Origin of the sequence: Bifidobacterium goeldii (genome assembly GCF_003951095.1) — a bacterium.
GTDB lineage: Bacteria > Actinomycetota > Actinomycetes > Actinomycetales > Bifidobacteriaceae > Bifidobacterium > Bifidobacterium goeldii.
Window position 1 is genome coordinate 1 of the sequence record NZ_QXGL01000005.1, and the last position, 57671, is coordinate 57671.

Sequence of the window (57671 nt, forward strand, 5' to 3'; positions counted from 1 at the left end):
CCTGACCATCATTAACCACTCTCATGGACCCCAACACCAAACAAGCATCAAGGCGACAGTCAAACTGGCAATCATTAGACAAAAAGTAGTACAAACACACTCTTGAGTTCTCAAACCACCACCACACCAACAGGCAGCCAACCAACCAGGGGAAGGAAACCCGCCGTGCTGAGCGGCAACAGGTGAATAACTTACACGCAACTCAAGGAACATGCAAATCAGCATCACAAATAACGCCGCAAAACGTTGCAACGCCGGCGTTCTATCGGCGTGTCGCAAATCGGCCACATCGGGGCTTATCCACGCCGTTACTGCCCAAGATACGCCGCATATACGCCGCGCAATCCCCAATATCCAAAAATATGAGATGCGTTTACCGAAATATCTTCTTCACTCAGCACTCTCGCCGTGCCACCGTTCATGCAACGCGGGTATACCTGTATCTATGACGAAAAAGATTGCAGTATTAACCGGCGCGGGCATCTCAACGTCCGCAGGTATCCCTGACTTCCGTGGTCCAGATGGCGTATGGACCAAGCACCCCGAGCAAATGAGCGTCTACGACATCGACGCATTCCTTGCCAACAAAGAGGAGCGCGAATACTCGTGGCGCTGGCAAAAAGAATCCCCTGTGTGGAACGCGCAGCCGGGCACCGCGCACAAAGCACTCGTCAAACTAGAAAAAGCTGGCATGCTGACACTACTGGCCACACAGAATTTCGACGCGTTGCATGAGAAAGCCGGTAACTCGCCGGACGTCATCGTCAACTTGCATGGCACAATCGGCACGTCGCACTGCATGAAATGCCACGCGAAATACAACACCGCCGACATCATGGCGCGCTTGGATGAAGAACCGGACCCGCACTGCCATCGCACGCTGCCGTACAGCGGCAATATGCCGTGCAATGGTTTGATCAAAACAGATGTCGTCTATTTTGGCGAAGCGCTGCCGGACGGCGCGATCGAAAAATCGTATGAGCGTGCCACCAAAGCCGACGAACTGTGGGTAATCGGCTCGACGCTTGAAGTATTCCCTGCCGCGAGCATTGTACCCGTCGCCGCGCAGGCAGGCGTGCCGATCACGATCATGAATATGGGCCGCACGCAATACGATCGACTCGCTACGCGACTGATCCGCGAGGACATCGCCGTCGCCCTGCCGAAGCTGGTGGACGAAACGATCGCGGAAGGCAAGTAAGCGGCGGCGGTCAACAGCACAGACCACTCAGATACGCAAATGGCATCGCACTTTCATGCGATGCCATTTTGTTGTGATGCGTCTGCGTCAGTAAATACGCTTCGGCTGGAAGCCAGCTTCCTTCAACGCCGCGAGGATGCGGTCGATGTGATCCGGTCCGTTCGTCTCGACGGTCACGCCAAGCGACACCGCGTTCGTGTAGTGGCCAGACGCCTTGAACTGATCGTGATCCAGCGCGATAACGTTCGCACGCTCCTTCGCCAGCAGCGTTGCCACCTTCACCAGCTGACCCGGCGTATCCGGCAGCTCGACTTCGAAGTTCATGATGCGACCGCGCGCGATCATACCCTTCTGAATCACTGCGCCCATTGTCACCGTATCGATATTGCCGCCCGACATAATCGGCACCACCACGTGCGGGCCGTGAGCAGACGCAAACTTACGAGAGCGCAGATTCAAGTGCTCGAGCGCAGCCAGCGACACTGCGCCAGCGGCTTCAACGACCAGCTTGTGCTTTTCGAGCATGAGCAGAATCATCTCGTTGATATCGCGCTCGGTGACGGTCACCAGATCGTCAAGGAACTCGTTGAGCAGCGCGAACGGCAGATCGCCCGGGTGCTTCACCGCCACGCCTTCAGCGGAAGTGACCACACGATCTGCAGGCACCACGCGGCCAGCAGCGAACGAGTTCTTGAACGCGGGGCTACCCTCCGGGATCGCGCCGATCACGCGCACTTCCGGCTTGAACGTCTTGATGGCGAGCGCCACACCGGCACCGAGGCCACCGCCGCCCAGCGGCACGACCACATCGGTGACGTTCGGCACGTCTTCGAGGATTTCGAGGCCGATCGTGCCCTGGCCGCAGATGACCTCGTAATCGTCGAACGGCGGCACGAAGATCATGCCCTGCGTTTCAGCGAGCTCAGCAGCATGGGCCGCAGCCTCGTCGAATACGTCGCCGTACAGCACCACGTCAGCGCCGTACGCTTTGGTGGCATCGACCTTCAATGGTGGGGTGATGGTCGGCATGCAGATTGTTGCCTTAGCGCCGCGCTCACGAGCCGCGTACGCTACGCCCTGCGCATGGTTGCCGGCGGATGCGGTGACGATGCCGTGCGCGAGCTGTTCCTCGGATAGGGAGGCGATCTTGTTGTATGCGCCGCGAATCTTGAACGATCCGGTTACCTGAAGATTTTCCGGCTTGAGCAGAATCTCATGCCCAGTCATCTCTGACAGGACAGGCGACGGAATAATTTCGGTGTGGCGAGCGGTCCCCTTCAACCGTTCGGCGGCCTTTTTCAGTTCGGCCGCATGGTCACGCTGCAATGCTTTAAGGACGTCTTTCTGTTCCATAAGCGGTAATTGTAAGCGGCGGTCTAGGCGAAGGTGGCGCGGATTCCATCATCTGCGCCACCTTCCACCTCGCTATTCGGCGCCAATCTGTATTACAGCGCGGTCACAGGCGGATAACGATGCCTTCCCACGGGTCGAGCTCGTTGTTAGCGAGAGACACCACCGCGTGCGATGCGCTGTGTGTGGCGATCACCACATCCGGCTCGGTAACACCATCGGCAACCAACTCGGCAGTATCGTGCGGCAGAGTGACTGTGCCGCCGGACAGGTTGACAACAGTGAGCAGACGTTCGCCGTCGAGCGCGCGTACGAACGCGTAAATATGCTCGTCGTCGGCGTCGATCAGTTTCCAGGAGCCGGCTGCCACGATCGGATTGTTGTGACGCAGAGCGATCAATTGCTGGTAGAACGCGTAGACAGAGTGAGGATCAGCAGTTGCAGCTGCCGCGTTGATGGTCACATGATTGTCGTTGACTGCGATCCACGGTTCGACTGCTGCGTCCGGCGTGGTAAAGCCGGCATACGTGGAATCATCCCACTGCATTGGCGTGCGCGAATTGTCACGACCGCGCGCGGCGATGCCAGCCAGCATTGACTCGGCCGACTGCACGTGGGCTTCTTCGACGCGCTGACGATACGCATTGAGTGATTCGAGATCGCGATACTGGTCAAGGCGCGTGAAGTGCGCGTTGGTCATGCCGAGTTCTTCACCCTGATACACGTATGGGGTACCACGGTGCATGTGCAACATCAGCGCGAGCGCTTTGGCAGAGCGCACGCGGGCCTCGTCGGTCGTGTCGTCACCCCAGCGGGAAACGACGCGCGGCTGATCATGGTTGCCGTCGAACAGGCTAGCCCAGCCGACGCCCGCAACGGCGGTCTGGTAGCCGGCCATGATCTGCTTGAGACGCGGCAGGTCGAGCGGGCGCGGCTTCCACTTGGTGCCGTCGCAGTCGAAGTCGACGTGCTCAAACAAGAAGAGCATATCGAGTTCACCGTTTGCGGGGTCGGTGATGTGCTCGTTGCGCGCGGGTGTGATGCCGGGCGCTTCGCCCACGGTCATGAAGCCGCTGCGACCGTCGAAGACTTCGCGACGCATTTCGGCGAGGAATTCGTCTTGACGCGGGCCGTCTGCGCAGAACGGATTCGGACTGGAGTAACCTTCTTCGCCGACCGGACCATCGGGGATTTCGGAGCCAACTTCGCCGGGGAGTTTGCCGTTCTTGTCCGTGCGCTTGGAAATCAGCGTGATGACATCCATGCGGAAGCCGTCAACGCCGCGGTCGAGCCACCAGTTCATCATGTCGTACACTGCGCGGCGCACTGCCGGGTTCTCCCAGTTCAAATCCGGCTGCTTTTTGGAGAACTGGTGGAAGAAGTATTCGCCGCGTTCTGGGCAGTATTCCCATGCGGAACCCCCAAAGTAGGAGCCCCACTGGTTTGGCTCGGCGCCGGGCGTGCCAGGCGTGGTGCCGGGGCGCGCGGGGCGCCACCAATACCAATCGGCGTGCGGGTCGTTGGGATTTTTGGACGCTTGGAACCACGCGTGCTCGTCGGAAGTGTGGTTAACGACGAGATCCATGACAATTTTCAGCCCGCGCTGGTGCGCTTCGGCGATCAGCTCGTCCATGTCAGCGAGCGTGCCGAACAGCGGGTCGATGTCCTGATAGTCGGAGATGTCGTAGCCGTTGTCGTCTTGCGGGGACTTGTATACCGGGGATAGCCAGAGCACGTCGACACCAAGGTCAGCGAGATAGTCGAGGCGACTGGTGATGCCTTTGATATCGCCGAAGCCATCGCCGTTCGTGTCTTGGAAGGAACGTGGATAAATCTGGTAGACGACTGCGTTGGTCCACCACGGGTTTGGAGTTGCGCCGTTTGTGCGAACGGTGTCAGGAAGAGTTTGACGGTTGAACGAGGTCATCATCGGCTCCTTCAGCTTCAATGCGTACGACTCATAACTGTATATGTATCACATCTACTGTGGTGACGCTCCCCCAGTCGGCCTACGGCCGCCAGCCGTCCCGCAATTACGGACTCGCTGCGCGAGCGTTTTTCTGATTCGCTGTCGCTCATTCCTCACCTAAAAACGCCGCAGGCGTTTTCTCGACGGCTCGCCCTCAGCCGAGGGGGCCGAGGGCTACCGCATACTCACTAATGTACGGCCGCATATGCGATGCGGAGTATCACTGCCGAATGGCGGTGAACAACACCGATTGCGCTGGATGAATCGACGGCGGGCGCAGGCCGTAGGTCGCGAGCGCGCGACCGCTCATCAGCACGCCGTCCTTCGTCCACCAGCCGAGCGGCGACTGCCCGTTGCCGAGCTTCAGGCCATCCAGATCAAGATCGAGCCACAATGGCTGGATGCGGTACACGCCATCCGGGTCAAGCCCAGGCAAGCGCACGGGCGCGGCCGGGTAGGTTTGCCCGGTCGTCAGCTGCGTGAACCGGTAGAACGCGGCGGAACGGTCGGGCTTGACCATGCCGTCAACACGCACGGCCGAATCAGTGTCCGCGTGCACGCAGGTGTCGATTGCGAACCAGGCGCGGTGCTTCTTGAATTCGGCGATCCACTCGCCCAGCTTCGCGACGGCGTCTGCCGGCTCCTTGAGCAGATTCCATTCGACGCCCATATGCCCAAAGAACGCCATCGTCATGCGCAGCTCCTGGCTGGTGGCGCGCTGCGTGGAGTGCGCGGGGCTGGCTCCCACGTGCTCGCCCATCATGAACGGCGGCACGAGCAGCGACGTGTAGCGCTGGATGTCGGCGCGCTCGACCGGGTCTACGCAGTCAGATACCCAAATACGATCCGCAAACTCAAGAATACCGAGGTCGACGCGCCCGCCGCCGGACGAGCAGCTTTCGATCTCGAGCCCTGGGTGCGCGGCTTTGAGATCGCGGAAGATGCGGTAGACGGCGAGCGTCTGCGCGTGCACAGCCGGGCGGCCGGTGCGCGGCGAGACCGCTTCGGTGACGAGCTTGTTGTGATCCCACTTGATGTAGTCGATACCGAGCTCGCTCACCAAAGCATCCATCGCACCGAACACATAGTCGTACGCGTCTGGATTGGTGAGATCAACAACCTGCTGCGAGCGCCCTTGCATTGGCAGGCGGCCTGCGGTCGGGCGCAAAACCCAGTCGGGATGCGCGCGGTACATATCAGAATCAGGGTTCACCATCTCCGGCTCGAACCACAGACCGAATTCCATGCCTTTGCCGTGCACGTAATCCGCCAACGCGCGCAGGCTCTTCGGACCGTCAGGCCACACGTCTTGCGCAATCTGCCAGTCGCCAAGACCACTAGTGTCGTCGCGGCGCGAGCCAAACCAACCGTCGTCTACAACGAAGCGTTCGACGCCGGTCGCCGCAGCCTTGTCAGCGAGCGCGGTGAGCGTATCGTAATCGTGCTGGAAGTACACGGCCTCCCACGTGTTGAGAATGACTGGGCGTGGTTTGACAACGAGCTGCGGGTGGCGCGATCGCAGATAGTGATGGAATCGCGCGGCGATTTCGTTCAATCCGTCGCCATACGATCCGTACACCCACGGGGTCGTGTATTCGTTGCCGCGCGCGAGTGTGATTTCGCCGCCGAGCAGCACTTCGCCGCCACCGATTACACCTTGCGTGTATGGCTGGCGTTCGGCGGAGAGCACGCTGTTACCACTCCAGCCGACGTGCACGGCGTACGCTTCGCCATGCTCGAAACCGAATCCGGGTACGCCTGCGGTGAGTAGCAGCGAGGCATCGAAGTCGGGGCGACCGGCCATCGAGACCTTTTCGAAACGCCCGATGGTAAGCGGCTGGCGTTGCGGGCTGCGTTCGCGTAAGTGGTGGCCGGTGGTGGTGAGGATTTCGGTAGCGATCGCGGGCAGTGCGAAGCCGAGTTCGACCTGACCGATTTCGAGATCGGCAGCGTCACCGACAAGATTGGTAACCGTGAGCTGTTGACGAATCAGACCTGATTCGTCAAGCTCGCAGGTCCAGCGAATGCCCACACCTTGCTCAGCATCTTGCGCGCTCACCACAACAGTCGGCACGATGATCGAGCTGCCATCTGCGTGCACGCCGGCAGCCACATCTACGGGCCGTGTCGCTACGTCTGCTTCCTTACCTTCTGGCACAGTATCGGGCACAAACCAGCCGTCGGATACGGGTTTTGAAACGGCAATATCCGTGACGGTGAACTTGCAGAACAGTTCAGCACCAGCGCGGCGAACAGAAAAGCGCGGGGCACCGATCCACGATTCGGCCTGCGTGGGCAGGATGGATGGCCACGCGGTTTCGTCGAGCGCACCGGAGACGCGCTGCGGACGAAGAGCATCATACAAGCTCAGGATGGTGGATTCGCGCGGAGCGGCGATCGGGCGCCCCCAATGCACCAGTCGCGGCAAATCATCGCCGGGGAATATCAATGCGAAAGCAACATTCGCGCTCGGCTGCTCGGCGTAGATCGCGGTGAGTTTCGTTCCGTCTGTTGCGGAACCATGGAATTGTTCGATAAGCGACATTGCTGCTCCTTGGGCTGTTGCCGGACGGATGTTCTCGTACCAATTTCGTACCGATATCGATGGTACGTGATCACGCCGATTGCGGAGGTGCCGGCGCGCGCAGCGCGACTGAGGGAGCGTTACCACGGTCAACGCAATAACCATTCAACACAACGGCAAGTTTCGACATACACATCAAACGCGAAAAGCCTTCTTACCGCCGTGCAGCGAAGAAGTCAGCGAGCACCACCGCGCACTCGTTCTCGCGCACGCCGCCGTACACTTCAGGCGTGTGACCGATGTGCGGGTCGCGCGGGATATCCCAAACGGAACCGCACGCGCCGAGCTTCGCATCCCACGCGCCGAACACGATACGTCCGACGTGAGTTTGCAAGCACGCGCCCGCACACATCGGGCAGGGTTCCAGTGTGACCACGAGCGTGCAGTCGGCGAGATTCCAAGTACCGAGGTGTTCAGCAGCTGCGCGCATAGCCAGCACTTCGGCGTGCGCGAGCGGATCAGGTTCCCCTCCACCGCGCGCATTACGCCCTTCGCCGATCACTGTGCCGTCAGCATCCAATACGAGTGCACCAACCGGTACTTCGCCCTCGCTTGCCGCCGCCTGCGCCAACGTCAGTGCGCGCATCATCGCCTCGTCAATCGGCATGGAAGCAATCGTTGAAGCAGTTGGGAAAGCAGTCATGCAAGCCAGTGTACACGAGCGCTAACAGAGCGTGTTTTTGCAACCCGGTGCAATCGCGCACCGCCCAGCGAGAAACGTAACATGGCGTGAAGCGCGAGGCTGATAGGCTGGACGCGCAAGGCCGGCCGCGCAAAGAAGGAGGAGACCGTGGCGGTATTTCAGCTCATTTTGTGCATCATCGCGGCGGTCGTACTGTCTTCATTTATCAGCCGGTTTATTCCGAAAGTTTCCACGCCACTCGTGCAGATTGCACTCGGTGCCATTGCGTCACAGCTGCCATTTTTCCCGGAGATTGAACTCGACCCGGAACTGTTCATGGTGCTGTTTATCGCGCCGCTGCTGTACTTGGAAGCGCATGAAATCGACAAGTCAGAACTGCTGAAATCAATCAAGCTGTCACTGTCGCTTGCTATTGGACTCGCAATTGCCACCATGGCCGCAGTCGGGTTTATTTTGCACGCAATCTGGCCTGCGATTCCGCTTGCTGCAGCTCTCGCGCTCGGCGCAGCACTCGGCCCAACCGACGCGGTCGCCGTCTCCTCACTCGGCAAAGAAGCGGCGCTCACACGACGCCAAATGGGCGTGCTCAAAGGCGAATCACTGTTCAACGATGCATCCGGTATCGTCGGCTTCCAGTTTGCAATTGCAGCGGCAATCACCGGACGTTTTGAAGTCGGTGAAGCAGCAGGCGAATTTGTGCTCTCGTTTATTGGCGGCGCAATGTTTGGCCTGACGATCGGCATCATCGCCAACTGGCTGTTCGAAACCATTCGCTCGCTCGGTTGGGAAACAACTACCACGCGCATTCTCATGGAGTTGTTCCTACCGTTCCTGCTGTATTTGGCTGCCGAAGATGTGGCGCACGTGTCCGGCATTCTCTCGGTGGTGGCGTCTGCGTTGTTTATTCGCTTCGACCGCACGGGTATCGGCCCGAACGTGGCGCGCACGAATATTGTGTCGAGCAGCGTGTGGGGCGTGCTGTCGTTTACGTTGAACGGCGCAGTGTTTATTCTGCTGGGCATGCTGCTACCGGATGCAATGGGTACCAGTTGGGATGACCCGGGCGTGAGTAATACGCTGCTGATTGGCGTGATTCTGCTGGTTTCCTGCGTGGTGATTGTCATGCGTTTCCTGTGGGTGAGCGCGATGCTGCGTATTGCTCGCGATCAAACCACGCATTTGCGCCGTAAGATGACGCCGGAACGACTGCGTTCTGCTGCAGTGATGACGTTCGGCGGCGCCAAGGGCACCATTACGCTATCGCTGATGTTTACCATCCCGTACGCGTTGGCGAACGGCCACTGGTTCCCTATGCGTGACGAGCTGATTTTCGTCGCTTCCGGCGTGATTATCGTGACGCTGTTGCTCGCAAACTTCCTGCTGCCGCTGCTCGCGCCAAACCGTTCGAAAGACACGTCATTGGAGATGACGGAGATTACGATCGAAGTATTGCGCCGCACGGTCGAGGAGCTGACCGGCCGTGTTACGGACGATAATCGCCGCGCAATTTTGATGGTGATCGACTCGTATACGAAGCGTATTACCAGGCTTAAGCAGCGCGTCGGTGAGCTTGATCCGCAAGGCTATGCACAACTGCAGATTGATGCGCTCGGCTGGGAGAAGGATTACGTCAAGCAGCGTCTGGCTGATGTGAAACAGCGCCGTGACGCTACCCAGTCCGCGCACGATCGCGATCTGGAAATCGAAGCGTGCGAACGTCTGCTGGATCAGATTATGAATTCACTGCGTCACATTGACACCGATCGCAATTCCGGCCATGCGATGTGGCAGATTAGGGGCCGTTTGCGCGCGTTGCAACGCCGTACGCTCACGCTGGTTCGCCGCACAAGCAGTAAGATTCGCCGCACTACGCCACTGTTTAGTGACGATGAGATTTTCGCGCACACGCGCATGGTGCAACTGCACGCGTTCGATCACGTGATTGACCGACTGTATGAGGAGATGACGCACGACCAGTACAACACTGAGCATTGCTCAATGCTGCTGCTTGATTATCGACGTGCAGAGTCTGCATTGCGTGCGCGCCCGAACATGGGTGGTAGTGCGGAGGCGATTGCTAAAGCTGAGGACGTGAAGCGCGAAAGCTACGGTATTGAATTGGGTGTGATTCAAGACATGTATGAGGCTGGCGACATTACGCGTGCGCAAGCGAAGGCATTGCGACGCAACGTCTATGTGATGAGCGTGGACGCTGATTCAAGCTTCTAACATGCGACCTAACGCATCACAGTCACAACACACCGGAGGAGAGGTCGTGCAGGAGCATCCACTGGCGTAGGTCAGCGAATTCGTCCATGCTCACTTCATGGCCTAAACCGTGATAGCTTTTCGTCGTCAACCACGTATGTTCTTCTAGCCATGCGGCGGCCGCAAAAAGCTCGTATTTAGGAATCACCGTATCGTTTTTGCCATACGTGTAGAACACAGGAATCTCATAGTCTGCAAGCCGCTCATCAGCCGGCGCAGTACCAGGCACACTACCGGGCGCGAGGTAGCCGGATAACGATATAGCTGCACGGTAGCGTTCCGGGTGAATACGCAGCAGCTGCACGGCCAGCAAACCGCCTTGTGAGAATCCGAGCGGTACTACATCGCGTTCGAGCGGAATATGCTCATCCACCCAACGATCAATGGCACTGGCTGCCGCGAAGGCTGCACGGTCAAGATCGTCGCCGGACGGTGTTGCTTCCATGAACCACGAGTATGCGCCCGGCGTAGCAGGCAGATCAGGATGACCGGGGTGCGGGCGTTCGGGTTCAAGCGTAATCGGCGCGCGCAGGGCTGCGTAATCGTTGTACGGCGCGATATAGCGCATGATGTCAGCAATATCATCTTCGTTTGAACCCCAGCCGTGCAGGCACAAGAACATTGGGCGCCCGGGGGCTGTTTCGCCACCGCCGCGCGAATATCGCACGTGGGAGACTGTCAACGGATCATTGCCGACCGTGCTGTTATTCGCTGCATCTTCGCTCATACCGCCCCAATATACCTGTTGCGCAGCGCACAGCAGCGGCTTGTATCACGCTTGGATGATGGCGCTAGGGCCGGCGCGCAAAAAAGAACCCCGGCGGGGTTGGCGCCGGGGAGAGAAAGGAGAGAAGAAGAAAGGGTTCAGTTATTGGGAATCGCTGCTGCCGTGATTCCCGTCGGCCTTGTGCTGACATGTAATAGTAAAACACCCGTTCCTTGAAACAAGTCTGCGGTTGTCTGAAAGCTTCCTGAGAATTCAGGCGCATACGCTCGATACGCGCGCCCAAGCGCATGGCAGACAGGTACGCAGTAGACTTGGAGCAGCGTATCGATACCAACAATCAAGGAGATCCCATGCTGCTGTCCGATCGCGACATCATCGCCGCCCACGAGGACGGCCATATTTCACTGGATCCGTGGACGCCTGAAATGGTGCAGCCCGCGTCGATTGATGTGCGTCTCGACCGTTTCTTCCGCCTGTTTAACAATCACGCATACACGTATGTGGATCCGGCGGAAAATCAGGGCGCGTTGACTGAACAGTTCGAGGTTGCGCCTGATGAGCCGTGGATTTTGCACCCGGGCGAGTTTGCGCTCGGCTCGACGTGGGAGTATGTGTCGCTTGATGCGACGATCGCCGCGCGCCTTGAAGGCAAGAGCTCGCTGGGTCGCTTGGGGATTCTGACCCACTCGACTGCTGGCTTTATTGACCCTGGTTTTGAGGGTCATATCACACTGGAATTAAGCAATGTTTCCACGCTGCCGGTCAAGCTGTGGCCTGGTATGAAGATTGGTCAAATGTGCTTCTTCCAGCTGAGTTCCCCTGCTGAGCACCCGTACGGTTCGAAGGAGACTGGTTCGCACTATCAGGGTCAGCGCGGACCGACCCCGAGCCGTTCGTATATTAACTTCTACAAGGCTGAGATTAACGACTGACAGTCTCCAACACCCAGAAACCTTCTGACGCTCCGCTAGCATCAGAAGTCATATACCGAAAGAGGCTCCCCGTGGGGAGCCTCTTTGTTGATTATGGGCGTTTACACAATCACGCGTTTACACCGCGGCTCTTGTCGACCGCGCGCATGATGGCCTTGTAAATCTCAGAGGCCACCAGCACGATCGCCGCTAGGCCGATGCACTCGAACCATGCGACGAAGTCGAGCGGCGTGGTGCCGAACGCGTCGTTCAGGAACGGCACGTAGATCACCACGACCTGCAGCAGGATCGAGATGCCGATTGCGCCCCACAGCCACTTGTTGCTGAACAGGCCCACGAACGCGGACTGGCGGGCGGAACGCGAGGCGATTGCGTTGAACAGCTGCGCGAACACGAGGATGGTGAAGCCCATTGTACGGGCTTCGGTCATCTGCGCATCGTGGCCGAGCGCGTCCACGGAGCGGTCGGTGAACAGGCCACCGGCGAGGTGCATATCCATGCCGATCAGCGTCACGGCGGCCATGATGATGCCAATGAACGCGATGTCAATCCACATGTCCTTGTCGATCACGCGGTCGGTCAGGCGGCGCGGCTTGCGGGCCATCACGTCGTCAGTCTGCGGGTCAACGCCCATCGCCAGGGCCGGAGCGGCGTCGGTGAGCAGGTTGATCCACAGCAGCTGCGTGGCGAGCAGCGGCACGGTCACGCCCTGCGTACCAGGCTGAGTGATGCCGAGCACGCCGGCGAGCATAACGCCGCCGAACACGGTGAACACTTCGCCCACGTTGGAGCTCAAGAGATAGCGCAGGAACTTGCGGATGTTGTCGAAGATCACGCGGCCTTCGCGCACGGCGGCAACGATGGTCGAGAAGTTGTCGTCCGCGAGGATCATCTTCGCGGATTCCTTGGTGACTTCGGTGCCGGTGATGCCCATGGCCACGCCAATATCAGCAGACTTGACGGCCGGGGCATCGTTCACACCGTCGCCGGTCATGGCGGCGATGTTGCCCTGGCGCTGCAAAGACTCAACGATCTTGAGCTTGTGCTCCGGAGCCACGCGCGCGTAGACGGAGACTTCGCTGGTTGCCTTGTCGAATGCGGCTTCGCCCTGTGCAGCCAGCTCGTCCAGCTGATCGCCGGTGAGCGCCTTGCCGCCGCGCTCGATAATACCCAGATCAGAAGCAATACGAGCGGCGGTGAGCGGGTGGTCGCCGGTGATCATGACGGTGCGAATGCCAGCGCGATGCGCTTCAGCCACGGAATCGCGAACCTCAGTGCGCGGCGGGTCGATGATGCCGACCATGCCGGCCCAGATCAGATCAGATTCGATTACATCGGACTGTTCCGAGATGTCGGTGATCTGGCCGGCCGAGTTCGTCACAATGCCGGGGACTTCGGTCAGCGAGGAGACGCCGAGCGGACGGTACGCCTCGCCAAGGGTTCGATATGCCTCGCCGGACAGCTTTTCGACGGTCGCGAGAATCGTCTGACGATCACCTTCGGTGAGCGGGCGAACCGCGCCACCCACGGCAATACGCGTGCAGTAGCTGAGCAGCACGTCCGGCGCACCCTTCGCGAACACGGTCAGGTTGCCAGCATCGGCATTGTCCTTTGCGACGATTGCCATGCGCTTGCGCTCAGACGTGAACGGAATTTCAGCCACGCGCTCGAAGTTCGCATACTTCTTATCAGCGTGAATCTTACGTGCAGCAACGATCAACGAGACTTCAGTCGGATCGCCGATCGCTTCCCACGTGCCGGACTTGGTTTCGCTCTGACGCAGATCGCCATCGTTTGCGAGCGTGCCCGCGCCGAGCGTCGCCATCACTTCGGCAGCAACGTCAGCCGGCACAGCCAGATCGCCGTCAGCGGCGCCGACCATCACCATGCGGCCTTCTGGTGCGTAACCGGTGCCAGTAATCTGCACTTCGCCGCTCGGCGTCACCACGCGCTCAACGGTCATCTCGTTGCGGGTGAGCGTACCGGTCTTGTCAGAGCAAATCACAGACGCAGAACCGAGCGTTTCCACAGAGCTGAGCTTCTTGACGATCGCGTTGTGCTTGGCCATGCGCTGCACGCCGAGCGCGAGCACAACGGTCAGGATTGCAGCCAAGCCTTCTGGCACAGCAGCAACGGCCAGCGAAACGGCCAGCAGCAGCGAATCAATGATGTCGTGCACCGAGTGGAAGCCCTGCGTGAGGGCGAGCGCGGCGAGCACGACCACAGCGATGATGCACACCGCGAGACCGAGGATCTTGGAGACGTGCGCCATTTCCTTCTGCAGCGGGGTGGCTTCGTCGTCGGTGGCGGCGAGCATGTCGGCGATCTTGCCGACCTGCGTGTTCATGCCGGTGCCAGTGACGATCGCGCGGCCGGTGCCCTGCGTGACGGACGTGCCGTTGAAGATCATGTTCGAGCGGTCGCCGAGCGCCTTGGCTTCCGCGAGCGTTTCCGGCTTCTTGCCGACCGGCACAGACTCACCGGTCAGGCTCGCTTCTGCGATGCGCAGGCTTGCGGCGGCAAACAGTCGACCATCGGCGGAGACGGTGTCGCCTTCACCGAGTACGACGATATCGCCGGGGACGACGTCAGTGGTGTTGATGTGCACGACCTTGCCGTCGCGCAGAACGGCGGTTTGCGGCGCGGTCATCTGCGCGAGCGCGGCGACGGCCTGCTCGGCGCGGGCTTCCTGAATGTAGCCCAAAACAGCATTGATGATCAGGATCAGCACGATCACCAGTGCATCAAACGGCACTGGTTCGCCGGCTCCCGGCGTATTTGCGCGCTCAATGAACCATGCGACCACCGAAATCGCGGTGGCGACAAGCAGCAGGTAGACCAGCGGATCCTGGAACTGTGCGAGGAACTTCTTCCACTTCGGCACCGGCGGCGCGCTAGCCAGCTGGTTCGGGCCGAACTTTTCAAGACGGCGCTTGGCCTCATCCGAGCTCAGGCCGGTGGCCATATCGACGTTCAGCGCCTTGGCGACCTCGCTCGCATCGGTCAACGACGGGTCAGTATCATTAAGCAACGCCTGCTGGGCGCGCACTTCTTCTGAAAGTGTTGCATCCTCTGTCTTCGCGGATGCAGCTGCGGATTGATCTTTCTGATCAACCATAGTGATCTCCTTGGTATAGCCGCGGAGTAGTCAGTCCTCACAGACGCCGGTTCTCTCTCCGTTCCGCCGTGGCAAGACTGCGCGGTTATGGGCACCGACGCAATCGCTGCCGGTGCATACGTTGCCATTATTCCATACCCCACTCCCCTTAGCGCGTAACACGCGCAACAGCACAGTACGGGGGTATTGTCGAGCAATGTTTGCGACACCTACGCTCATTACAATAGATAGCGAGTGGGGCATGATCATGTACTGCGTGGCAATGTACGCAATACAACGCTTACCGATGACGTTAAGTGTTTGCGCGAAGTGGGATTTGCCTCACGCACTGGAAGAGTGAAGGAAAGGATGATGGGATGAAACAGGGTGGAGTGATAACTCACGCACGCGGATGGCGCGCGAAAGTACAGCTATTGGCGGCGAGTATTGCAGCGATTGCGATGCTGGGCGCTTTTACGCCGGGAGCGATGGCGGATACGGCGACCGACAGCACAACTGGCAGCACGGGAAGCAGCACGACTACCACCGACACTACTAAAGCCAATCTTGATGCTGCAAAGCAGACGGTTGCCGACAAGCAGGCTGCACTCGATGCTGCCAACAAGGAGCTTACGGATGCGAAGAATGCGCAGCAGGCTGAAGCTGCAAAGAAAAGCGCGCAAGGGTTCTTTGAATACGTGCGCGATAGTGTTACTTCAACCGCCGCGCAGAAAGCAGACGCGCAGGCTGCACTCGATGTGCTGTTAGGCAAGATCGATAAGCCAAGCTGGTACGACCAGTTGGTCACGCTCGGGAAGTCTGGTGGCCCGGACACGCTCGATAATCTCACGCAGACGCTGAACTACTACGACGCGGTCAACGGTGTGCGCACTGGCAGCTCTAATAATCTCAACGCGCTCACCGTGAACCTTGAATTCGTAGCACAGGCCATCGTGAACTCGTTCTATTCAGCACATAATCTCGATCACGCGCGTACGTATAACGGTTGGGAAAATCTCATATGGGGGCCGTTCGGCGAATACACTGGTGGCACTACTGAAAGCACGCTGAACGGTGCGATGCTCGGCTGGTATTCCGACGAGAAAACCGCGTTCAACCTTGCCGCTGCCACCGGTAGCTACAACGGTCAGTATGTTGACGGTGCTTTTCTCAATGCGAATCGGCACCATGGGGGCGAGATCAGTGCGAAATATCCCAACCTGTATCACAACACCGGTCATTATCTCAACTTCGTGGATGCGGACATTGTCAGTATGGGATTCGCAGTCAATCACAACACTGACTGGTCTAACGAAGTAGTGTGGCGCGGCAGTTCGCACGCCGGTTCGATGACGGTGATCGAATTCCGCGACGCGTTCGCAGCGTATGCGAATAATGCTGAAGCTGAAGCGAAGGTCAGGGCTGCGCAAGAAAAAGTGGATACAGCACAAAAGGAATTGGACGCAGCAAAGGCGGCGCTTGACAAAGCGCAGGCAGCATATAACGCCGCGCATAGCCTCGTACCGGTATACCGCTTGTTTAACCCGAATGCAGGATTGCATCATTACACAATAAGCGCTGGCGAGCGCGATTTTCTCGTGGGCAAAGGTTGGAACTATGAGAACATTTCGTTCTATGCGACGAATCGCGACGATACGAATCCGAATATCAAGCCGGTATACCGCGAATACAATCCGAACGATGGTAACCATAATTTCACGCTGAGCAAGGGCGAGCATGATCATCTGGTTTCGCTCGGCTGGAATAACGAGCAAATCGCATGGTATACGGATGCGACCGGCGAGGTGACGGTGTATCGCTTGTACAACCCGAATAATGGCGAGCATATGTACACCACGAGCAAGGGCGAGTATGAGGTGAATGGTCAGCGCGGCTGGCATAAGGAGGGCATTGCCTGGCAGGGGTTGAAGTCTGCGAAGTGATGATATCGCGCGCACTCGTGCTTGTGCTCACGTGAGCGCGTGAACCCTCGTAAACAAAAAGTACAGCGAAGGCCGCCTGCGGTGAGGATGATGGGATACCACCACATTCTTACCGTAGGCGGCCTTCGTATGTTGTCGCTCGCTTAATACGACAACGGCACCAATTTCGTTGGTTCACCGGCCGGGCGCGCCGGCGTACCATGTGGGTGACTACGTGTGCATACGCCATATGGGCCAGGAAGGGGCGGATGATGAAGAGTTTTACCAAAGTGCTGATCGCGAGTGCGACAGCGTTTGCAATGATGGGAACGTTGGCAACAGGCGCATCTGCTGCCGATCTGAGTGATACCAGCACGCTCACCAATGCGATGTCGAATATCAGTACTACTGCTGATCAGTCTGCTGGCACGACCGACGCTTTTGACACCATCAGCAAAGCATTATCGGATACGAAAACCGCAGTGAATACTGCTACTGAGCGACTCTCGCAAGCTAAAACGCGACTTGAAGCGCTCGAAAATACTCCTGGCATCACGCCCGAATTGAAAACGGTGATTCAGCGAGCTGAGCAGAACATCGACTCGCATATTGCTGCGCTGAACGATGCGAACAGTAAGCTCGATGACGTGCAGCAGAAGCTGGAGAAAACGGAGCAGGCTGTGCAGCGCGCGCAGCAGGCGATCGAGGATGCCAAGCAGGTTATCGGTAAGGTTGACTCCTACGTACAGGATCTAGAAAAAATCTTCGATCAGATCGCGCAGGGCGGCGATACTGGTCATCACAGCAACCAGCCCACTGGCACGCCGATCGACGTGTATCGCCTATACAATCCGAACGCCGGCGTACATCATTACACGACCAGCATTGCGGAACGCGATATGCTCATCCACGCCGGTTGGAACAACGAAAACACGGCGTTCAAAGCAGCGAAAACTGACGCGACGGACACAAATCTTCAGCCTGTGTACCGTGAATACAATCCGAATAACGGCCAGCATAATTGGACGCTCAGCAAGGGCGAGCATGATCATCTGGTTTCGCTCGGCTGGCGCAATGAGGGTATTGCCTGGTACGTTGACCCGGCCGGCCAGGTGACCGTGTACCGCATGTACAATCCGAACAGCGGCGAGCACCTGTATACCACCAACGTCAACGAGTATGTGACTAATGCTGGCCGCGGATGGAATCCTGAAAGTGTGGCGTGGAAGGGATTGAAGTAAGCGCTACGCTCACGCAAATCTCACGCAAGCGATCATCGTGCTTCTTCAGTAGCGCTAGCAGCAGAACCAGTAGAGCTAGCGGATTCGCGGCGGGCAGTAAGTTCGTCGCGAATCTGCTGAAGCAGTACGACCGTTTGCTGTTCGGGTGTGAGCGCATCGGAATTATCAGTTTTTGCAGTCTTGTCGGCAGAGCTGCTCTCCCCCGCTTCGGCGTGATCGCCACCTAACACTGCGCTGATTTTCGCTTTTGACAGCAATGCTTCTGACATATCACGTAGTTTGTTAATCGGCACGAGAATGCAGAAGTACACGGCCACTGCGATAACGAGGAAGTTCAGCAGCGAGCCTAATACTGCGCCGAACGAGATCGTCGCTCCGTTGAAGGTGATTGCCAGCAAACCGTCCATGTTTGGTTTGCCGAAAATCATTGCGATCAGCGGATTGATCACGCTGTTGACGATCGCGTTCACTACGGCAGTGACCGCGCCGCCCATAACCACGCCGACGGCCATATCGATCATGTTGCCGCGAGAAATAAACTTTTTAAATCCGTCGATCATGCTGCCTCCTTGGGCTCTGCGACTAGGCAATCAATCAGGCGATCGCCTGCTGTAAGCCTATCGCAGCAACAGATTGCGCCCCTCAAGCGTCTTGCGAATAGTCGCAATGTGACGGCGGCTCAATCCGTAGAGCTGCATAATCGTCTCATCAAGCTCGTCATACAGCGTCTCTACCGAGCCGGATGCGCGCATAATGCGATTCACTTGCCGCACAATATCAGCTTGCACCGCGTCGCTCGCCATCGGAATCGGAATGCTCTCAAGGTGCGAGCGCAACAGTTTTACCGAATGATATTGCTGCATGAGCATGTAGGCGACCGGGCTGGAATTAAGGATTGCCAGCACGTATTTCATATCGAGACCGGGAATGCGCGGAATCAAGATATTGCAGCTGTTCAATGACAGCGTTTGCGCGTCATCGTAGGCGAATACAGGCACTTCGCTAATGAATCGGTACAACAGTTTTTCCGGCGCACGATACACTTCTACTGGCGCAACCTGCTGGAACAAGTCCGGTTCGAACCGCAGATAATGACTGGCTGGTTTGATGCCATAGCGCAGAATATCGCTGCCTTTGAGTACGTCTTCACAACCGTCAAAACGTTCTTCAGCAACGTATCGTTTGTTGTCGCCAGTAACAATGCCGAGCGCAAACGTCGCATTGCCTTTGAGATACGCGGCGTCGTCAATGGTAACGATTGCTTGCAAGCAATCGTATTCAGCGTCAGTCATGTTCAGCGGCAATGCGCCATCATCGCTGCGGCGATCTTTGGCGATAATAAACGTGCGATCACTATTGCGCACGGTGCAGCCAGCAATACGCCCCGCATGGCGTTTAGCAGCGCCAAGCACCACGCATGGCGACTGCACACCGGAAAATACATTGCCTAAATACGTGACAAAAGCCAGTGAGCAAGAGGAGAGCAACACTTGGCGCGCCGGCTGATGAGTAGCCACGCTCAGTACTGCTTCAGGCAGTACGAACGCGAGCATGCCGTCATCGCGCAGCATGTCGATTGCGCGTTCGATAAACAGATCGTAAGACTCGAGGCTGGCGTCTCCTGCAGTGCGATACACCGATCGGTAGCGGATGATTTCGTCAGCGGTGAAGTCGCTGCCCCATGGAGGATTGCCGAATACGACATCGTAGCAACGATCAGGCTTGTCGAGCAGCGTATTACTGATAACGATGTGTTCGCGCAAATCGTCCAGCGACAAGCTCGGATCAATAAGCGCAAGATTGATGCGCGCAAGATACACGCTGATCGGGTCGATATCCTGCCCGTACATGTTGGCGCAGTGAATACCGCGCTGTGCGAGTCCGATCAAGAAATTACCGCTGCCGCAGCAGGGGTCGCAGACAGTTTTGTACGCCAGCGCATCATGCTCATACAAGCCGCGAATCAGCTCATTGACCACGTTTTCAGGCGTGTAGTACGCGCCCGCATGCTTGCGCTCACCGAGATCGCGCAACGAAATATATGCGAAGCCGAGCGAATCCTCACCTTTAACAAAGCGAATACCCTGGTTGAGGGTGTCATGCAGTCGAGCCAGCGTTTCCGGAGCAACCGCGTCACTATGCAGTAGGTCGGTGATAAGCCCATAAAACACCGTGTCATCGCGATGCCAGGCAAGAAAGTCAACGAGCACGTCATTGCTGCCATACTCGATACCACGGCTCTGATAGTAGGCTTGCACGGCGAGGTTGGCGAGCGTTACGCGCAGATCGTTATCGCCGTGGATTTCGCCCAGCTCAAGTAGCGCTTCTACGCAATCGCGATTCTCTTGCGTATGCACATAGTCTTTGTACAGTGCGCTGCCGCTGACACCGCTTTTGTTGCGGCGGCTTTTGAGGCGATCGTTTTTGCCGGAGCGGATGGCAGCAACGAGCGAGTCAACATACTTGGGACTGAAGTATTTACCGTTGACGTCCGGGGTGAGCTTGCCGAGTCGCACCCAATTTTTTGCGGTGGCTTTGGCGATGGATAGGGATTGGCAAACGTCGTCGAGGGTCAGTACCGTGGTTTCTGTTTCGAACAGGCTCGGCTGCTCGGCGAAATCGGGGCTGCGGCGGAGATCTTTCGGTTTGCTGGCAGTGTCTGGAATCAGCCAGACTCCACTGACCATGCCAGCGCCTTCGATGCGCCCCTGCTCGCACAGCAGTTGGACGCGGCGCTTGGACAGGTTGAAGCGTTCGGCGGCTTCACTTACCGATAGATACACAACGACCCTCTCACTTGACGCTTAATGCATTAATGACCATATTGTAGCCTTGCGGCGAACAATATGGTCATTAATAACACGCATAGTACACGCACAGCGTAGTGGAGTCTGCGGGCTTACGCGTACGTCTCTTACGCCTTCGTCACATGCCCGCCAAACTGGGCGCGCATCGTAGAAACCACACGCAGCGTATCATCGCCACCACCGCGCGAAGTCTGGCGCGCGTACAGTGCCGCAGCCGTTGCGGGAGTTGGCACGCCAAGTTCGAGCGCTGCCTCAATCATCCATTTCGCTTCGCCGGACTCGTTGGCAACCGGCGGCATGTCCTTCAGCGTCGGGTCACTCTTAAACGCGTCGGCGAGCAGATCAAGCAGCCAGGAGCCAACCACTGAGCCGGACTTCCACGAGGTCATCACGGCAGCCGGGTCGCTCACCAGCTCAGAGCGGACCATCGTCGCGAAGCCCTCGCCGAACGCCTGCATCATGCCGTATTCGATGCCGTTATGCACCATCTTGGCGAAGTGGCCACCACCCACCGGGCCGGCGTGCACCAGACCGTACTCGCCTTCCGGTTTGAGTGTCTCGTACAGCGGCCGCACGCGCTCGAAGTCCTCCGCCGAGCCGCCAACCATCAACGCATAGCCGCGCTTGATACCCCACACGCCACCGGAAACACCGCAATCCATGAAGTGGATGCCCTTGGCGGCGAGCTGCTCAGCATGGCGCGCATCGTCAACATAGCGGGTATTACCGCCGTCGATCACCATGTCACCCTCGTCGAGCAGATCGTACAAGGTGTCGATGGTACTGTCGGTGGGCTTGCCGGCCGGAACCATTACCCACACCGTGCGCGGGGCGTCCAGTGCAGCGACGAGCGCTTCGAGCGAGTCCACGTCACGGCCGGAGTCCGGCGACATGTCGTAGCCGACTACCGTGTGCCCGCCGGCGGCGAGACGCTTGGCCATGTTGCCGCCCATGCGGCCGAGTCCGATCATTCCAATCTGCATTGTGATTCCTTTCACGACGTTGTGGTTGAGTTCAATGAATTCACTTGATTGTGTTAATGAGAGATACGACTATGACTACGGCTACGGCGTCACAACACCAGCGAGAGCAGCATCACGCAGCCGAGGCCGACCACGGAAAGAATGGTTTCCATCAGCGACCAAGTCTTTAACGTCTGCGTAACGCTCATGCCGAAGTACTCTTTGACCAGCCAGAAACCAGCATCGTTGAGATGCGAGAAGAACACGGAACCAGCGCCAATTGCGAGCACGAGCAGTGCCAGATGCGTCGGGTCCATGCCGGCAGCAAGCGGCACCATAATGCCAGACGCAGTCACAGTGGCCACAGTGGCGGAACCGGTAGCAAGACGGATGAGCACGGCGACCAGCCAGCCGGCGAACAGCGGGTTCATTGCGGATTCGGAAATACTATGGGCGATTACGTCGCCAATACCAGAATCGACGAGGGTCTGCTTGAAACCGCCGCCAGCGCCCACGATGAACACGATGCCAGCTACGGAGGCGAAAGACTTGCCAACCTCGCCGTTAATGAATTCGCGGGTGCGGCCCTGCATGAAGCCGAGCAGCACCATCGCCACGACGGCAGTAATAAACAGCGCGGTCAGCGGCGTGCCAATGAACACGAGCGCGCGGCCCCACACCGACTTGGTCTGCTCGGTCAAGTCAACCACAGAAGCAGCGAGCATCAGCACTACCGGCAGCAAAATGACGGTCATGGCCTGCGCAAAAGACGGACGCTTGGATTCGTCTTTGACAGCTTCCTTCTCAGCCTCCTGCTCGGGGGCCTGAATCGGCACCCACTTGGCCATCAGGCGAGCTGCAAGCGGGCCAGAAATAATGACAGTTGGAATAGCAACGATCAGGCCGAGCGCCAGTGTGACACCGAGATTGGCATTGAGCGCAGAGATGGCGACCAGTGGGCCGGGATGCGGCGGCACGAAGGCGTGCAGCGTGGACAAACCAGCAAGCGCGGAGATACCGAGGAGAATGACGGGGGCCTTAGCGCGGCGAGCTGCAAACAGCACAACGGGGATGAGGATGACGACGCCGACTTCGAAGAACATCGGAATACCGACGATGAAGGCGATAAGCGCCATCGCCCACGGCAGCATCTGCAGCGGCGTTTTCGCCATAATCGTGTCAACGATAACGTCAGCGCCACCGGATGCGAACAGCAGCGTGCCGATAATCGAGCCGAATGCGATGAGCAAGCCAACGTTGGAGACGGTCGAGCCAACGCCGGAAGTGAAGCTATTCCACGATTCGTCGAATGGTACGCCAGCGCACACGGCCATAACGAACGAGCCAACCATGAGAGAGATAAACGGGTGGACTTTGGCCACGGCGATGAGCAGCACGATAGCCGCAATGCCGATAATGGCCGCGATAATAAGGTTCATTGAGGTGCGTCCTTGCAGTTGTCAGAGCAAAAAGCTGGGAATTGGGGAATCTCGAAGAGATACTCCAGCGGTAAGCGGTACGTAAAAAAGGAAACTGAACAGTACTCTGCAATCCGTGCCGTTTAGGCTGCGGTCTTAACCTGCGCAGCGGCCGGAGCTTCCGCCTTGCGCGCTTGGTACGCTTTGACTGCGTCAACAGCCTGGGAGACAACTTCGTCGATAGTGCCTTCCACAGAAACGACTACGCCGTTCTCGTCTGCTTCGAGCGGCTGCAACGTTGCGAACTGGCTGGCGAGCAGCGACGGTGGCATGAAGTGATCTTTGCGAGCGGCAAGACGGCTGTAGATCAGCTCTTGCGAGCCGGCAAGGTGCACGAAGAAAACGTCAACGTTTTCGCGCAGCAGATCACGGTAGGAGCGCTTGAGCGCGGAGCTGGAGACCACGGTGTTCTGACCGAGTGCTTCGCGGGCGACCATCCACGTGTTGATCACGCGCAGCCACGGCCAACGATCCTCATCGGTAAGCGGAATGCCGGCGCTCATCTTGTCAATATTGGCTTTCGGGTGGAAATCGTCGCCCTCAGCCATCACGAATCCAAGCTGATCGCGAATCGCTTCTGCCACCGTGGATTTGCCGCATCCTGCAACGCCCATCACTACAACGTGAATGCTCATTTGGAGTTCCTTTCAACTGTCAACCGCATTGTTGATTTGTTAGATATGACTATACGATATTTACGTCATACTTGTCAATTTAAAAGTACTACTTTTAATAAGAATGTCATGATTATTTTGTGAATTAAGATGATGATTATTGAACGGTGAGTCATCTGGCACAGCTACCACAATCCGCAATGGAGGGGTTATGAACAATAACACTGCACACGCAACGCTCTCCCCCACCACCACAGCTTCCGGCGAGCTACTACACAAGGCCATCACGGACCAGCTCGCCATCGATATCCTCGACGGCACATGGCCCATCGGCGAATCAGTGACCCTCGAGGATATTCAAAGCCGCTTCGATACCTCCCGCACCGTCGCGCGCGAAGTCGCCAAATATCTCGAAGCAATGGGCGCAGTCTCGATCCGCCGGCGCGTAGGTCTTATCGCCAAGCCAGTCAACGAATGGTCCGCGCTCAATCCGCAAGTCATCCGCTGGAAACTCAGCTCCTCACATCGCAAAGAACAGCTTCGCACGCTTACTGAATTGCGCCTCGCCATCGAACCTGCCGCCGCAGCATCAGCCGCGCGCAGAGCCACGATGGAAGAAAAAGCAATGTTCCCCGTCATGGCCGACGAACTGCGCCGCACAGGCGAAAGCGGTGATCTTGATACGTTCCACGATGTCGATGTGCGCTTCCACTCGGCAATTCTGCTCAGCAGCGGCAACGATCTGTTCGCATCAATGGCGAGCATTATCGAAATCGTGCTCAAAGGCCGCGTGGAACTGCACATGTACCCGCAAAAACCCAAGCCGGCCGCACTCGACGCGCACGATGCCGTCGCGGAAGGCATCTGGAGAGGAGACCCTGATCAAGCGCGCGAAGCAATGCACGCCATCGTCGACGAAGTCGCTGAATCGCTTGATTTAATGTGAGCAGCGAAGAGGCATAACCAAGCCGCTAAGAGCACGTTACCGCAGACTGCCACTCCCGAATCTTGGGCAGACTCTACCCAAGCAAGCCGATCCCGCATAGAATGAGACCGTCTTATTGATAATCCAACCCCCAAGGGAGAACTATGCTCACTGACGAGTACCTCAAGCGCGTCTACGCCCAGGTGGAGCAGCGCGACGGCGACCAGCCCGAGTTTCTGCAGGCCGTGAAGGAGGTCTTCGAGACCCTCGAACCGGTGATCGCCAAGCACCCCGAATACGAGAAGGCAGGCGTGCTCGAGCGCATTGTCGAGCCGGAGCGCGTGATTAAGTTCCGCGTCGCATGGACCGACGACGAAGGCAAGGTGCAGGTCAACCGCGGCTACCGCGTGCAGTTCAACTCCGCGATCGGCCCATACAAGGGCGGTCTGCGCTTCCACCCGACCGTGAACGAGGGCGTCATCAAGTTCCTCGGCTTCGAGCAGATCCTCAAGAACTCGCTGACCACGCTGCCGATGGGCGGCGGCAAGGGCGGCTCCGACTTCAACCCGAAGGGCAAGTCCGACGCCGAAGTCATGCGCTTCTGCCAGGCGTTCATGACCGAGCTGTGCCGTCACATCGGCCAGTTCACCGACGTTCCGGCCGGCGATATCAACGTGGGCGGTCGTGAGATCGGCTACCTGTTCGGCCAGTACAAGCGCATCCGCGACGAGTACTCCGGCGTGCTGACCGGCAAGGGCCTCGAGTTCGGCGGCTCGCTCGCCCGCACTGAGGCGACCGGCTACGGCGTCTGCTACTACACCGCCGAGGCTCTGCGCGTGCTGAAGAACGATTCGTTCGAAGGCAAGACTGTCGTGATCTCCGGCTCCGGCAACGTGGCGATTTACGCCGCACAGAAGGCTGAGCAGCTGGGTGCGAAGGTCGTGACCGTGTCCGATTCCAACGGCTACGTGTATGATCCGGAAGGCATTAAGGTCGACGTCGTCAAGCAGATCAAGGAAGTCGAGCGCGGCCGCATCAAGGAGTACGCGGAGCGCGTGCCGTCCGCTGAGTACCACGAGGGTTGCTCTGGCGTGTGGACCGTGCCGTGTGACATCGCGCTGCCGTGCGCCACGCAGAACGAGATCAACGAGGAGTCTGCGAAGGCTCTGGTTGCTGGCGGCTGCAAGGTGGTGTGCGAGGGTGCGAACATGCCGTCCACGCCGGAGGCCATCGCCGTGTATCAGGAGAACGGCCTGCTCTACGGCCCGGCCAAGGCTGCAAATGCTGGTGGCGTGGCGGTTTCTGGTCTCGAGATGAGCCAGAACAGCTACCGTCTGAGCTGGACCTTCGAAGAGGTTGACGCCAAGCTCAAGAACATCATGGAGACGATCGTCGCCGAGTCACTGGCCGCCGCCAAGGAGTACGGCCACGAGGGTGACCTGATGCTCGGCGCAAACGCCGCCGGTTTCGTCAAGGTCGCCAACGCGATGGTCGCCCAGGGCGTGCTGTGAGTCGCATAAGGCTGTAATCGCTATCTCTCCACTGAGGGTTGCTCAGATTCAATCTGAGCAACCCTTTGTGTTTAATGGCCATAAGTCTGCTGAGATCGTCACAAACCAACTCGAGCGGATTGAGGACCAGCTGCTTCAGATGCAACTGACTCGGCCGGATCGGCTGCGGTGGAATCTGCAGCAGAGCTCGCGGTAGTGGTATCCGCCGATGTCGAAGTATCGGCGGAGCCAGCTTCTGACGCGGTCTGTGCTGTCGTCGCATCTTCACGATCCTCGGCCGTATAGCCCGCGGCGGCCACGGCATCGAGCGCCTTCTGCACATGCTTGAGTGGGATCACGCGACGCCATGCCATCAACGCCGACCATGCGGTGACGATACGGAAATACTGCCGGCGCGCAGTCGGTCGCGACAAGCTCAAATCATGCAAACCGCCGCGAATCGTAGCCAATGTGACCACATCACCAAGATTGAGCGACGCCTGACGAATCGCGGTAATATCCAGCACCGAGTCAGCGTTACGCATCTCCTCATCCCATGTGGGCTGCAGCATCGTTTTGTCAGACGTGCACACCAGCACCGGAATGCGAATATCAAGATGCGCAGCGACCTCTGCTTGCGCGTTGAAAATCGCCTGCATCCAGCCGGCGCGCGGTACGAACAGATTTGGATCGCAAATCGGATGCTCAAGATAATCCCAGTCGCCGCCAGTTTCGCGCGCGATACAGCGACCGTAAAACCCCGGGTCGCGCATTGGCATGACCGTTTTGCCGCCGCCCAATCGGAATGCTTGAACGACTGGCGTCGAGAGGATACGGAACATGCGATTGCCCTGCAATTCCAACCATGGTGAGTCTAGGGCGACTGCCTCAATGTGGTGTGGTTGTTCACTGTTCACCCACAGTACGGAGCTCAATCCGCCCTGCGAGTGGGCCATGAGCAGAATGCGCACCTGCTCGCCTTGTTCTTCAACGATGAGATCGCGTAACGCGTTGAATTCAGCGGCGTACGCGTGCAAATCTTCGATATATCCGGGCGTCTGACCATCGTGCAGCGAACGACCAAATTTGCGCAAATCAACTGAGTAAAAAGCAATACCCAGCGACTCCCAATATTCAGATTCGTGCCGCCGGTAGAAATAGTCATTCCAACCGTGCACATACATAACTGCGAGTCGATGCCCACGCAGATGGTAGCGCGTGCGGCGCAAACGTTCGCTGAACGTCAACTTGTCCGGATCCTTGCGCACAAACGTGGCTGTGATCTCCCCTTCGTCATCACGCCCCAAGTGCACTGTGGCCTGCTGATACCCACTCATGACACTGTCTGGCCGCCAATCGTCGACAGTCGGATGCGCGCGCAGTTCAGTATGCAGTGAATCAGCCATGATTCCAATGTACTCGCCAGCTCATGCGATGTTGTACCAGCGATTGCCCTAAATATGTTGCATTATTCCCGAAACAGCAGGAAGTAAGTCAGCAAGGATGTGTGCAGTACCCGGGCTTACGGCCGGTTCCACCGCAAAAACTGGCCGTAAGCCCGGGTACAGGCTACCGCCCTCAGTGGGTGCACACTTATTCCCGGGCATACGGCCGTTACTACCCCATAAACTAACCGTATGCCCGGGTACATATGCAGACACGCAATCCTCCCCGGGCATACGGCCGTCTAAACACATAAAAAAGGCCGTAAGCCCGGGTGTATGGCACAAACCTTGGTGCGGTTACTAACCTTGGTACTGCACTACACACGTATTAACGAGCTTACGGCCAGTTCTTGGTTACTTTACGGTCTTCCAGGCCACCTCCTCAGCCTGCCAACCCTGCTGGGTAGTGATCACCTGATACTCATACGCGCTCGTCGTGTACAAGTGCTCACCATTCTTCGGATTGTAGGCACGCCACACGGTCACATCACCATCAGACGCCTGATACCAAGCGACGTTCTCACCATGCCAGCCCTCAGCAACACGAGTATCATACTCAGCCTTAGACGCCGTCCAATGATGATTACCATTGTTCGGATTGTAGAGACGATAAACCGGAGTACCCTTCGTCGGCTGCTTAAACGCAACACCCTCAAAGTTCCAACCAGCCTTCACCAGCACATCACGCTCAAACGCGCTCGTCGTGTAATGATGCAAACCAGAATTCGGGTTATAGAGACGATAGACGTCAACCGTCTCCACGGTTTGATCTGGCTTATCAGGCTCAGAAGGCGTCGTCTCACCACCAGTGTTACCACCAGTATTGCCACCAGTCGAAGGCTTCTTCAGCCCCTCACGAGCAGTCTTCAACGCACTCAGCGCCGACTGAACTTCGTCCGCAGAAGCATCAGCCTTCACTGATACTTCCTTGGCGGAAGCGAGCGCCTTCGCATACGCATCCCACGTCTCAGCCGTGTACTCCGACTCCTTCAGCCCTTCAGCCTCCACTGCAGCGATCTCAGCATCAAGAGCAGTCTTATCAACCTTCGCAGCCTCGACCGTGACGGTGTAGTCAACGGTGGAAGCGTCGCCGTTCGCATCCTTCAAAGTCAGCGTGACCTTGTACGTGCCAGCAGCAAGGTCCTTGGCGAACTTCAGACGGTTGGAAGCTTCATCCCACGCGATCTTGCCGTCAGCAGTATCACCGGAGACCGTCACTTCAATCGGGTCGACGCCGGTCAGCTGGAACGTGCCGGAGTAGCTTTCCACACCAGCCGTGATGGTCTGCGCGGTTACCGGCTTGCCATCAGCGTCGGTCGGTGCTTCGAGCTTCGTCGGGGAAACAGTGGTCACTTCAACAGCCGGAGCCATGTCAGCAGTCGCGTTGTTCAGCTTGTCGCTCGTAGCGCCCTCAGTAGAAACCACGCGAATCTCACCGTCACCGATGTTGTCGATGGCGAGCGCGAGCGTTGTCTCGCCGGCGCTCTTGGCAGCCTTGACCAGCGCGGTGATGTCTACGTTGATCTTGCGACCGTCGATGCTGGTGCCCTTCACCTTACCTTCGTCGCCTTCCGGCACAACAGTGTTGCCGAGCGTGAACTCACCGGAAGTTGCCGAATCTGCAGCCTCAGCAGACAGCGTCGGCTGAGTCTTCCACGTCACGGTAGCCGGGTCAACGCTCGCGACCTTGGTGACCTTCAACTTGCCCTTGTCGTCAGCCGCAGCGGAACTACGGCGGCCGATGTACGTCAGGGACAGGTTTGCTGTGTCTTTGTCGCCGAGCTTGATGTTGCTCAGATCGAGGGTCACGTAGCCACGCTTGGTGTCGCTGCTGGCGCCGCTGAGCCTAATGGTGCGAGCAGTACCATAGTTGACACCCTGATCGCCGCTCCACGAGCCAACCCACGCATCGCCGGTAACAGCACCTTCAACAACCGTCAGCGAGGAGCTGGACGACTGCACCGCGATCGCCACAGTCTTAGTAACCGCAGCGTAATCGCCAGCCTGCGCACCCTTATCAGCGGCGGTGAACGTCACCGAGTAGCTCTTGCCAGCCTGTGCTTCGGTGGGCTTCCAGCTGAACGCGCCGGTTGCCGGGTCGAACGTAGCACCTTCCGGCTTGGTGGACTCGTCAATGCCGAGCACCACGGTGTCGCCAGTGTCAACGTCCGCATCGGTGGCAGCCACGGTGAACGACAGCACATTGTTGCTCTTCGCGGTCAGCGCGTCCGAATCGGGCGAGGTGAACGTTGGCAGCGAATTGTTGAGCACTGGCTTCGTGGAACCGTCCGCAGCCGTGTACGTGTAGGTCAGGTTGGTGACGTTGTTGGTCGTCAGCTTGTTCTGGTTCGCATACTGCACCTGCTTGCCGCCGATATAGATATCGTTGAGCGTAGCGTTTTCGATATTGGAGATGCTGGATGCCGCGTTGGCGTTGGAGAACCAGACGTTGTCGATGGTCACGTTCTTGATGAGCGGATTCTTGCCCTGTACGGAGAAGTTGCCGCCGACGCGCGACGTGTCGAACGAGGAGTTCTTGATCGTGAAGTCCTCATACTTCGGGTAGGTGCCGGTGTTGTTCTGCACGGTGATACCCCAGCCGCCGCCTTGGAAGGCGATCGGGTTGAAGTTGTTGAACGTGTAGTTCTTCAGCGTGTGACCGAACGTGCTGTGGCCGAGTCGAATACCGTTACCGCCCGCGTACGACCAATTGACGGTGTTGTTGACGGTGATGTTCTCGGAATCGTCGGTATCCCAGGCGAGATTGTCGAGATCATGCTTCTGCGAGTAGTACTCGTAGGCCGCGGCCGCGTCGATCCACTCTTGCGTGCGTGGATTGTCGCTGTTCATACCGAAGCCCTTGATGTTATCGGCGTGAGTCGGCTCGAACTGGTTGCCCGGATTGTAGTGGCCGGATGCGAACGCATCGTCGTTGCCGAGCGTAAGCACGCCGTTGATGGTGAGGTTCTTACCAGATGCAAGATCGGTACCATCCACCCACGGCTGGCCGTATGGAGTCAAGCCCTTGATGTTGTTGAACGTCACGTTTTCAGCAGTGTGCGTCTCGTAGTTCCACTGCTTGGAGTCGCGCATGTAGGTGTCGTTGAACGTGATGTTCTGTGACTTGACGACCATCACACCGCCTTGGTGCTGGCTCATGTATGCGTCGTGGCGATCGCCGCCATTGTTCTGGCTGTAGTTGGCGACACCGTTAGCATCGAACATGCCGCGTCCGGAGATCGTAATGTCATTCGAACTCCAAATGCCGATAGCTGGTTCCATTGCTTCCGAGTTCGGCTGCACGTGGTTCTTCAGCAGTGCGCCCTCGTCTACATAGACGTTCAGATGCTTGGTGGTCCACTTGGCGATGTCGAGACCGCCGTAAATGTACGTGCCGTTCGGGAAGTACAGGGTGTTGAGCTTGCTGTTGTTTTTGATTTCAGTAAGAGCGTCTTCCAGCACGTAGGTGTAGTCGTTCTCCGCAAGCGCGCGCTCATTGGGATATTTGACTTGATTGCTGTTGGCTGCCACGATTTTGCCGGCGTCAGTCTTTGCATCGGCGGGAATTTGCGTTTTGCCAACGGTCTTGCCAGCCCACTTGCTGAGCGTGGATGTAGCGAGGCGAGATTCTTGAATTGTGGCGTTGGAATGCGTCTTAAACCACTGCTTCGCATACTCCTGAATGTTGAGTACGCCAGTGTCTTCGTTGATGCCGGAGCCGTCTGCCGCGCTTTTCTTGTCGGGCACAGTCGCAGGATCTTCTTCTGGATCGTTGATGACCGCGAGGTATGGCTTACCGGTTTTGTTGGTGGCGTCACCGTTGATCATGACGATCGCGGAGTATAGGCTCTTCTCCATTTTGAAGGTGAGCGTATTGGTGTCCTTGTCAACCTGATAGGCGGTAGCCGGGTAGTAGCGCGTTGGGTAAATGTTGACGGTTTCGATCGGCGTGCTCTTATCCACCTGCACTTTGATCACCGGAGTCTTAGTATCCGACTTAAAACGGGCAATGTCGAAGTTATGACCGTTCGCCGTGTACTGTACCGCTTCAATCTCGGTACCGTTCGCAGTGACCGTGTACTTAGTGGAGGCTACGTCTGGCGAGGTTGTGGTGTCTCCACCGACGCCGGTCGGCGCGTATGCGGTGACCGTGCCACTATCAGTAAAGTTCGTATCTGCTGCGACAGCACTTTGCGCGCTGAGCGGGACGATAGTCAGCATCATCGCCGCACTGGCGATTGCCGCCAATGCCGAGCGCATCCTTGCGCCCGGTCGCCGCTTCGGCGCGGCTGTTGTGGAATCGAGTTGCATCATTGCCCTTCCTTGTAGGTAATTCCCGATGATTCCGAGTTATTTTCGAATGATCCTGAATGATTTTCAGATGGTTAGAACCGTAAAAAGGTAAGCAAAAGCCGGGGCACCCGGAATAGGCACCCCGGCTCAGAAAAGGAGACTCAGAAGAAGATCAGATGAGGATAGTTACAGAGATAAGTAGCACTCCTTACGTGATTGATGAGTTGATAAGTTGATGAGTTGATTACTCGATGGTGAAGCCCTGGCCCTTGCCGTACTCGATCAGGGAATCCTGGAAGTCGGAGAGGGACTTGGAGATCTTTTCTTCGCCACGGTAGGCCTTGCCGACGTAGTCACCGAAGGTGTTCTGGACCTGGCTCCAGAAGGGCAGGAACTGGAAGTCGCCGATCTTCTGGGAAGCAGCCTCAGCGAGCACCTTGTTGTATTCCTGGCCGCCGAAGTACTCGGTCAGCTTGTCGGTGCCCTTGAGGAAGTCGTCGGACTTCAGGGTCTCGTTGTCAGCCGGGAAAGCGCCGGCGTCAACGCGAGCCTTGATGCCTTCAGTGTCGTGGCACACGTAGTCGATGAACTTCCAAGCGGCATCCTTGTTGGCAGTGCCCTTCGGGATCACGAGTGCGGAGCCGCCGTTCTCGGAGTTGACATTGTCACCCTCGGTCCACTGCGGAACGGTGGCAATACGGAACTTGCCAGCCGCGTCAGGAGCGCCGGAGAGCAGGTTGTTCGGCATCCAAGCACCGATGACCAGCGAGGCGATGGTGCCGTCGTTGAGGCCCTTGTTCCATTCGTCGGACCACGAGGTGACCTTGGTGTTGATGAGGCCTTCGTCCAGCATCTTCTGCCAGTAGTCGACGACCTTCTTGGTGCCTTCATCGTTCTTCAGATCGATGGAGACCTTTTCGCCGTCGACCTTGAACGGGGTGCCGCCTGCCTGGGCAACCAGGGACATGAAGGTGGTGGACTGGCTGTTATCGCCAGCGTCGGAAGTGATGTAGTAGTCGTCGCCGAGAGCGTGGATCTTCTTGGCGGCCTCGTAGAACTCATCCCAAGTCTTCGGAGCTTCGGTCACGCCGGCCTTGTCAAAGACTTCCTTGTTGTAGAACAGGGCGTTCGGGCCGGAATCGACCGGCAGGCCGTAAGTCTTACCGTTGACCTGCACGCCCTTCCACGTGCCCTCCTGGTAGAAGGACTCGTAGCCGCTGGCCAGATCAGAGACGTCCTCCAGTGCGTCAGACAGCGCAAACTGGGTGATGGAGTGGTATTCCATCAGGGAGACGTCCGGAGCGCCCTTGCCGGCAGCGATCGCGTTGTTCAGCGAGGTCTGGGTCTGGGCGGAAGTACCGACGTTGCTTACCTTGACGGTGATGTCAGGGTTCTTCTTCATGAAGGCCTTGGCCACGTCCGGCAGAGTGGAATCCCAACCCCACACGGTGATGGTGGTCTTGCCGTCCTTGCTGCCGGAATCGCCAGCAGTGCTGCTGCCGTTAGAGGAACCGCAAGCGGCTACGGAAACCAGCATTGCAGCGGCACCTGCCAGAGCGATCGTCTTCTTCAGTGGGAAGTTCATGATGTTAACCTTTCTCTTCCTTGAGGTTGCTCTCCGGTCGCATCGACACTGCTTGTGACCGGTTACAATTGGGAGTATACACTATTGTGTGACCGGTTACAAATCGGGTGTTACACGCGAGAGGACAGAGATGTCAGAAGCTTTATTTATCAACGTTCGCGACGATGCGAGCACCAAAGCGCACGATGCTGCAGATAACACATCACCGAGCAGCAAAACCCGCCATACAGGCGGCGACACGCCGAACAGCACGTACCAAGCCTCACCGAGCAGCGCACAACCCACCGCGATCCCTGTCACGCGCCACGTCACAAGCCAGGTCACGCGCCACGTCACAGATCAGGTCACAACCCCCATCACAGACCACAGCATCAACACTGCCTCACAGCACGGCACACCTAGTGACACAAACACGGACGCCGGAACCACTGAACGAATCACTGAACCCCCGAACCACACCGCCGAAACCCCAAACAGCACCACTGTCACCGACGTCACTGTCACCAACACCCCAGACCATGCCACCGTTGCACCCTCCGATACTATGGTGTTCATGAACACGCCCGGGAAAAAAGCCACTATCCGCGACGTGGCACGTCTGGCTGGCGTGTCATATGGAACTGTTTCGCGATACCTCAATGGCAGTGCGCATGTCTCTGGAGACGCCGCACAACGCATCGCCGCAGCCATCAAGGAAGCCCAATACACGCCCAATAACGCGGCTCGCTCGCTGGCACAACGCCGCACACTCACCGTGGCATTGATCATCCAGGTCGAATCTCGCGAAACCATCGTGCAGTCCAGCGTGTCCTCCGCAATGGCTGGCGCTAATCAAGTACTTGGCGACGCTGGCTACCAGATGGTCACCGTTATCGCCAATTCAGAAGCTTCAACTCAGCGCATTGCCCAGCTGGTACAAAGCGACTTCGCAGACGGCTATTTGCTGTTCTCGCTCAGCAACGACACTTCGCTTGAGCAAACGTTCCTTGATACACAACGGCCCGTTGTTGGCTCAGAAATCAACGAGTCGAACCAGGTTAAATTCCCTACCGTCGACTTCACCAACGAAGAAGGCCAGCGCAGCATCACGCAGTATCTGCTCAATCGTGGGCGCACAGAGCTACTGTATGTGTGCGGACCTGGCTACTCCCCTTCATCACTGAACCGTCTGCGCGGGTTCCGTGCCGCGCTCGGTGAGCAGTACCACGATGAGAACGTCTATTACGCCGACGATTGGGAGATTACGAGCGGCGAAATGGCTGTGATTGCCTTCCAAAGCAAGCTGGACACTGCTGACGGCATTATTTGCGCCAATGACAACATTGCTGTGGGCGTGATTAACCAGCTCAACCGCTTGGGATACCGCGTGCCGGAAGATATTGCTGTTACCGGCTTTGATGACTCCCCTATGGCAATGCTTGCCAATCCGAAGTTAACAACTGTGCGTCAGGATTCTGAACTGCATGGTATGACGATGGCCAAGCTGCTGCTGGAAATGATGAGCGGCAAGAGCGTTGATCGCAGGCATACAGTGATGCTGCCAACTTCGATTATTAAACGCCAGTCGGCGTAAAAAACTACCAAACAGGTATCCAGCATACTGTCACACGCCGGTTTGTAACCGGTCACACGATGTCATATACTGGCCTCAGAAGCGGTCGCACAGTCTCACTACCAACACCGCTTTGCAGCGCGCACGCATAGTCGGCGACATAATCGTCGGCAGCAGCAAGCAGGCGCAGGGCACAACGACGTCATCCGCCATACCGCAATACCAGCGCGCGAAACCATCGTTGAGTACCTCACGGAAAGGTCACAGTATGACAGCAAACACCGATGAAATCACTCGCCGCTACGGGTCGTTTCTTGTGCACGATACCGCCGGCAGCGTGGCGCAGCTACACGGCATTGGCGTGCAGAAGTTCGGCGACACTTGGTGCGCGTATGGCGAGAACAAAGTAAACGGCAACCTATTCCAAGGCGTATGCTGCTACACCACCACAGATTTCACAAACTGGACCAGCCACGGCATTGTGCTCGACGTACAGGAAGACGGCTCTGCACTAGCCGGCGACCGCATTGGCGAGCGTCCAAAAGTGCTGCACTGCCCCACTACCGGCAAATACGTGATGTATATTCACGCGGAAACGCCGGATTACGCGTACGCGCATATCGGTGTGGCCGTGGCTGATAATCCGCTCGGCCCGTTCGCCTTCCAGACAACGATCACGTGGCGCGGTTATCTGAGCCGCGATATCGGCGTATTCCAAGACGCTGACGGCAGCGGTTACATCATGAGCGAAGATCGCGATCACGGCACGCATATCTTCCGCCTCTCCGACGATTATCTGACTCTCGTAGAAGACGTGGCTTGTGAGCGCGCCACCGATTACCCGTACGGTTTGGAATCGCCGACGATCGTCAAAAAAGACGGCTTGTATTACTGGTTTGGTTCGAAGCTGACCGGCTGGTTCACCAACGACAACATGTATTCCACCGCGTCCGACCTGCACGGCCCGTGGAGCGAATGGCGTACGTTCGCGCCGCTGGGCACGCAAACGTACGATTCGCAGGTGGATATTGTGATTCCGCTCGGCGATGACCCGTACAACAGCGACCAGTTCCTGTTTATTGGCGACCGCTGGTACAAGAATGATCTCGGCAATTCGCCGATTGTGCAGCTACCGATCACCATCGCTGACGGAACTGCGCGCATGGTCTGGGACGACTCGTACGAGGGCTTTACGCACCGCGAAGTGCCGGATGATCACGAGCCGATTACCGACCCGAACGCGTATATTTCCGCCGATTCTGGAGAGATCTGATAGGAATTAGGCGAATATATCTCGAAGCCCGCGACTTTCCTTCAATGGGGGGGGTCGCGGGCTTTTGCTGTATTGGTTGATTGGGGTTGGCTGGGATCGATTGGGGTAGTCGCGGATAGTCGGGTTTGGTTGGGGTATGTGTTGTTCGACACGCTCAAGGCCGCTCGGCCAAGCCTACGGTCGAACAGCACATACCCCAACCAAACCCTCCAACAACAACCATTCACACAATCACAAACAATAAAAGCCCATAGCTTCCATTGAGGAAACTACGGGCTTCAGCGTTATTGAGGATTACAGAACGATACCGATTACTCCTTGACGGCGCCTGCGGCGAGGCCGGACTGCCAGTACTTTTGCAAGCACAAGAACGCAATCACCAACGGAATAATCGTAATCAAAGAACCAGTAATCACCAGATTCTGAATCGCTTGACCACCAGCAGTGGAGGCTTGATCCTTCCACTGATTCAAACCAATCGTCAATGGATACCAGTCAGCATCCTTCAACATGATCAACGGCAGGAAGTAGTTATTCCACGTCGCCACAATCGTAAACAGTGCGGTAGTCACGATGCCAGGCGCGAGCAATGGCAGGCTGATCTGCCAGAACGTGCGGAACTCGGAAGCACCATCCACACGAGCAGCCTCCAACAACTCCTGCGGCACCGCCTGCTCCGAAAAAATCCACATCAAATACAAACCAAACGGGCTAATCAAGCTCGGGATAATCATAGCCCACGGCGTATTCGTCAGACCAAGCTTGGCAAACAGGAGGAACTGCGGGACAGCCAATGCAATACCAGGCACCGAAATAGCACCAATAATCACCACAAACACCGCATTACGACCAGGAAAACGGAACTTCGCCAACGCATAACCACCCATAATCGCCAGAAGCGTGGCACCGCCAGCACCAACAATCACATAAAACAGGGTGTTAATCAACCAACGCGCGAAAATACCATCCTGATACGTGAACACCGTAACAATATTGTCCCACAGCGCGAAACTACGACCGAAACCCAGGCCAAACGTGGACGTGAAATCAGCCTGCGTCTTCGTCGCATTCACCGCCAAATACACAAACGGGAACAAGCAATACACCGCAAAAATCGCACACAAAAACGTGAGCAACTTACTACGCCGCGGATTATTCACATTCGCAAAACCCGCCTTCTCACTCCGCTTCCGCTCAGCCTTCTCATCAGCAGCAACACGCTTCTGACGAGCCCTCTCAGCCTTACGCGCAGCCTTCTCCTGCTCACGCAACGACACACCAGCAGCACTACTCATCACGCACACTCCTCAACACTCAACAACGACAACACCGTCACAGTCAACATCACAGATTTCAGCATCATTACTTCATCTGCTCCTTCATACTGTTCAACTGCACCGCATACGCAATCGCCATCGTGATCACAGCCATGACGATAGCGAGAGCCGCAGCGTAGTTGCTCTGGTTACCCGTAAACGACAGGTTATACGCGTACATATTCGGCGTGTAATACGTCGTAATCGCATTACCCGGCACCATATTCTGCAAAATACTCGGCTCGTTGAAAAGCTGGAACGAACCGATGATACTGAAGATCACCGTAATCGCCAACGAACCCTTAAGTTCAGGCAACTTAATACTCTTGACAATCTGCCACTCAGACGCACCATCAATCGACGCAGCCTCATACAAACTGTGCGGAATCGTGCTCAGCGACGAGTAGAAGATCAACATGTTATAACCCGTAAACTCCCACGTCACAATATTGCCAATCGAAGCCAGCAAAACGCTCGGAGCCAGCACGTCAATATTCGTACCAAGAAGATCATTCAACGAGCCAACCAGACCATACTTCGCGCCATACACAAAACCCCAAATCATGGTCGACACCACAGCAGGCACCGCATACGGCAGGAAGGTACTAATACGGAAGAACTTCGTACCATGCAACTTCATACTGTCCAAAGCCAACGCCATCAACGCCGCCAAGCACAACATAATCGGCACCTGAACAATCGTAAACAGTGCAACACGAACCACACTGCTCCAGAACTGGCCATCACCGAATAGACGCGCGTAATTCGCAAGACCGACAAATACCGTGCCACCAATCATCTTCTTCTGAAAGAAACTGATATAAATCGCGTACACAATCGGCACAATAAACACAAACACAAACACCACCGCAAACGGCCACATAAACTTCCAACCACGCCAATCAGCACGATGCCGATTCACACGCGCAGAAGACGCACCAGCGGCAACATCAACAGACGCCATAACCCTCTCCTTCGAAGGACTGATCCTTTGTATGTTCAATGGAATCTCGCAGTTGAGGTTCCGAATCGATAATTACTACCCGCAGACCATGTAACCGGTCACAAGACCATAGTAACACCTTTTGTAACCGGTCACAAATTCATATTCCGCATGTCGCACAATATGAATGAAGTGCTTACAAACGACGGAAAACCGCCACAATTGCCATCCGATGCCATACTGCACACCAATTTCTGGCAGCAGCACGCCATCGCACCACTTCTCCTTTCTTGTAATCGTTTACACGATATCACTCACAGTAGATTTTCACCACCGTATAAGAAGCAGTAATGGCTGAAATACCGCGAACGCTACCACAAACAACGGCGGCCAACCGCACTCGATTGACCGCCATAGTCACGATAGTCGCATCGCGCTCACACCAGCGGCCGGCGATACCAGTCGTCAGTCGGCGCCACAGGCTCGATCGTTCCATCAGCATGGAACTGTAGTGGCGCAAACGCGATCTCACGCCGGTAACCGGAGCCATATTCCGCATCAAACGCGTGGTAAGCCAAAATCCACTCGTCAGTGCCGGGAATATGAATAACGCCATGATGGCCAGTGCCAACAATGCCCTCCGCAGGGTTCTGCTCAATCAGCACACCATGCTCCGTCCACGGGCCGGCAAGGCTTGCTGCGGTTGCATATTTGACGCAGTATTCCGGCTCGCGCGCGTCATTCTCAGACCAGCTGGCGTAGTAGACACCGTTACGCTTGAAAATCCACAGTGCTTCGCGAAAATCGCCGGGCACCCAGTGAATCGCACGCGATGCATCAATGCTCACGTGATCATCGTTGAGCGGCGCAATCCACGCGGTGCCATTGCCCCACAGCAGCCAATCAGTACCGTCATCGTCGCGAAACACAGCCGGGTCGATCGGGTATACCGGGAAGTCATCCTTGGCGATAAGCGGACGTTCAGTAGACACGAACGGCCCGTACGGCGAATCAGCCACAGCCACGCCGATCTGTCCTTCGCACACGAAGTACAGGTAGAAGCGGCCTTTATACTCGCACACCGCGGGCGCCCACGCATGCTCATGACCCCACGGCACGTCATGCAAATCCAAGATCTGACCGCCGTCAGTCCATTCAATGAGGTCCGGCGAGGTATACACGCGGAACGTGTGCGAACCCCAGTCGTTGAAGCCATCCTCAGTCGCGTACAAAAAATAGCGGTCGGAGTAGCGCGGGTCAGTAAAGACCAGGGGAGCGGGGTCGGCGAGAAAACGATGCAGCGGCGTGTGCTGCGGAGTCGGCGCCGCAGACTCAACGTCCGCCGCAGTACTGCCTTGAGCTGCCGCTGGCGTAACTACAGAATCAGTAACAGTAGCCATTACAACCTACCCAATGTGACGGCGGAACGGGTGATAGTCGAGAATCGCTTCGATCTCAGCCAGTGCGTCAGCTGGAATCTTGAAGCCGGCGGCAGCAAGGTTCGATTCAAGCTGGCTAGGCTTGGAAGCTCCAGCAATCACGCTGGATACCTCCGGCAAGCGCAGATCCCACGCGAGCGCGAGCACAGACAGCGACACACCGAGACCGTCGGCGACCTTGAGCAAACGCTCAACCTTGTCGAGATGATCATCAGTAAGCAGATCGTTGATCTGATGATCAGACTGCCACGTGGCGCGCGAGCCGGCAGGCAGCGGCTGCCCCTTGCGATACTTGCCGGTAAGCAGGCCCTGCGCAAGCGGGCTGAACGGCGTGATACCAATGCCGTTCTCATGGCAGATGTCAACGAGCTCGTCTTCGATGTAGCGGTCAACCATGTTGTATTCGGGCTGGATCACGCTCAGCGGGCGCAGACCCATCTCGCGAATCAGACCGAGTGCCTTGGTGATCTGCACTGGCGTCCATTCGCTCACACCCCAGTAGAGCACCTTGCCAGCGGCGACGAGGTCGCTCATGACCTGCAGCGTCTCTTCGAGCGGAGTTTCAGGGTCCGGGCGGTGGCAGAAGTAGAGGTCGAGGTAATCGACCTGCAGATTCTTCAGCGACTTGTCGATCTGGCTGATGATGTGCTTACGGCTCAGACCACGGTCGTTCGGGCCTTCGCCGACAGGGAAGAAGACTTTGGACGAAACAACGTATTCTTCACGCGGGAACTGACTGAGGATACGGCCGAGGAAGCGTTCAGATTCGCCGCCGTTGTAAGCGTCGGCGCAATCGAAGAAGTTAACACCGTTGTCGAAGGCCTGCTGGGCGACTTCCTGCGCCACGCGCGTGCGGTCGGCGTCATCGAGACGCGTCACCCAACTGCCCAGACCGATTTCGCTGATTTTCAGACCCCACTTACCAAGGTTTCTGTACTGCATAGGATCCTCTCTTCCTATTTATCGAAAAACAATCACGATTAGTGGCAGCGCTACGTGCCTTCTCGCACGCAATACCGCATGGGAAAAGGGCTTCGGCACTGACCTGTGGTCAATAGGTCAGTTTTGCCGAAGCCCTAACTAGATGGTCTAGATGAATCGGCCGATCGTCACTTCTTGACTTCGAAGCCCTGATCCTTAGCGAAGGAGGTCAGGTTGCTCTGCCACTCGGCAACACCCTTCTCCATCGTGGCCTGACCGGTGAAGGCCTTGCCTACAGTGTCGAGGTAGGTCTTGCGGGCCTGCACCTCGAACGGCAGGAACTGCCAGCCCTTACGCACGTTCTCAGAAGCCTTCACAAACTCCTTGTTGATCTCCTGACCACCGAAATAGTCGCTCGTGTAGTTGACGAAGTCATCGCTGTCGAGAATGCGCTTGATGGACGGGAACACACCCAGCTCGTAAGCCTTATCAGTGCCTTCCTTGGAGTGGTTCAGGTAGTCGACGAGTTTCCACGCGGCAGCCATCTTGGCCTTGTCACCGGTGTCGAGCACAGCCAGCGAGGAACCACCATTCTCAGAGTTAACCGCGGAACCGTCCGGGGTTGGCATCTGAGTCACGCGCCACTTGCCCTTGGCCGCGGCGGCGCCGTTCTCAAGGTTGACCGGCATCCAGGCGCCGGTAAGCAGGGAAGCGATAGAACCGTCGCCGAGGGCGGTGTTCCAATCGTCGGACCAGCCAGCGGTCTTAGTATCGATGAGGTCTTCGGAGATCATCTTCTGCCAGAAGTCGTTGAACTCCTTAGTGCCCTTGTCGCCAGTGAGGTTGATCGTCACGGTCTTGCCGTCGGAGGAAGTTTCGAACGGGTGACCGCCTGCCAGCCAGACCATCGAATCGTATAAGCCGCCATCGCCGGAGTCGGAGGTGATGTAAGAGCCAACGGCGCGGATCTTCTTAGCGGCCTCGTAGTAGTCGTCCCAGGTCTTGATCTGCGTGGCGTCGACGCCAGCCTTGTCGAAGACTTCCTTGTTATAGAAGAATGCCATTGGGCCGGAATCGACCGGCAGGCCGTAGATGCCGCCGTTAAGCGCGACGGAGGCCCACGGGCCGGCTGCATAGTCGTCCTTGTACTTGTCGGCACCAAACTGGGTGAGGTCGGCAAGCTTGCCGGTGGCAACGAACTGGGGGAGCGCGTGGTATTCGATCATGGCCACGTCCGGCATGCCGGAGTTGGCGGAGATCGCGTTGTTCAGCGAAATGTACTGCTTGTCGGCGCTGCCGATGTTCGCGAACTTGACGGTGATGTTCGGGTACTTCTTCATGAAGTCCTTGGCCTGGGTCTCAGCAGTGTTACCCCAGCCCCACCAAGTGATCTCGACGGGCGCGTTCTCGTCCACGTTGCTGGACGAGCTGGATCCGCAGGCGGCCAGCGACACCGACGTCACCGCGGCCAGGACAGCAGCCACTGCCTTCGTGATCTTCTTCATGTTGTCTCCTTCGACTGTTGTGAACTCGGGCTTCCGCACCTGTTTCCGCAACTTCCCATTGTGGTTACTTTGTTACTTATTGATGAGTTATCTTTATGTATTTTATCGATAACTTTATCGATACATTCATGATATTATCGATAATATCGATTTGTCAAATCGGCTGAGGAAAAAATTTTACCCTCCCGATGACCTAAGGACGAAGGAGCCACCCATGGCAGACATCACGGCACAGCAGCCGAACGAGGAAGCCACAACGGTCACGTCACCGAATGCCGCGAGCGCAGCACCTCATGTCACTGCAGCAACCGCTCCAACAACAATCACCGTGCACAACAGCAAATCCGGTAAAGCGATCAGCACCGACCTGTGGGGCATCTTCCTTGAAGACATCAATTACTCCATTGACGGCGGTCTTAACGCCGACCTCGTGCAAAACGGCGCATTTGCATACAATCGAGCCGATAATCCCCGCTGGAGTCACCTCTTCACTTGGACTATTGACTATCCGCGCGCTGCAGCTCGCGACGTTTCCGTACGCACAGATCACCCCGTAGCTGCAGAAAACCCGCATTACATGGCCGCACAACTGGGGGCGAGCGCAGACGATACAGACAGCGCAGACACGGTAACGCTTATCAACCGCGGCTTTGACGGCATGACGTTCGCTGCCGGAACACGGTACGCCTGCACCGCGTGGGTGCGCGCAGAAGGCGCGGATATGACGATTGCGGCTGAGTTAATCGACGAAGCCACGCAAGCCGATGATGGGGGAGCGGCGGTACTTGCGCACGCTGAGATGTCGATTAACGCGCATGGTGCTAGCGAAGACCATGACGAAGACCACAACCACGCAGTCAATACGCCAACCGTGCACGGCTGGCAGCGCCTTGCCGTCACGCTCGATTGCACTGGCAGCACTACGCAGGGAGCACTGCGATTTACTGTCTCTCGCGCTGGCGATATCAGCACCTCGAACAGCACCTCGAACGCCGCTACAGCAGCAATCGCCGCTACCATCTCAATCCCCGCAGCCGCACCAGCCACCTTCAGCATCGACTGGGTTACGCTCCGCCCCTGCAACGCAGATGGAACGCCTCGCTTGTTCCGCGATGACATGGTCCGCGCGCTGCACGATCTTGCTCCACGGTTCATGCGATTCCCCGGCGGTTGCATCACTCACGGTGTTGAAACCAGCAACATCTACCGTTGGAAGCGCACGATCGGCCCAGTGGAGCACCGCCCGCACCAGTACAGCTACTGGGGTTACCATCAGAGCTTTACCGTGGGCTTCCACGAGTATTTCTTGCTGTGTGAGGCCATCGGCGCTAAACCGCTGCCAGTGCTACCGGTTGGCGTCTCCTGTCAGAACACGGCTGGCGGTGTCACTGTAGTGCCAATGGATCAGATGACTGAGTTCGTGCAGGACGCGCTTGACTTGATCGAATACGCGAACGGACCAGTGACTTCCACGTGGGGTGCCAAGCGCGCGGCGGCTGGCCACCCGAAACCGTTTGGCTTGGAATACTTAGGGCTTGGTAACGAAGATAAAATCAACGACGCATTCCGCGAGCGCTTCTCGCTGATATATGACGCGGTAAAGCGCGCATATCCGAATATTACGGTGATCGGCACCGCTGGACCGAATCCGAGCGGTGAAGATTATGACGCCGGCTGGGATTTTGCTCGCCGCAAGCCGATCGACATGGTCGATGAGCACGCGTATAAGTCGCCGCAATGGTGGTTTGCTCACCTTGATCATTACGATGGCCGCGACCCTCTTGGCCCAGCTACATACTTGGGCGAGTATGGCTCATGGTCAAACTTGCAGATTAGTGCGTTGGCTGAAGCGGCGATTATGACGTCGATTGAGCGCAATGGTGATACGGTGCGCATGGCCTCCTATGCGCCGCTATTTGGCCGTCTCGCGCACACGCAATGGCATCCAGATCTGTTGTATTTCGACAGCGAGCGTACGATACCAACGTTGAACTATTGGGTACAACGCATGTATGCGCGCTCGGCGATGACGCATGTGTTAGATACGACTGTGCGCAATGAGCCACGCTTTGAGCCGGAGCCGCGCAATTGGACTGGTTTGCGATTCGGTAGTGTTGACGCAGGATCATTCGTGTTCTCTGATATTAGCGTCACCGTACTCGATGCGAACGATGCCACTAGTGCGAACGATGCCAGCGTTGCAAACGATTCCGATACCGCAGCACCGTCAATCGTTCACGCACCTGACACCACCCTGCGCGGCTCGGGTGCCAGCGTAGACACTGGTTTGCATGTCACTGCTGATCATTACCGCATCGCGTTCACCGCGCGCCGTACAGACGGCGAAGACGGCTTGATTATCGATTTTGGCGCGGTAGACAGCTCTGACTACTTCCGCTGGGCATTCGGTGATTGGGACAACAAGTATTACATCTTGAAGCGCGTAGGCGATGGCATTCCTGATGAAGCAGTACCTGCTGTTGAGGGTGGCGTGGAATCGAATCGCGATTATCGCGTCGAAATCGAGGTTGCTAATCAAGGTCAGCACGTACAGGTCTGGCTGAATGGTCAGCGTATTCACGAGTATCGCGATACGAGCGAACAAAACCGATTCGTAGTAAGCGCCGGGCGCAATACAACCGCTGGCGCGTTGACTATCCGCATCGTCAACGCCACAGATCAACCGCAACCAGTCGAATTCACTTTCGATCAATCTCCACTCACTGGCAGCGCGCACGGCACTGCCACCACGCTTGCCGCTGCACGTGATGCTGGCAAACCATTCGAAGAAGCGCCCGCACGCCCGCAGACAGTCGACGTATCAGCCGCCGATCTTGCGCACTGGAAAGCCGAACCGTATTCATTCACCGTCTTGACTCTGCCGGAACAGCCGGAGCAGTAAGTCGTAGAACACACGCCACGCAGAGCAATACGTCCCTTGTATGCTTGACGACAGTTGTAAGGAGTAATCACATGGTCACCATGAAGGATGTCGGGCGCGAAGCCGGAGTATCGGCTATGACTGTGTCGAATGTACTGCGCGGCAACAATAATGTCGCGCCACAGACAGCTGAACGCGTCCGCGCGGCGGCCGATAAACTGCATTACCGACTCAATACCACGAGCCTGTCAGCGCGCAGTCTGCGCGTCTCTACGAGTCGCAACAATACACAGCGTGGCACGATCGGCTTGGCGATTTTCGAGCTCGACCGCCCATACCCTGCACAGTTAGCATCGTTGATCTCGCAGGCTGCGGAAGAGCATGGTTTTCAGACGGTTGTACAGCAAACGCGTATTAGCGAAAGCAATGAACGTTCGATTATTGAACGCGTATCAAACCAGTTCTGTGATGGTCTGCTGTTTAGTTCCAGTCGTCTTGCCGCTGATGAGATTGAGCAGTTGTCGAATCATCGTCCAACCGTACTGCTTGACGATGATCGACCGCAGCAGGATATCGATACAATTCTCACTCCGTGCGAGCAGGGTGCACAAGCGGCGATCGAATATCTTTATCACAGTGGTAGGCGGCGAATTGGCATCGTTGGCGAAGACCTCAAGAACAGCGAGTTTGTTGACAATGAGCATGACGTTCGCCATCGCCGTATGACCGGCTGCCGTGCGGCGTGCGATAAGCTCGGCATACGCTGGGGGGATATTCGTATTATTCCTACGCAATGGACTGATACTGCAGCGCGCGAGGCCGTGCACGAGTATGAGTCGACGATTCGGGACTGCGATGCGCTGTTCTGCATGACTGACACGATCGCATTCGGTACGATTCGTGGGCTGAAGGATATTGGCTTGGATGTGCCGAATGATGTGGCTGTAATGGGCTTCGATGGTATTGAAATGGGGGAGACGATGGTTCCCTCATTGACCACTATTGCCGTAGATATTAAACAGATCGCCGACAAAGCGGTAGACCTGCTCATCAAGCGTATTAACGATCAGGACGGGCATGAGGCGCTGCCACATCAGCGCATCGTCGCCGACTTCCACATCGCCCAGCGCGAATCCGCTTAATCCTTCTTTCGGTTGTGTGCATATCCGGTTCATGTACGGCCGATTTTTCCCTCTGCGTAAACCGGATATGCACACAACCGAAAGAAGGTCCGCAACCAGTATGGTCGCGGACCTTCTTAGTATCAGTCGTCACCGAGAGTGATGTGCACGCCTCCAACGAGAGAGCTCACCACGTTGTACAGCAGCGCGATAATCGTCACGAACAACGTAATCAGGATCACGCCGATCACCGAGAAAATCGTGACTGCGGAAAGCACAGTGCTCAGGCTGAGAATGTTCTTCAAGTCGAGCGAGCCAGCGTCCAAACCAGTGGACGACATGATCTGCGTCATCCTGCCGAACACGCCAGCAGCGTCCAACAGCAGCCACACGAGCGCGGCCGCGATGATGTTGATAATCGCGCCGGCAATCGACAGCATGAACGTCACCTTCGCCACCGACCACGCGTTGAGATGAGTCAACGACAGGTTCATGCGGCGAGCGCGCGGAGTCGCACGACGGGTCGGACGAGCCGGACGGTTAGCCGATTCACGGCCAGCGCGCTGTTCTGCCAGCGGCTGGTTTGACACCGAACGAGCCACGCGCGGAGCGCCTCCATGACGCCCCTCATGCGGTTCGGCGGATACGGGCTCGAATACTTCGGCCTGACCCTCTTCGGGATTCTCACTCATCGCTGCTCCTTCACGGTTCGTCCTTGCGGTTCGCCCGATAGCTCTTAAGAGAGGCTACCAGTTTTCTGGGACGATTACTCCTCGTCGTCGGTCTTGTTCACATTCTCGTCAGATGCCTCTGAAGCGGCGTCAGACGTGGGCTCAACGGATTCAGCAGACTCGGCAGACTCAGCAGCAGATGCCTGTGCTGCAGTCTCATCGTCGTCATCCTTCTCCTCGTTGCGCGCGATGGAGATGATCTCGTCGTTCTTGTCTGGCTTAGCCAAAGTCACGCCTTGCGTGGTACGACCAGTGCGCTTCACCTCAGCCACATCGGAGCGAATAACCTTGCCGGACTTCATAATCGCCATCACCTGATCGTCTTCAGAGACCACCACGGCGCCGACGAGCGAGCCACGACCTTCAGCCAGCTGCAACGCCTTCACACCGAAGCCGTTACGGCCTTGCAGGCGGTATTCAGAGATCGCTGTACGCTTCGCGAAGCCCTCGTTCGTGACCACGAGCAGATCCTTATCGGTGTCAGCCGGCACCACATCCATGGCCAGCAGCTCATCGTCGTCACGGAACTTCATGCCCTGCACGCCGGCAGTCTGGCGGCCCATCGGGCGCAGCTGCTCATCGTCGGCAGCGAACTTCAAGCTCATGCCCTGGCGCGACACCAAGATGATGTCATCTTCAGCGTTGCACAATGCGGCGCCGATCAGCTCATCCGCGTTCTCACCGTTCTCGTCGGTCATCAATCGCACAGCGATCAGACCGCCCTGGCGCGGCGAATCATACTCGGCCAGCGCAGTCTTCTTCACCTTGCCGGAGCGAGTGGCGAGCACCAGGTACTTGGCGACCTCGTAGTTCGGGATCGACAGCACGGTCTGGATCGTCTCGTCGGGGCCGAACTGCAGCAGGTTCGCCACATGCTGGCCCTTGGAGTCGCGGGAGCCTTCGGGCAGCTCGTACGCCTTGATGCGGTACACGCGGCCCTTGTTCGTGAAGAACAGCAGCCAGTTGTGCGTGGACGTGAGGAAGAAGTGGTCTACCACGTCGTCTTCGCGCAGCTTAGCGCCCTTGATGCCCTTGCCGCCGCGGTGCTGAGCGCGGTATTCGTCGGCCTTGGTGCGCTTGATGAAGCCGGAGTGCGTGACCGTAACGACCACGTTCTCCTCGGCGATCAAATCTTCGACGTTCATTTCGCCGGAGTACGGCAGGATCTTGGTGCGACGATCGTCGCCGTACTTGGCGACGATTTCGTCGAGCTCGTCGCCGACGATTTTGCGCTGGCGTTCCGGCTTGGCGAGGATGTCGTTGTAGTCGGCGATCTTGCGCATGAGTTCTTCATGCTCATCGACGATCTTCTGGCGTTCCATGTTGGCGAGGCGCACGAGCTGCATCGACAGGATCGCGTCAGCCTGCACCTGGTCAATGTCGAGGAATTCCATCAGCTTCGGACGAGCGTCTTCACGGCCCTGGCTGGAACGAATCAGTCGAATAACCTCATCGATCGCATCCATAGCCTTCAGCAGGCCCTGCAAGATGTGGTCGCGTTCCTCAGCTTCACGCTTGAGGTAACGGGTACGGCGTTCGATGACTTCGAGCTGGTGGCTCACCCAGTGGCGGATGAACGCGTCGAGGCTGAGCGTGCGCGGCACGCCATCAACCAGTGCGAGCATGTTCGCGCCGAACGTCTGCTGCAGCTGCGAGTGCTTGTACAGGTTGTTGAGCACAACCTTCGGTACAGCGTCGCGCTTGAGCACGAGCACAAGACGCTGACCGGTACGACCAGACGTCTCATCGCGCATGTCAGCGATGCCTTGAATCTTGCCGTCACGCACGCCTTCGCGGATAGAAGCAGCGAGGCGATCCGGGTTGACCTGGTACGGCAGCTCCGTGACCACCAGGCACATACGGCCCTTGATTTCCTCGGTGTTCACCACTGCGCGCATCGTGATCAAGCCGCGGCCGGTGCGATACGCTTGCTCGATGCCCTTATGGCCGAGAATCGTTGCGCCAGTTGGGAAATCCGGTCCCTTGATGATGCCGATCAGCGCGTCGAGCAGCTCCTCGCGGCTCGCTTCAGGATGATCGAGCGTCCAGTGCACGGCGGTGGCCAGCTCGCGCATGTTGTGCGGCGGAATGTTGGTGGCCATACCGACGGCGATACCCGAAGAACCGTTGGCAAGCAGGTTCGGGAAGCGCGCAGGCAGCACGGTTGGCTCCTGCGTACGACCGTCGTAGTTGGGCACGAAGTCGACAGTGTCTTTGTCGATATCGCGCACCATTTCCATCGCGAGCGGCATCATGCGGCACTCGGTGTAACGCATTGCTGCAGGCGGATCGTCACCGGCCGAACCGAAGTTACCCTGACCGTCAACGAGCGTGTAGCGCATCGACCACGGCTGGGCCATACGCACGAGGGTGTCGTAGATTGCCACGTCGCCGTGTGGATGGTAGTTACCCATCACGTCTGCGACAGGGCGGGCGCACTTGGAGTAGCCGCGATCGGGGCGGTAACCGCCGTCGTACATCGCGTACACGATACGACGGTGGACTGGCTTCATGCCATCGCGCACGTCCGGCAGAGCGCGCTCTACGATAACGGAGATTGCGTAGTCGAGGTAAGACTGGCGCATCTCCTTCTGGATGTCAGTGTGAGCAACACGATGCTCGTCAAGAACCAACTGTTCGTTGGCCTGCGGGCTCGTCGGCTCCATCGAACGCTCAGCGCGTTCGTCGTTCTGCTCCGGCAGGTCGTTGCCGGTGCCGTTTTCGTCTGCCACTTAGTTTTCCTTTAATCTTAAACCTTGGCCCCCTCGGCTGAGGGCCGAGCCGTTAAGCAAACGCCGGAGGCGTTTGTAGGTGAGGTGCGAGCGACAGCGAGCCAGCAATGAGTCAGCCGAAGGCTGTCCTCAATTGCCGGACGCTCCCGGCGAAGCCGGGTGGGGGAGCGTCTGCGGCGAAGCCGCCTCAATATCGCATCAGCCGAAGGCTGATTCAATATTCTCGTCGGCCTGCGGCCGAGACTACCCCTCAGTCAGCTTCGCTGACAGCTCCCCTGGCAAGGGGAGCCGAGGAAAATCAATCACGCGTCAATGAAGCGAACATCCTTGGCATTCCTCTGGATGAAGAGCCTGCGCGGCTCCACGTCGTCGCCCATCAGCATCGAGAACGTCTCGTCCGCCGCAGCGGCATCCTCAATGTGAATCTGCTTCAAGATGCGCCGCTCAGGGTCCATGGTCGTCTCCCACAGTTCCTGATAGGTCATCTCGCCCAGACCCTTGTAACGCTGAATACCTTCGCCCTTAGGTAGCTGACGGCCAGCGGCCTTACCTTCGGCGAGCTTCTCATCACGTTCACGGTCGGTGTACACGAAGTCGTGGTCGCCGCGCGTCCACTTCAAGCGGTACAGCGGAGGCATAGCCACGTACACGTAGCCGGCAGTGATCATCGGGCGCATGTAGCGGAAGAACAACGTCAGGTTCAGCGTGGCAATATGCGCGCCGTCCACATCAGCATCAGCCATGATGATGACCTTGTGGTAGCGCACCTTGCTCACGTCGAAGTCTTCGCCGTAGCCACCGCCGATAGCGGTGATCAGCGATTCGATCGTGTCCGACTTCATCATGCGGTCGATGCTCGCGCGCTCCGTGTTGAGGATCTTGCCTCTCAGCGGCAGAATCGCCTGCGTCTCCGGGTTACGACCCTGGATTGCCGAACCGCCTGCCGAATCACCCTCGACGATGAACAGTTCGCACTCTTCAGGATTGTTGGACTGGCAATCCTTGAGCTTGTCTGGCATGCCAGCCGACTCGAAGATCGACTTACGGCGTGTGCTCTCGCGCGCCTTCTTAGCAGCGATACGAGCGCGGGACGCTTCGATGGCCTTCTGGATGATGTTCTTCGCCTCGCTGGGATGCGAGTCGAACCAGTCGCCAAGCTTCTCGGTCATCACGCGCTGTACGAAGGTCTTCGCTTCGGAGTTGCCGAGCTTGGTCTTGGTCTGACCTTCGAACTGCGGGGTGGTGAGCTTCACGGAAATAACCGCAGTCAAACCTTCGCGCACATCGTCGCCGGAGAGGTTCTCATCCTTCTCTTTGAGGATGTTCTTGTCGCGCGCGTAACGGTTCACCAAGCTCGTCAGCGCCGCACGGAAGCCTTCCTCATGCGTGCCACCTTCGGTGGTGGAGATCGTGTTTGCGAACGTGTACACAGCCTCGGAGTAGGCGGTAGTCCACTGCATGGCAACCTCAGCGGAGATACCGATCTTCAAGTCTTCGGCTTCGAAGTCGATCACGTCTTCTTCTACCGGCGTAGCCTTGCGCGACTTCACCAGGTAGTCAACGTAATCCTTAATACCGTTCGCGTACTGGTAGGTGACGCTCTGGTGCTTCGTCTCGCCGTCGTCATCCTGACCGGCAACCTCATCGCCTGCCATATCAGGCTCGCGAAGGTCGGTAAGGCTGATTTTCAGGCCCTTGTTGAGGAAGGCCATCTGCTGGAAGCGGCTGCGCAGCGTTTCGAAATCGTAGATGGTCGTTTCGAAGATCTTGCCGTCCGGCCAGAAGGTCACCGAGGTACCCGTGGACTCACCTTCAGCCATCGGCTCGCCTTGCTTGAGTCGATCGGTGGGATGCTGGTTGATGTACGTTTGCGTCCAGTGGTAGCCCTGACGGCGCACCTCAACTTCAAGGCGCGTAGACAGTGCGTTCACGACGGAAATACCTACGCCGTGCAGACCGCCGGAGACTGCGTAACCGCCGCCGCCGAACTTACCGCCGGCGTGCAGCTTGGTGAGCACTGTTTCAACACCGGAGATGCCTTCGCCAGGTACTTCATCAACTGGAATGCCTCGACCATCGTCGACAACGCGAATGCCGTTATCCGGCAGAATCGTCACTTCGATATGCGTTGCGTAGCCGGCGAGCGCCTCATCGACAGAATTATCGACGATCTCGTACACCAGATGATGCAGACCACGCGGGCCGGTCGAGCCAATGTACATGCCCGGGCGAATACGCACAGCTTCAAGGCCTTCGAGAACCTTCAAATCGCTGGCGTCGTAATGTTCGGGAGCTAGGGAATCGTCAAGCTGGGCATCATCGAGCTGATCATTCTCGATCGCTTCGTCCAGGTTGTTTTGCGTATTCTGGTCAGATCCATCAATGGAATCGTTCGCAGAATCCGATTCAAGAATTGCCACTAACGGTTTCCTTTCTTCATATTCCTTCGTTCGAAAGGTCTTTTCGTGGGCGATACGCTCTAGAACGCGAATAATGGGGCTTTCTAGGCGCTGAACCATACTACCTATGATTCTACTCGTCTACGCCGACTTTGCCCTTCTACGCGGATTTAACGCCCTTTACCGCGAATTGCCACCTCGTGTGCCTTTTGAGGCGCCGCGCGGGCCCCATCCGCCGCGTGCAAGACGAAAATCGGCTGCATGAGGGCCGGTGACTTTGATCTCGCGAATATCCAGCCCAGCAAGCCGCTCTTTGATCGTGGCGTCAAGCTGCGGCATGAGATACGTCAGCTGCGTAGCCCACACGTTCGATTCCGCGCGCACGGTCAGCACGCCACCGTTCAGCCCTGCTACCTGCGAGTGTGCAGCGACCGTTGGCCCAACCACCTGATCCCAGTGGTTGCGTAGTTGGGCAATTTTCAGATGCGGAATCCAGTTGCCATTGGTGGCGAGTAGCGCAACCACGCTTCCTAACGTGTTGGGATCGCGCCCCGGTTTGCCAAAGCTCTCCCACGCGGCTTCCGCGCGCGCTTCACGTTCACGACGTAAGCCCGCGCGCTTCGCTACTCCTTCGAAGATTTGTGCGGGCAGTTTGCGCGCATCGAGATGGAGCGTCACATCGATGGGCTCACGCATGGTCGGCAGTCTCCTGCGCTTGCATATCGCGCTTCAGTGCAGCTACGTCAATGCGATGTGTGCGTCCCTCCGCTATGATCGGCGAAGAGGGAATGTCACCGTCTGCAGCAACCGTGATCAGTACCTGATCCTGTGCGGCAGCAAACCGCAGGATTTGCGCGCGACGGGATTCGTCCAGCTGCGCGAACACATCGTCGAGAATTACGATCGGTTTGCGTCCGAACGTTTCCGATAGTGCGCCGTAGACGGCCATCTTCAAGGCGAGGGCGAGCGTCCAGGTTTCGCCATTGGAAGCGAATTCGCGCGCCGGCATTCCATATAATGTCAGCGTCATATCGTCGCGCTGAGGGCCAATAAGATTAATTCCACGCGCTACTTCGCCCGGGTAAATTCGCCGGAAATGCTCGCTAATTAATGCCGCAGGATCTTCTGCCCCTAATACTTCTTCAAACGACGGCTGATATTTCAATCCTGCGATCGCGGGGGAGCCAGCGTCGTCGCTCGCGCGATCACCATCGCTGGCATCATCGGCAGCCGCCGCAAGTTGCGCGCACAACTGCGCAAATGGGCCAGCGAGACGATCAATAACCTTCGCGCGATCGCGCGTAATCGCAATGCCTGCTTCGATAAACTGCCCCGTCCAGATCTCTAAACCGCTCAGTGTTGCATCCGCATTCTGCCCGGCTTGACGCTGCTGATTGAGCTGTTTGAGCAGTGCTGCGCGCTGTTTAGCGATATGCGTGAACGTCTGCAATCGGTCCGCATACCCGGCAATCAGCTGCGTTGCAGTCTGATTGAGAAACGCTCGGCGCACAGCAGGATCACCAGAAACCAGCTGCTGATCTTCCGGCGTAAACGAGACGCTGGGCACCCGGCCGACAATGTCGCGCATATAGCGAGACGCACCGCCGTTAATACGCCCGCGATTGGCCCCGCGCGCAGTGATAGTTGCTTCTAGTGTTGTGGTGTTTGAGGACGCCGATTGCGCGGATGCTAGGTCAGCTGCGTTGTTGTCGTCAGCTTCGACGTTCATGCGGATAGTGGCTGATGTTGCTCCGCGCTGGACTAATGGGATGGAGCTCGACGTACGATGACTTGAGCCGGTAGAAATAACTTCGACTGCTTCGACGAGGTTCGTTTTGCCGAGCCCGTTGGCTCCTTGCACAATATTGACTCCGGGATGCAAATCCAGCACGCAGTGCTCCCACGAGCGGAAGTGGTCAAGCGCAAGGCGCGAAATATGCAATGGGTGCTCCAAAAGTCAACGGGAAAATCGTACGTCTTGAAGAATATGGATTAATGCCACCAGATGGTAGTGCCCTGCTCTTCCGAAGATTAATGCCAATGGCGTGTATTCGGAAAAAGCAGGGCAGCAGCGTTAGCCTCAATCAGGCGCCGAAACGCATCGGCACGAGCAGATAGCGGTAGTCCATCGACTCGTCGGAATCAGATTCCTGCTGGCCGTTGAATTCAACCGGCTTAACAGCAGTCGTCATCTTCATGCGCACGAACGGCTCAGTGATCGCACTCAAACCCTCAATCAGATACGACGGATTAAATGCGACCGTAATATCCTCGCCATCCATGTCAATATCCAACGTTTCCTGAGCCTGAGCCTCATCGGCAGCGCCAGCAGACAGGGTGACTTCCTGGCCAGAGAACACCATACGAATCGGCGCATTGCGCTCAGCAACCAGTGCCACGCGCTTAATCGCAGCGAGCAGTTGCTGCTTGTCGATAATCGCCTGAATCGGGTATTCGTCAGCAAACAGGCGGTCAACCGCCGGGAATTCGCCGTCAATCAGCTGCGACGTTGATACGCGGCCGGCATTTTCAAAGCCGAGCAACGTCGGCGAATCGACATCAAAGTCAATGCGCACGTTCTGGTGATCGTCCAGCGAGCGAGCGACATCGCGCAGCAGCGTACCGCGAACCAGCGTCGTGGTTGATGTTGCCGTATCCTGCGGGCTCCACGTAAACGTTGCGCGCGACAGGCGGAAGCGGTCGGTCGCAGTCATAATGACCTTGTCGCCTTCGAACTGAACGCGTACGCCGGTAAGTACCGGGCGGTTTTCTTCGCGCGAGACTGCGACAGTAGCCTGAGAAACAGCCTGAATAAAGGTTGGAGCGTCAACCTGGCCGAGCGGGGCCGGAACAACCGGCAAATCCGGGTATTCAGAGTCCGGCATTAATTGCAGCGTGAATGTTGACTTGCCGGAGCTAATGGTCATTGTGGAGCCGTCAGTGGATAAGTACGTCTTCTCAGCAGGCAGTGATTTAGTAATATCCGCGAGTAGTTTACCAAGAACCAGAGCGGTTCCAGGCTCATCAACGCCAGCTTCAATATGGTGGCGAGCGGAAATTTCATAATTAAATGCTGAAAGTTGTAGAGTGCCATCAATGGCCTCCAGCTGTACGCCTGCAAGAATTGGGTTGGCAGGGCGTGCGTCAATAACGCGAGTTGTCCACGCGACGGCGTCGGCGAGAGCCGCCGAGTCGATTTCTACCTTCATAATGTGTGTTCCTTTATTGCACTATGGTGTTGAATCTCATTCTAATTGCTCATGCTTTGTTCGGGTGTGGAAAAGTGACGCGTGATGGTTTACCCGGCAGGATTTCGTTTGGTTATTACATAAGTATTAGCTCTAGTTGTAGTAGTAAGCACTGTGGATATGTGGATAAGTATGTGAAAAGGTGGATAGCACGCGGGTTTTGTGGATATCCGCGAATGTGGATAACTTGTCGACGGTGATGTGGACAACTTTAGAGTTATCCACAGGCACCTTTTCGACTCTGAGTTTTCCACAATTTTTGTGGATTAGTCCACGGCGTATCCACCAAAAACGAGGACTATTCCACAGCTTATCCGCAGGGTTTGCCCACATTTGTGAATAACCATGTGGATAACTTCTGTGGAAAAATCCACGCCTGGCGGCGTGTCGTATGACAATATCACGATTAATTGCGCACGACCTTACGGTGTTGCGCGTGTATACAGCATAGCTTGCGCGATTAATTACGTACCTTTGCGCAAGCATTATTTCCCAAGCAGCGGTGCGTTAATTGCTGTCTTTACCGCGCTGCTTCAGTCGTGCAGTCAACTCCTGCACATAGTTGTAAATCTCCGGCTTTTCCGGCATATCGTCGCTCACGCGCGTGCACGCATGCATAACCGTCGTGTGATCACGGCCGCCGAACACTTCACCGATATCAACCAAGCTCATACTGGTCATCTCGCGAGCCAAATACATCGCGATCTGACGCGCCAGCGCAATATTTTTCGTACGCGCGCGCCCAACAATATCGTCAAACGTCAAATGGAAATACTTCGCCGTCTGGCTAATGATGTCCGTTGGCTTAATTTCAGCGTCCATCGTGAAGAAATCCTGCAGCGTCTGCTCAGCCAGCGGTCGAGTAATCGGCTGATTATTCAACGAGGCCACCGCGCTCACGCGAATAAGCGCGCCTTCCAGCTCGCGAATATTGTCAGTAAAGCGCTCCGCAATCAAATCAAGCACATCATTCGGCGCAGAAGTACCGTTCATCGACGCCATCATGCGCAAAATAGCGATACGCGTCTCCAAATCCGGCGGCTTCACATCCACCGTCAATCCTGAATCAAAGCGCGAAATCAGTCGTGCCTCAAAGCCCTTCAAGTTCTTTGGCGCCACATCGGAAGCGATCACAATACGCTTATTCGCCTGATGCAAGGCATTAAACGTGTGGAAGAACTGCTCCAACGTTGCTTCCTTGCCACCCAAGAACTGAATATCGTCAATGAGCAGTACGTCAACCTCACGATAGCGACGATTGAACTCAGCAATACGGCCCTGGCTCTGATTCGGGGTTTGCAGCGCCTCAATAAACTCGTTCGTAAACTCCTCAGAGTTGACGTAACGAACCTTCAACGTCGGGTCCTTCACCAGCGCATAATTGCCGATAGCGTTGAGCAAATGGGTTTTACCCAAGCCAGAACCGCCATAAATACACAGCGGGTTAAACTCTTGGCCAGAACCTTCCGCCACTGCTAGCGCAACAGTACGCGCAAAACGGTTGGAATCCCCGGGAACGAAGGTGTCAAACGTCGAATTCTTATTCAAATGCGTTTCCGGGTCACGCAGCACGCGCTGCTGACGAACAGCCGGAAAAGCACCATGCTCACTCATCATGCGCGGCGTTGGCGTTGGGGCTGGCTTCGTCGTGATCTCCGAAGACATCGCATCCAGCATGGAGTTGCTGGCCATCTTTGGCTCTTGCGCAAGTTCATGCACTGGTGCTGCTGCCACTGGCGTTGCTGGCGCGGCAGTCGTCATATGCGATGGTGCACTCTGACGAGCAGTCTGCGCAGACATCGTACGGTTAAATCCGTGTGCGGATGCGGCAGCAGACTGGCGCATCATGCGCGGCGTTGGCGCAGCAGTAGGCGCTGGCATTGGTGCCGACTGGGTTGTTTGCGGCACGATTTTGAACGCAGGGAACATATCAGTTCCCGAAATAAGCTTCAGTGCATGCAGCAGCGGGCCGCTCAGTTCAGTTTGCAGCGCTTGCTGCGTTGCGGCGTTATTCACGCATAGCACGATCGTCGTGCCATATACCGCTTCGGGCACAACCCCTTCGAGCCAACCTTTA

At 57.1% G+C, this 57671-nt stretch carries 37 protein-coding genes (1 of these 37 running past the window's edge); 11 read left to right on the forward strand and 26 right to left on the reverse strand.

All coding sequences use genetic code 11. The features are described from left to right. The first annotated feature begins 445 nt into the window (after positions 1 to 445). Positions 446 to 1201, forward strand: coding sequence for a Sir2 family NAD-dependent protein deacetylase (locus D2E25_RS07735; RefSeq protein ID WP_125981535.1), 756 nt, complete (start codon positions 446 to 448; stop codon positions 1199 to 1201). A gap of 87 nt (positions 1202 to 1288) precedes the next feature. Here D2E25_RS07735 and ilvA read toward each other — a convergent pair whose 3' ends face one another. The 4 genes from ilvA to D2E25_RS07755 all read right to left on the reverse strand — a co-directional run bounded on the left by ilvA (position 1289) and on the right by D2E25_RS07755 (position 7711). Further along, a complete protein-coding gene (gene ilvA, locus D2E25_RS07740; RefSeq protein WP_125981537.1) occupies positions 1289 to 2554 on the reverse strand; it encodes a threonine ammonia-lyase in 1266 nt (421 codons plus the stop codon). Positions 2555 to 2657: 103 nt separating this feature from the next. After that, positions 2658 to 4478 (reverse strand): glycoside hydrolase family 13 protein, encoded by a 1821-nt coding sequence (locus D2E25_RS07745; protein ID WP_125981755.1) that lies wholly within the window; start codon positions 4476 to 4478, stop codon positions 2658 to 2660. Between the two features lie 262 nt (positions 4479 to 4740). Next, on the reverse strand, positions 4741 to 7065 hold the full coding sequence (locus D2E25_RS07750; protein ID WP_125981539.1) for an alpha-galactosidase: 2325 nt from the start codon (positions 7063 to 7065) through the stop codon (positions 4741 to 4743). A gap of 193 nt (positions 7066 to 7258) precedes the next feature. After that, positions 7259 to 7711: a nucleoside deaminase gene (locus tag D2E25_RS07755; protein ID WP_125981757.1), complete on the reverse strand. Its 453-nt coding sequence runs from the start codon at positions 7709 to 7711 to the stop codon at positions 7259 to 7261. Between the two features lie 183 nt (positions 7712 to 7894). On the opposite strand from D2E25_RS07755, the gene D2E25_RS07760 reads away from it, so the two are divergent. Further along, complete coding sequence (locus tag D2E25_RS07760) at positions 7895 to 9976, forward strand: cation:proton antiporter (protein ID WP_125981541.1); 2082 nt, start codon at positions 7895 to 7897, stop codon at positions 9974 to 9976. Positions 9977 to 9998: 22 nt separating this feature from the next. On the opposite strand, the gene D2E25_RS07765 is transcribed toward D2E25_RS07760, so the two are convergent. Further along, positions 9999 to 10742 carry an alpha/beta hydrolase gene (locus D2E25_RS07765; protein ID WP_125981543.1) on the reverse strand — a complete coding sequence of 248 codons (744 nt, stop codon included), beginning with the start codon at positions 10740 to 10742 and terminating at the stop codon, positions 9999 to 10001. A gap of 350 nt (positions 10743 to 11092) precedes the next feature. Between D2E25_RS07765 and dcd the strand changes: the two genes are divergently transcribed. After that, a complete protein-coding gene (gene dcd, locus D2E25_RS07770) occupies positions 11093 to 11674 on the forward strand; it encodes a dCTP deaminase (protein WP_125981759.1) in 582 nt (193 codons plus the stop codon). Positions 11675 to 11783: 109 nt separating this feature from the next. Here dcd and D2E25_RS07775 read toward each other — a convergent pair whose 3' ends face one another. Further along, entirely contained in the window at positions 11784 to 14792 is a 3009-nt protein-coding gene (locus D2E25_RS07775) for a cation-translocating P-type ATPase (protein WP_125981545.1), read from the reverse strand. A 356-nt stretch (positions 14793 to 15148) separates the two neighbouring features. Here D2E25_RS07775 and D2E25_RS07780 point away from each other — a divergent pair, with 356 nt between their 5' ends. Together D2E25_RS07780 and D2E25_RS07785 are read left to right on the forward strand one after the other, a co-directional pair. Next, complete coding sequence (locus tag D2E25_RS07780) at positions 15149 to 16714, forward strand: CAP domain-containing protein (protein ID WP_125981547.1); 1566 nt, start codon at positions 15149 to 15151, stop codon at positions 16712 to 16714. 248 nt (positions 16715 to 16962) lie between these two features. After that, positions 16963 to 17934: a hypothetical protein gene (locus D2E25_RS07785; protein WP_125981549.1), complete on the forward strand. Its 972-nt coding sequence runs from the start codon at positions 16963 to 16965 to the stop codon at positions 17932 to 17934. Between the two features lie 32 nt (positions 17935 to 17966). Here D2E25_RS07785 and D2E25_RS07790 read toward each other — a convergent pair whose 3' ends face one another. The 5 genes from D2E25_RS07790 to D2E25_RS07810 all read right to left on the reverse strand — a co-directional run bounded on the left by D2E25_RS07790 (position 17967) and on the right by D2E25_RS07810 (position 23816). After that, positions 17967 to 18494: an MscL family protein gene (locus D2E25_RS07790; protein ID WP_125981551.1), complete on the reverse strand. Its 528-nt coding sequence runs from the start codon at positions 18492 to 18494 to the stop codon at positions 17967 to 17969. Between the two features lie 57 nt (positions 18495 to 18551). Beyond that, complete coding sequence (locus D2E25_RS07795) at positions 18552 to 20717, reverse strand: N-6 DNA methylase (protein ID WP_125981553.1); 2166 nt, start codon at positions 20715 to 20717, stop codon at positions 18552 to 18554. A gap of 131 nt (positions 20718 to 20848) precedes the next feature. Next, on the reverse strand, positions 20849 to 21724 hold the full coding sequence (gene gnd / locus D2E25_RS07800; RefSeq protein WP_125981555.1) for a phosphogluconate dehydrogenase (NAD(+)-dependent, decarboxylating): 876 nt from the start codon (positions 21722 to 21724) through the stop codon (positions 20849 to 20851). Positions 21725 to 21813: 89 nt separating this feature from the next. Further along, positions 21814 to 23142 carry a GntP family permease gene (locus D2E25_RS07805; protein ID WP_125981557.1) on the reverse strand — a complete coding sequence of 443 codons (1329 nt, stop codon included), beginning with the start codon at positions 23140 to 23142 and terminating at the stop codon, positions 21814 to 21816. A 122-nt stretch (positions 23143 to 23264) separates the two neighbouring features. Then, complete coding sequence (locus tag D2E25_RS07810; RefSeq protein ID WP_125981559.1) at positions 23265 to 23816, reverse strand: gluconokinase; 552 nt, start codon at positions 23814 to 23816, stop codon at positions 23265 to 23267. 190 nt (positions 23817 to 24006) lie between these two features. Here D2E25_RS07810 and D2E25_RS07815 point away from each other — a divergent pair, with 190 nt between their 5' ends. Next, positions 24007 to 24741, forward strand: coding sequence for a FadR/GntR family transcriptional regulator (locus D2E25_RS07815; RefSeq protein WP_125981561.1), 735 nt, complete (start codon positions 24007 to 24009; stop codon positions 24739 to 24741). 143 nt (positions 24742 to 24884) lie between these two features. Next, positions 24885 to 26231: an NADP-specific glutamate dehydrogenase gene (gene gdhA, locus D2E25_RS07820; protein ID WP_125981564.1), complete on the forward strand. Its 1347-nt coding sequence runs from the start codon at positions 24885 to 24887 to the stop codon at positions 26229 to 26231. Positions 26232 to 26329: 98 nt separating this feature from the next. On the opposite strand, the gene D2E25_RS07825 is transcribed toward gdhA, so the two are convergent. From D2E25_RS07825 to D2E25_RS07835, 3 genes are all read right to left on the reverse strand, one after another. Next, positions 26330 to 27616 (reverse strand): alpha/beta hydrolase, encoded by a 1287-nt coding sequence (locus tag D2E25_RS07825; protein ID WP_241217099.1) that lies wholly within the window; start codon positions 27614 to 27616, stop codon positions 26330 to 26332. 393 nt (positions 27617 to 28009) lie between these two features. Continuing rightward, positions 28010 to 31969 (reverse strand): putative Ig domain-containing protein, encoded by a 3960-nt coding sequence (locus tag D2E25_RS07830; RefSeq protein ID WP_125981566.1) that lies wholly within the window; start codon positions 31967 to 31969, stop codon positions 28010 to 28012. Positions 31970 to 32192: 223 nt separating this feature from the next. Continuing rightward, positions 32193 to 33533, reverse strand: a complete 1341-nt coding sequence (locus D2E25_RS07835; RefSeq protein ID WP_125981568.1) for an ABC transporter substrate-binding protein — start codon at positions 33531 to 33533, stop codon at positions 32193 to 32195. Positions 33534 to 34086: 553 nt separating this feature from the next. On the opposite strand from D2E25_RS07835, the gene D2E25_RS07840 reads away from it, so the two are divergent. Continuing rightward, the gene (locus D2E25_RS07840; protein WP_125981570.1) at positions 34087 to 35106 is read left to right on the forward strand and encodes a LacI family DNA-binding transcriptional regulator; all 1020 of its coding nucleotides are present in this window, start codon (positions 34087 to 34089) and stop codon (positions 35104 to 35106) included. A 247-nt stretch (positions 35107 to 35353) separates the two neighbouring features. Then, the gene (locus D2E25_RS07845; protein WP_241217101.1) at positions 35354 to 36358 is read left to right on the forward strand and encodes a family 43 glycosylhydrolase; all 1005 of its coding nucleotides are present in this window, start codon (positions 35354 to 35356) and stop codon (positions 36356 to 36358) included. Positions 36359 to 36669: 311 nt separating this feature from the next. Here D2E25_RS07845 and D2E25_RS07850 read toward each other — a convergent pair whose 3' ends face one another. From D2E25_RS07850 to D2E25_RS07870, 5 genes are all read right to left on the reverse strand, one after another. Then, on the reverse strand, positions 36670 to 37653 hold the full coding sequence (locus tag D2E25_RS07850; protein WP_125981572.1) for a carbohydrate ABC transporter permease: 984 nt from the start codon (positions 37651 to 37653) through the stop codon (positions 36670 to 36672). Between the two features lie 67 nt (positions 37654 to 37720). Continuing rightward, entirely contained in the window at positions 37721 to 38638 is a 918-nt protein-coding gene (locus tag D2E25_RS07855; RefSeq protein WP_125981574.1) for a carbohydrate ABC transporter permease, read from the reverse strand. A 416-nt stretch (positions 38639 to 39054) separates the two neighbouring features. Further along, positions 39055 to 40017: a family 43 glycosylhydrolase gene (locus D2E25_RS07860; protein WP_125981576.1), complete on the reverse strand. Its 963-nt coding sequence runs from the start codon at positions 40015 to 40017 to the stop codon at positions 39055 to 39057. Between the two features lie 6 nt (positions 40018 to 40023). Beyond that, the gene (locus D2E25_RS07865) at positions 40024 to 40998 is read right to left on the reverse strand and encodes an aldo/keto reductase family protein (protein ID WP_125981578.1); all 975 of its coding nucleotides are present in this window, start codon (positions 40996 to 40998) and stop codon (positions 40024 to 40026) included. A gap of 167 nt (positions 40999 to 41165) precedes the next feature. After that, positions 41166 to 42482: an ABC transporter substrate-binding protein gene (locus tag D2E25_RS07870; protein ID WP_125981580.1), complete on the reverse strand. Its 1317-nt coding sequence runs from the start codon at positions 42480 to 42482 to the stop codon at positions 41166 to 41168. A gap of 214 nt (positions 42483 to 42696) precedes the next feature. Between D2E25_RS07870 and D2E25_RS07875 the strand changes: the two genes are divergently transcribed. Together D2E25_RS07875 and D2E25_RS07880 are read left to right on the forward strand one after the other, a co-directional pair. Continuing rightward, complete coding sequence (locus D2E25_RS07875) at positions 42697 to 45384, forward strand: alpha-L-arabinofuranosidase C-terminal domain-containing protein (RefSeq protein ID WP_125981582.1); 2688 nt, start codon at positions 42697 to 42699, stop codon at positions 45382 to 45384. Positions 45385 to 45455: 71 nt separating this feature from the next. Then, entirely contained in the window at positions 45456 to 46505 is a 1050-nt protein-coding gene (locus D2E25_RS07880; protein ID WP_125981584.1) for a LacI family DNA-binding transcriptional regulator, read from the forward strand. A gap of 122 nt (positions 46506 to 46627) precedes the next feature. Here the strand turns inward: D2E25_RS07880 and D2E25_RS07885 are convergent, their stop codons facing one another. The 7 genes from D2E25_RS07885 to dnaA form a co-directional block, all read right to left on the reverse strand. Further along, the gene (locus D2E25_RS07885; protein WP_125981586.1) at positions 46628 to 47176 is read right to left on the reverse strand and encodes a DUF3566 domain-containing protein; all 549 of its coding nucleotides are present in this window, start codon (positions 47174 to 47176) and stop codon (positions 46628 to 46630) included. 74 nt (positions 47177 to 47250) lie between these two features. Beyond that, on the reverse strand, positions 47251 to 49947 hold the full coding sequence (gene gyrA / locus D2E25_RS07890) for a DNA gyrase subunit A (RefSeq protein WP_125981588.1): 2697 nt from the start codon (positions 49945 to 49947) through the stop codon (positions 47251 to 47253). A gap of 302 nt (positions 49948 to 50249) precedes the next feature. Beyond that, positions 50250 to 52331, reverse strand: a complete 2082-nt coding sequence (gyrB, locus tag D2E25_RS07895; RefSeq protein ID WP_420897341.1) for a DNA topoisomerase (ATP-hydrolyzing) subunit B — start codon at positions 52329 to 52331, stop codon at positions 50250 to 50252. A gap of 195 nt (positions 52332 to 52526) precedes the next feature. Beyond that, the gene (locus D2E25_RS07900; RefSeq protein ID WP_125981592.1) at positions 52527 to 53042 is read right to left on the reverse strand and encodes a DciA family protein; all 516 of its coding nucleotides are present in this window, start codon (positions 53040 to 53042) and stop codon (positions 52527 to 52529) included. Then, positions 53035 to 54288, reverse strand: a complete 1254-nt coding sequence (gene recF / locus D2E25_RS07905; protein ID WP_125981594.1) for a DNA replication/repair protein RecF — start codon at positions 54286 to 54288, stop codon at positions 53035 to 53037. Before recF ends, D2E25_RS07900 begins: the two co-directional genes overlap by 8 nt. Before the next feature lie 142 nt (positions 54289 to 54430). After that, positions 54431 to 55555 carry a DNA polymerase III subunit beta gene (gene dnaN, locus D2E25_RS07910; protein WP_125981596.1) on the reverse strand — a complete coding sequence of 375 codons (1125 nt, stop codon included), beginning with the start codon at positions 55553 to 55555 and terminating at the stop codon, positions 54431 to 54433. 546 nt (positions 55556 to 56101) lie between these two features. Then, positions 56102 to 57671 carry the 3' portion of a chromosomal replication initiator protein DnaA gene (gene dnaA, locus D2E25_RS07915; RefSeq protein WP_125981598.1) on the reverse strand. Its footprint extends 98 nt past the window's final position, so the window shows 1570 of its 1668 coding nt (coding positions 99–1668); the start codon falls outside the window, past its right edge; it ends in the stop codon at positions 56102 to 56104.

Bases quoted from the DNA above. Each gene is read 5' to 3' on its own strand.
- D2E25_RS07735 (WP_125981535.1), top strand. From the start codon at position 446: ATGACGAAAAAGATTGCAGTATTAACCGGCGCGGGCATCTCAACGTCC.
- ilvA (WP_125981537.1), bottom strand. From the start codon at position 2,554: ATGGAACAGAAAGACGTCCTTAAAGCATTGCAGCGTGACCATGCGGCC.
- D2E25_RS07745 (WP_125981755.1), bottom strand. From the start codon at position 4,478: ATGACCTCGTTCAACCGTCAAACTCTTCCTGACACCGTTCGCACAAAC.
- D2E25_RS07750 (WP_125981539.1), bottom strand. From the start codon at position 7,065: ATGTCGCTTATCGAACAATTCCATGGTTCCGCAACAGACGGAACGAAA.
- D2E25_RS07755 (WP_125981757.1), bottom strand. From the start codon at position 7,711: ATGCCGATTGACGAGGCGATGATGCGCGCACTGACGTTGGCGCAGGCG.
- D2E25_RS07765 (WP_125981543.1), bottom strand. From the start codon at position 10,742: ATGAGCGAAGATGCAGCGAATAACAGCACGGTCGGCAATGATCCGTTG.
- dcd (WP_125981759.1), top strand. From the start codon at position 11,093: ATGCTGCTGTCCGATCGCGACATCATCGCCGCCCACGAGGACGGCCAT.
- D2E25_RS07775 (WP_125981545.1), bottom strand. From the start codon at position 14,792: ATGGTTGATCAGAAAGATCAATCCGCAGCTGCATCCGCGAAGACAGAG.
- D2E25_RS07780 (WP_125981547.1), top strand. From the start codon at position 15,149: ATGAAACAGGGTGGAGTGATAACTCACGCACGCGGATGGCGCGCGAAA.
- D2E25_RS07785 (WP_125981549.1), top strand. From the start codon at position 16,963: ATGATGAAGAGTTTTACCAAAGTGCTGATCGCGAGTGCGACAGCGTTT.
- D2E25_RS07790 (WP_125981551.1), bottom strand. From the start codon at position 18,494: ATGATCGACGGATTTAAAAAGTTTATTTCTCGCGGCAACATGATCGAT.
- gnd (WP_125981555.1), bottom strand. From the start codon at position 21,724: ATGCAGATTGGAATGATCGGACTCGGCCGCATGGGCGGCAACATGGCC.
- D2E25_RS07805 (WP_125981557.1), bottom strand. From the start codon at position 23,142: ATGAACCTTATTATCGCGGCCATTATCGGCATTGCGGCTATCGTGCTG.
- D2E25_RS07810 (WP_125981559.1), bottom strand. From the start codon at position 23,816: ATGAGCATTCACGTTGTAGTGATGGGCGTTGCAGGATGCGGCAAATCC.
- D2E25_RS07815 (WP_125981561.1), top strand. From the start codon at position 24,007: ATGAACAATAACACTGCACACGCAACGCTCTCCCCCACCACCACAGCT.
- gdhA (WP_125981564.1), top strand. From the start codon at position 24,885: ATGCTCACTGACGAGTACCTCAAGCGCGTCTACGCCCAGGTGGAGCAG.
- D2E25_RS07825 (WP_241217099.1), bottom strand. From the start codon at position 27,616: ATGGCTGATTCACTGCATACTGAACTGCGCGCGCATCCGACTGTCGAC.
- D2E25_RS07830 (WP_125981566.1), bottom strand. From the start codon at position 31,969: ATGATGCAACTCGATTCCACAACAGCCGCGCCGAAGCGGCGACCGGGC.
- D2E25_RS07835 (WP_125981568.1), bottom strand. From the start codon at position 33,533: ATGAACTTCCCACTGAAGAAGACGATCGCTCTGGCAGGTGCCGCTGCA.
- D2E25_RS07840 (WP_125981570.1), top strand. From the start codon at position 34,087: ATGAACACGCCCGGGAAAAAAGCCACTATCCGCGACGTGGCACGTCTG.
- D2E25_RS07845 (WP_241217101.1), top strand. From the start codon at position 35,354: ATGACAGCAAACACCGATGAAATCACTCGCCGCTACGGGTCGTTTCTT.
- D2E25_RS07850 (WP_125981572.1), bottom strand. From the start codon at position 37,653: ATGAGTAGTGCTGCTGGTGTGTCGTTGCGTGAGCAGGAGAAGGCTGCG.
- D2E25_RS07855 (WP_125981574.1), bottom strand. From the start codon at position 38,638: ATGGCGTCTGTTGATGTTGCCGCTGGTGCGTCTTCTGCGCGTGTGAAT.
- D2E25_RS07860 (WP_125981576.1), bottom strand. From the start codon at position 40,017: ATGGCTACTGTTACTGATTCTGTAGTTACGCCAGCGGCAGCTCAAGGC.
- D2E25_RS07865 (WP_125981578.1), bottom strand. From the start codon at position 40,998: ATGCAGTACAGAAACCTTGGTAAGTGGGGTCTGAAAATCAGCGAAATC.
- D2E25_RS07870 (WP_125981580.1), bottom strand. From the start codon at position 42,482: ATGAAGAAGATCACGAAGGCAGTGGCTGCTGTCCTGGCCGCGGTGACG.
- D2E25_RS07875 (WP_125981582.1), top strand. From the start codon at position 42,697: ATGGCAGACATCACGGCACAGCAGCCGAACGAGGAAGCCACAACGGTC.
- D2E25_RS07880 (WP_125981584.1), top strand. From the start codon at position 45,456: ATGGTCACCATGAAGGATGTCGGGCGCGAAGCCGGAGTATCGGCTATG.
- D2E25_RS07885 (WP_125981586.1), bottom strand. From the start codon at position 47,176: ATGAGTGAGAATCCCGAAGAGGGTCAGGCCGAAGTATTCGAGCCCGTA.
- D2E25_RS07900 (WP_125981592.1), bottom strand. From the start codon at position 53,042: ATGCGTGAGCCCATCGATGTGACGCTCCATCTCGATGCGCGCAAACTG.
- dnaN (WP_125981596.1), bottom strand. From the start codon at position 55,555: ATGAAGGTAGAAATCGACTCGGCGGCTCTCGCCGACGCCGTCGCGTGG.